The 57,671-nt window shown below is 52.3% G+C and carries 43 protein-coding genes (2 of these 43 running past the window's edge); 24 read left to right on the forward strand and 19 right to left on the reverse strand.

Annotated features, from left to right (window positions below; translation table 11 throughout):
- The 5 genes from hycE to hycA all read right to left on the reverse strand — a co-directional run.
- A protein-coding gene (gene hycE / locus FCH32_RS19535) for a formate hydrogenlyase subunit HycE (RefSeq protein WP_096755965.1) crosses the window boundary here: on the reverse strand, window positions 1-933 show its 5' portion. 777 nt of this gene lie to the left of the window's left edge; only the first 933 of its 1,710 coding nucleotides appear in the window; its start codon is at window positions 931-933; its stop codon lies off the left edge, out of view.
- A 17-nt stretch (window positions 934-950) separates the two neighbouring features.
- On the reverse strand, window positions 951-1,874 hold the full coding sequence (locus FCH32_RS19540; RefSeq protein WP_096755964.1) for a respiratory chain complex I subunit 1 family protein: 924 nt from the start codon (window positions 1,872-1,874) through the stop codon (window positions 951-953).
- 2 nt (window positions 1,875-1,876) lie between these two features.
- On the reverse strand, window positions 1,877-3,703 hold the full coding sequence (gene hycC / locus FCH32_RS19545; RefSeq protein WP_117343180.1) for a formate hydrogenlyase subunit 3: 1,827 nt from the start codon (window positions 3,701-3,703) through the stop codon (window positions 1,877-1,879).
- On the reverse strand, window positions 3,700-4,311 hold the full coding sequence (gene hycB / locus FCH32_RS19550; protein ID WP_096755962.1) for a formate hydrogenlyase subunit HycB: 612 nt from the start codon (window positions 4,309-4,311) through the stop codon (window positions 3,700-3,702). Before hycB ends, hycC begins: the two co-directional genes overlap by 4 nt.
- A gap of 144 nt (window positions 4,312-4,455) precedes the next feature.
- The gene (hycA, locus tag FCH32_RS19555; protein ID WP_174361379.1) at window positions 4,456-4,914 is read right to left on the reverse strand and encodes a formate hydrogenlyase regulator HycA; all 459 of its coding nucleotides are present in this window, start codon (window positions 4,912-4,914) and stop codon (window positions 4,456-4,458) included.
- 198 nt (window positions 4,915-5,112) lie between these two features.
- Between hycA and hypA the strand changes: the two genes are divergently transcribed.
- From hypA to flhA, 6 genes are all read left to right on the forward strand, one after another.
- On the forward strand, window positions 5,113-5,469 hold the full coding sequence (hypA, locus tag FCH32_RS19560) for a hydrogenase maturation nickel metallochaperone HypA (RefSeq protein WP_096755960.1): 357 nt from the start codon (window positions 5,113-5,115) through the stop codon (window positions 5,467-5,469).
- A gap of 85 nt (window positions 5,470-5,554) precedes the next feature.
- Entirely contained in the window at window positions 5,555-6,427 is an 873-nt protein-coding gene (gene hypB / locus FCH32_RS19565) for a hydrogenase nickel incorporation protein HypB (protein WP_096755959.1), read from the forward strand.
- The gene (gene hypC / locus FCH32_RS19570) at window positions 6,418-6,690 is read left to right on the forward strand and encodes a hydrogenase 3 maturation protein HypC (RefSeq protein ID WP_096755958.1); all 273 of its coding nucleotides are present in this window, start codon (window positions 6,418-6,420) and stop codon (window positions 6,688-6,690) included. The genes hypB and hypC overlap by 10 nt, the downstream gene beginning before the upstream one ends.
- Window positions 6,691-7,812, forward strand: a complete 1,122-nt coding sequence (gene hypD / locus FCH32_RS19575) for a hydrogenase formation protein HypD (protein WP_096755957.1) — start codon at window positions 6,691-6,693, stop codon at window positions 7,810-7,812.
- Window positions 7,809-8,819, forward strand: coding sequence for a hydrogenase expression/formation protein HypE (gene hypE / locus FCH32_RS19580; RefSeq protein WP_096755956.1), 1,011 nt, complete (start codon window positions 7,809-7,811; stop codon window positions 8,817-8,819). The genes hypD and hypE overlap by 4 nt, the downstream gene beginning before the upstream one ends.
- Before the next feature lie 131 nt (window positions 8,820-8,950).
- Window positions 8,951-11,029 (forward strand): formate hydrogenlyase transcriptional activator FlhA, encoded by a 2,079-nt coding sequence (gene flhA / locus FCH32_RS19585; RefSeq protein WP_115257620.1) that lies wholly within the window; start codon window positions 8,951-8,953, stop codon window positions 11,027-11,029.
- Between the two features lie 78 nt (window positions 11,030-11,107).
- Here the strand turns inward: flhA and FCH32_RS19590 are convergent, their stop codons facing one another.
- Entirely contained in the window at window positions 11,108-11,452 is a 345-nt protein-coding gene (locus tag FCH32_RS19590) for a nitrous oxide-stimulated promoter family protein (protein WP_115257619.1), read from the reverse strand.
- A gap of 186 nt (window positions 11,453-11,638) precedes the next feature.
- On the opposite strand from FCH32_RS19590, the gene sitA reads away from it, so the two are divergent.
- The 6 genes from sitA to FCH32_RS19620 all read left to right on the forward strand — a co-directional run bounded on the left by sitA (window position 11,639) and on the right by FCH32_RS19620 (window position 17,683).
- Window positions 11,639-12,556, forward strand: a complete 918-nt coding sequence (gene sitA / locus FCH32_RS19595) for an iron/manganese ABC transporter substrate-binding protein SitA (protein WP_115257618.1) — start codon at window positions 11,639-11,641, stop codon at window positions 12,554-12,556.
- Window positions 12,553-13,374, forward strand: coding sequence for an iron/manganese ABC transporter ATP-binding protein SitB (gene sitB, locus FCH32_RS19600; RefSeq protein WP_115257617.1), 822 nt, complete (start codon window positions 12,553-12,555; stop codon window positions 13,372-13,374). The genes sitA and sitB overlap by 4 nt, the downstream gene beginning before the upstream one ends.
- Window positions 13,371-14,234 (forward strand): iron/manganese ABC transporter permease subunit SitC, encoded by an 864-nt coding sequence (sitC, locus tag FCH32_RS19605; protein WP_048213040.1) that lies wholly within the window; start codon window positions 13,371-13,373, stop codon window positions 14,232-14,234. Before sitB ends, sitC begins: the two co-directional genes overlap by 4 nt.
- A complete protein-coding gene (gene sitD / locus FCH32_RS19610) occupies window positions 14,225-15,076 on the forward strand; it encodes an iron/manganese ABC transporter permease subunit SitD (RefSeq protein ID WP_117343176.1) in 852 nt (283 codons plus the stop codon). The genes sitC and sitD overlap by 10 nt, the downstream gene beginning before the upstream one ends.
- A 171-nt stretch (window positions 15,077-15,247) precedes the next feature.
- The gene (locus FCH32_RS19615) at window positions 15,248-15,970 is read left to right on the forward strand and encodes a cysteine hydrolase family protein (RefSeq protein WP_135911515.1); all 723 of its coding nucleotides are present in this window, start codon (window positions 15,248-15,250) and stop codon (window positions 15,968-15,970) included.
- Window positions 15,971-16,060: 90 nt separating this feature from the next.
- Window positions 16,061-17,683 carry a serine hydrolase gene (locus tag FCH32_RS19620; RefSeq protein ID WP_174361380.1) on the forward strand — a complete coding sequence of 541 codons (1,623 nt, stop codon included), beginning with the start codon at window positions 16,061-16,063 and terminating at the stop codon, window positions 17,681-17,683.
- Window positions 17,684-17,757: 74 nt separating this feature from the next.
- On the opposite strand, the gene FCH32_RS19625 is transcribed toward FCH32_RS19620, so the two are convergent.
- From FCH32_RS19625 to FCH32_RS19665, 9 genes are all read right to left on the reverse strand, one after another.
- On the reverse strand, window positions 17,758-18,117 hold the full coding sequence (locus FCH32_RS19625) for a hypothetical protein (RefSeq protein WP_096755950.1): 360 nt from the start codon (window positions 18,115-18,117) through the stop codon (window positions 17,758-17,760).
- Window positions 18,101-18,625: a chemotaxis protein CheW gene (locus FCH32_RS19630; RefSeq protein ID WP_096755949.1), complete on the reverse strand. Its 525-nt coding sequence runs from the start codon at window positions 18,623-18,625 to the stop codon at window positions 18,101-18,103. The genes FCH32_RS19625 and FCH32_RS19630 overlap by 17 nt, the downstream gene beginning before the upstream one ends.
- A complete protein-coding gene (locus FCH32_RS19635) occupies window positions 18,622-20,307 on the reverse strand; it encodes a diguanylate cyclase (RefSeq protein ID WP_115257615.1) in 1,686 nt (561 codons plus the stop codon). The genes FCH32_RS19630 and FCH32_RS19635 overlap by 4 nt, the downstream gene beginning before the upstream one ends.
- Before the next feature lie 15 nt (window positions 20,308-20,322).
- Window positions 20,323-20,679 carry a response regulator gene (locus FCH32_RS19640; RefSeq protein WP_135911512.1) on the reverse strand — a complete coding sequence of 119 codons (357 nt, stop codon included), beginning with the start codon at window positions 20,677-20,679 and terminating at the stop codon, window positions 20,323-20,325.
- A gap of 22 nt (window positions 20,680-20,701) precedes the next feature.
- The gene (locus FCH32_RS19645; RefSeq protein ID WP_117343172.1) at window positions 20,702-22,828 is read right to left on the reverse strand and encodes a hybrid sensor histidine kinase/response regulator; all 2,127 of its coding nucleotides are present in this window, start codon (window positions 22,826-22,828) and stop codon (window positions 20,702-20,704) included.
- An 11-nt stretch (window positions 22,829-22,839) separates the two neighbouring features.
- Complete coding sequence (locus FCH32_RS19650; protein ID WP_174361381.1) at window positions 22,840-24,252, reverse strand: CheR family methyltransferase; 1,413 nt, start codon at window positions 24,250-24,252, stop codon at window positions 22,840-22,842.
- A complete protein-coding gene (locus FCH32_RS19655) occupies window positions 24,249-25,316 on the reverse strand; it encodes a chemotaxis protein CheB (protein ID WP_117343170.1) in 1,068 nt (355 codons plus the stop codon). The genes FCH32_RS19650 and FCH32_RS19655 overlap by 4 nt, the downstream gene beginning before the upstream one ends.
- Window positions 25,313-27,403: a methyl-accepting chemotaxis protein gene (locus FCH32_RS19660; RefSeq protein WP_117343169.1), complete on the reverse strand. Its 2,091-nt coding sequence runs from the start codon at window positions 27,401-27,403 to the stop codon at window positions 25,313-25,315. The genes FCH32_RS19655 and FCH32_RS19660 overlap by 4 nt, the downstream gene beginning before the upstream one ends.
- A 65-nt stretch (window positions 27,404-27,468) precedes the next feature.
- The gene (locus tag FCH32_RS19665; RefSeq protein WP_096755942.1) at window positions 27,469-29,661 is read right to left on the reverse strand and encodes a sensor domain-containing phosphodiesterase; all 2,193 of its coding nucleotides are present in this window, start codon (window positions 29,659-29,661) and stop codon (window positions 27,469-27,471) included.
- A gap of 621 nt (window positions 29,662-30,282) precedes the next feature.
- Between FCH32_RS19665 and FCH32_RS19670 the strand changes: the two genes are divergently transcribed.
- From FCH32_RS19670 to lapD, 5 genes are read left to right on the forward strand one after another with little or no spacing between them, the layout of a single operon-like run.
- Window positions 30,283-32,475: an EAL domain-containing protein gene (locus tag FCH32_RS19670; protein ID WP_174361382.1), complete on the forward strand. Its 2,193-nt coding sequence runs from the start codon at window positions 30,283-30,285 to the stop codon at window positions 32,473-32,475.
- A complete protein-coding gene (locus FCH32_RS19675) occupies window positions 32,468-33,400 on the forward strand; it encodes a transporter substrate-binding domain-containing protein (RefSeq protein ID WP_174361383.1) in 933 nt (310 codons plus the stop codon). The genes FCH32_RS19670 and FCH32_RS19675 overlap by 8 nt, the downstream gene beginning before the upstream one ends.
- On the forward strand, window positions 33,384-34,277 hold the full coding sequence (locus FCH32_RS19680; protein WP_153880077.1) for a transporter substrate-binding domain-containing protein: 894 nt from the start codon (window positions 33,384-33,386) through the stop codon (window positions 34,275-34,277). Before FCH32_RS19675 ends, FCH32_RS19680 begins: the two co-directional genes overlap by 17 nt.
- Window positions 34,278-34,282: 5 nt before the next feature.
- On the forward strand, window positions 34,283-34,972 hold the full coding sequence (gene lapG / locus FCH32_RS19685) for a cysteine protease LapG (RefSeq protein ID WP_170974770.1): 690 nt from the start codon (window positions 34,283-34,285) through the stop codon (window positions 34,970-34,972).
- Window positions 34,973-34,981: 9 nt separating this feature from the next.
- Window positions 34,982-36,916, forward strand: coding sequence for a cyclic di-GMP receptor LapD (lapD, locus tag FCH32_RS19690; protein ID WP_137362598.1), 1,935 nt, complete (start codon window positions 34,982-34,984; stop codon window positions 36,914-36,916).
- 158 nt (window positions 36,917-37,074) lie between these two features.
- Here the strand turns inward: lapD and FCH32_RS19695 are convergent, their stop codons facing one another.
- Window positions 37,075-37,326: a hypothetical protein gene (locus tag FCH32_RS19695; protein WP_370316670.1), complete on the reverse strand. Its 252-nt coding sequence runs from the start codon at window positions 37,324-37,326 to the stop codon at window positions 37,075-37,077.
- A gap of 65 nt (window positions 37,327-37,391) precedes the next feature.
- Window positions 37,392-47,504 carry a retention module-containing protein gene (locus tag FCH32_RS23365; protein WP_174361385.1) on the reverse strand — a complete coding sequence of 3,371 codons (10,113 nt, stop codon included), beginning with the start codon at window positions 47,502-47,504 and terminating at the stop codon, window positions 37,392-37,394.
- Window positions 47,505-47,835: 331 nt separating this feature from the next.
- Between FCH32_RS23365 and FCH32_RS19705 the strand changes: the two genes are divergently transcribed.
- The 3 genes from FCH32_RS19705 to FCH32_RS19715 all read left to right on the forward strand — a co-directional run bounded on the left by FCH32_RS19705 (window position 47,836) and on the right by FCH32_RS19715 (window position 52,819).
- Window positions 47,836-49,179 carry a TolC family outer membrane protein gene (locus FCH32_RS19705; protein WP_135911502.1) on the forward strand — a complete coding sequence of 448 codons (1,344 nt, stop codon included), beginning with the start codon at window positions 47,836-47,838 and terminating at the stop codon, window positions 49,177-49,179.
- Window positions 49,180-49,254: 75 nt separating this feature from the next.
- On the forward strand, window positions 49,255-51,459 hold the full coding sequence (locus FCH32_RS19710) for a type I secretion system permease/ATPase (RefSeq protein WP_174361386.1): 2,205 nt from the start codon (window positions 49,255-49,257) through the stop codon (window positions 51,457-51,459).
- On the forward strand, window positions 51,446-52,819 hold the full coding sequence (locus FCH32_RS19715; protein WP_117343159.1) for an HlyD family type I secretion periplasmic adaptor subunit: 1,374 nt from the start codon (window positions 51,446-51,448) through the stop codon (window positions 52,817-52,819). Before FCH32_RS19710 ends, FCH32_RS19715 begins: the two co-directional genes overlap by 14 nt.
- 41 nt (window positions 52,820-52,860) lie before the next feature.
- On the opposite strand, the gene FCH32_RS19720 is transcribed toward FCH32_RS19715, so the two are convergent.
- The gene (locus tag FCH32_RS19720) at window positions 52,861-53,466 is read right to left on the reverse strand and encodes a helix-turn-helix domain-containing protein (RefSeq protein ID WP_096755932.1); all 606 of its coding nucleotides are present in this window, start codon (window positions 53,464-53,466) and stop codon (window positions 52,861-52,863) included.
- A 503-nt stretch (window positions 53,467-53,969) separates the two neighbouring features.
- Here FCH32_RS19720 and FCH32_RS19725 point away from each other — a divergent pair.
- Together FCH32_RS19725 and FCH32_RS19730 are read left to right on the forward strand one after the other, a co-directional pair.
- Entirely contained in the window at window positions 53,970-54,758 is a 789-nt protein-coding gene (locus tag FCH32_RS19725) for a winged helix-turn-helix domain-containing protein (RefSeq protein WP_174361387.1), read from the forward strand.
- On the forward strand, window positions 54,758-55,276 hold the full coding sequence (locus FCH32_RS19730) for a hypothetical protein (RefSeq protein WP_117343157.1): 519 nt from the start codon (window positions 54,758-54,760) through the stop codon (window positions 55,274-55,276). Before FCH32_RS19725 ends, FCH32_RS19730 begins: the two co-directional genes overlap by 1 nt.
- An 897-nt stretch (window positions 55,277-56,173) precedes the next feature.
- On the opposite strand, the gene FCH32_RS19735 is transcribed toward FCH32_RS19730, so the two are convergent.
- On the reverse strand, window positions 56,174-56,422 hold the full coding sequence (locus FCH32_RS19735; RefSeq protein ID WP_174361388.1) for a hypothetical protein: 249 nt from the start codon (window positions 56,420-56,422) through the stop codon (window positions 56,174-56,176).
- Window positions 56,423-56,743: 321 nt separating this feature from the next.
- Between FCH32_RS19735 and FCH32_RS19740 the strand changes: the two genes are divergently transcribed.
- Together FCH32_RS19740 and FCH32_RS19745 are read left to right on the forward strand one after the other, a co-directional pair.
- Window positions 56,744-56,995: a hypothetical protein gene (locus FCH32_RS19740; protein ID WP_174361389.1), complete on the forward strand. Its 252-nt coding sequence runs from the start codon at window positions 56,744-56,746 to the stop codon at window positions 56,993-56,995.
- Window positions 56,996-57,243: 248 nt separating this feature from the next.
- Window positions 57,244-57,671: the 5' portion of a hypothetical protein gene (locus FCH32_RS19745; RefSeq protein ID WP_174361390.1), read on the forward strand. The gene runs 43 nt beyond the window's last position; only the first 428 of its 471 coding nucleotides appear in the window; it begins with the start codon at window positions 57,244-57,246; the stop codon falls past the right edge of the window.

The following is a 57,671-nucleotide window of genomic DNA, read 5'->3' on the forward strand; positions in this document are numbered from 1 at the left end:
CGACGTTTCACGCACGCGGAAGAACTGCATAAAGCCGGAGTCAAAGCCGGTGAAGTGGCACGCCAGGCCAAGGTTCAGCAGGTGCGAGTGCAGACGTTCCACTTCCAGCAGAATGGCGCGGATCATCTGCGCACGTTCCGGCACCACAATCCCCATCGCATTTTCCACGGAGGTGGTGTACGCGGTGCTGTGGGCAAAACCGCAAATACCGCATACGCGATCCGACAGGAACGTCACTTCGTTATAACCCATACGGGTTTCCGCCAGTTTCTCCATGCCGCGGTGGACATAGAACAGACGGTAGTCGGCGTCGATGATGTTTTCGCCATCAACAAACAGGCGGAAGTGACCCGGTTCATCGGAGGTGACGTGCAGTGGGCCAATCGGCACCACGTTATTTTTCTTGTCACCCAGTTCGTTGATGAACTCGTAGGTTTCGGCATCGGTAGTCGGCGCCGGGCGCTGACGGTAATCCATGCTGTCTTTACGCAGCGGATAGAGTTCGTCCGGCCAGTCATCCGGCAGTACCAGACGGCGTTCGTCCGGTAACCCTACCGGGATCAAGCCGTACATGTCGCGCACTTCACGCTCGCCCCAAACAGCGGCCGGTACGCGCGGCGTCACGGACGGGAACTCCAGTTTATTGGCGTCGACTTCTACGCGAACGGTTATCCAGCACTTGGTGCCCTGCTCCATCGACATGACGTAGTAGACGGCGTAATGGCCGCACAGCTGACGTTCGTCGTTACCAAACAGCACCGACAACCAGCCGCCCTGTTTGTAGTAGAGAAATTCAACTACTTCCGGCAGATAGTTGACCTTCACGGTGATGGTCAGCTGATCTTTGGTCTGCCAGCCTTCATCCAGAACCACGCCCGGGAAGGCCTGGTGCAGAGCGGCGAGATAGTGTTGACCTACTTTTTCTTCAGACATGTTCAAACTCTCTTAAATCACGCCACCAGCAAGGAGACGAAGGCTAAAAACGCAAACCCAAAACCGGCCCAGGTCACGCGTGAAGTGGCGCAAAAACGCAGACGCGCCATGCTGTTTTCAAACAGGGCGATGACCAGCACGCCGAGGACCAGCTTAACGACAGCAATCACCAGCGCCAGCAGCAGCCCGCCCGCAGTGAAGGTTTCCATCTGCCCCCACGGCAGGAACACGCCGACAAACATTTGCAAAACGACCAGTTGCTTGAGGCTGATACCCCACTTGAGCACCGCAAAACCGCTGCCGCTGTATTCGGTCAACGGACCTTCCTGCAGCTCCTGCTCGGCTTCCGCGAGGTCGAACGGCAGCTTGCCCATTTCGATAAAGGTGGCGAAGGCACAGGCGCACAGCGCCAGAATCAACGGGATGCTACGCGCGGCAGGCCAGTGATAAATGGTATCGGCAATGTTGCTGATGTGGGTCGAACCAGCAACCTGCGCCGCCACCCACAAGCCCAGCAGCAGAATCGGCTCCACCAGTACGCCGAGCATCGCTTCACGGCTGGCGCCGATAGCGGTGAACGGGCTACCGGTATCCAGACCGGCGATAGAAAAGAAGAAGCGGGCAATGGCAAACAGGTAAATCAACGTGATCAAATCACCCAGTTGCGGTAGCGGCGAGCCCACGGTCACCACCGGCAGTGCGGTAGCGATAGTCAGCATAACGCCCACCATCACAAACGGCGTCAGGCGGAAGACCCAGCTGGAATCCGCTGGCGCAATGCTCTGACGGCCCAGCAGCTTGATAATGTCGCGATATTCCTGCAACACGCCCGGACCGCGGCGGTTATGCAAACGCGCACGCGCCACGCGGGTAATACCGGACAACAGCGGCGCCGCGGCAAACAGCACCAGCGCCTGAATTAACGGATATAAAACACTCATTCTCAGGCTCCTCGTGAAACCACAATCACCACCAGCACCGCCAGCTCAATCAGCGCCAGGCGACGGAACAACACCGGTGCCGCCGCGTTCTGCCAGCCCGGAACCCAGGATACCGGGTTCAGCCATTTACGCAGTTTGAGTACCGGAGCAAAGGCTTCTTTAACCGGCATGGCAAAGCCGTGCGCAGTGATCACCATTGACTGCTCGTGATCGTAACCACACACCCACGCGGAACCGCGTGAACGTGACGGCAGGCGGTTGCCTTTGAAAATAGCCATGATGATGAACGGCAGCAGCGGACACGCGATCAGCAGCAGCGTGATCATCGGCTGAGATACGGTAGTATTCGCCGTTTCCAGCGGTAGCGGAACAGCGGCAGAAATCAGCGGCAGCAACCACGGGGCAGCAACGCCGCCAATCACGCAGCAGATAGCCAACGCAACCACGCTCACACTCATCAGGATTGGTGCGCAGCAGGCGTTTTCCGCTTCCTTCGTGCGCGGTGCGCCGAGGAACGTCACACCGTAGACTTTCGCCATACACATCACCGCCAGCGCACCGGTAATTGCCAAACCGACAGCCAGCAACGGTCCTAACAGACGACCGATGAACGCGCCGCTGTTACCCAGCTTGAAGAAGGATTGATAGATAACCCACTCACCGGCAAAGCCGTTCAGCGGCGGCAGCGCGGCCATCGCCATCAGGCCAACCAGCATCGCCAGAGAAATCACCGGCATACGTTTACCGATACCGCCCAGTTTCTCGATATCACGGTGACCGGTGCGGAACCAGATGCTGCCTGCGCCCAAAAACAGGACGCTTTTGAACAGGCTATGGTTGACCAGGTGATACAGACCGCCGGTCAGGCCAAGTGCGATCAGTGCCGGTTGGTTAAGGGAAATACCGGTCACGCCAGCACCCAGACCCAGCAGGATAATGCCGATGTTTTCCAGCGTGTGGTACGCCAGCAGACGCTGGATGTTGTGCTCCATCAGAGCATACAGGCCGCCGATAAACGCGGTGATCATCCCCAGCACCAGTAGCGTAACGCCCCACCACAGCGGTGCATTACCGCCCAGCAGCGACAGGGACAGAATACCCAGCAGACCCACCTTCATTACCACGGTAGAGAACAGCGCCGCCGCCGGTGCACTGGCGTTGGCGTGTGCCTGTGGCACCCAACCGTGCAGTGGGATAATCCCGGCCAGCAGACCAAAGCCCGCCACACCCAACAGCCAGATGTCAGCACCGAGCGGCAGTTGCTGAGTGCGCAGGTCGAGCAAGCGCAGTTCCAGCGTACCGTAGCGCTGCCACACCAGATAGCAAGCGATCGCCAACAGCAGCGTACCGACACGACCCAGCGCAAACCACAGCTTGCCTTCTTTGCTGCACCCGGTCAGGAACACCGCACACAGCGCCATGATTTCCGCCATCACCACCAGCGTGCCGAGGTTGCTGGCAACCACGGCGCACACCGCCGCCGCCATCAGCAGATTAACCAGCAGTCCGTTGGCTTTTACCTGCGGGTGACGGTGCCAGTCGATGTTGTACAGGCTGACGAACAGGCCGCACAGACCCAGCGTAATCAGCCAGATAGCGTTCAGCGGCGACATTTGCAGGCTATGACCGATAAACGGCATCACGCCGCTAACCGCAACGGCGCGGGTCAGTACGAGGAACCCCGCAGCCGCCGTACAGAGGCTACCCACCGCACCGCCGACACCGGCGATCCAGCCGCTTAACGGCTTATGAAACGAAAACAGAAATGCCAGAACCGCCGCCGCCGTAAACCAGGCCACGCCGCTGTTAATCAGTGAAATTGCGCTCATTTTGCATCCCCACTCTGAGCCTGCTGAAACAAGGTGAGATCGCCGAAGTCGGTATTGAACGTCAGCTCACGCTTACGTTTGCTGGCGCGGGCGATGTCCATATTGCTCACCAGATGCAGGGCTTGCGTTGGGCACATGCGCACGCAGGCCGGACCTTGTTCATCAAAGCTACACAAGTCGCATTTCACCGCAATGGCGCGAATACCCGGCACCCAGTCCAGCAGCGTGCTGACGCGAGCTGGCGCTGGCGGAGCAGGAGGCGCTTTTGACGTGTTGGCGTTCGCCGGGATATGCAGCGGACGGCTGCCTGAAAACTCAATGGCCCCAAACGGACAGGCGATCCCGCACAGTTTGCAGCTCACGCACAGGCTTTCATTCAGCTGTACGGCGCCGTCGACACGGTTAATCGCATTGACCGGACAAACGGTGGCACAAGGCGCATCTTCACACTGGTGGCAAAGCTGCGGCGCAGATTCTTTTTCATTTAGCATCACTTTCAGGCGCGGCATTGACTGCAGGCCATGCTGGCGATGTGTCTCTGAGCAGGCGGCTTCACAGGTGTGGCAGCCGATACAAAGAGTGGAGTCAGCAATTACAAAACGATTCACCAGGCATTCCTCAGGTGATAGTCATTTTTGACGAAAACATGTCTATCAAATGTCATTTTCGACACTTATCGACATGCCCATTCCCTAAACTGTCGTGACGCAGCATACGCACCGCATCATGACTTACGTGGACACACCCGAGGCTTAAACCGGGTTATGACCCTCTACCAGTTGGCTTAAATTCACTGGCATATTGTTTTCAACCGCGGTGTACAGGCTGTCGTAGACGCTGGCGATTTTTTCGAGATAGTGCTCCAGCACCTGTTCCCGATCGCGGTTGCTGATACGGTCATCGACCTTGCCGTCGAGAGACAGTTGTGCCTGTGCAATCAACTGCTTATCTTCGCCATCTTTCGTTTCAACGTAGTACTCGATGGTATGGCTGTTAAAGCCGTCCGCCAGCGTGACGTAGATAACGAAGTGCTCAAACAAGACAAAGCACAGGTCCTTGTCCGGCGCGCAGCTCATCGCATGATGTAAACGCGCTTTCGACAGGGTGATCCCCTGTACCAGCGAGTTGCAATAAATACGCCACTGGTCCTGTAGGCGACGATGCCGTTCAGCGATGTAATCGGCTTTTTCGCTTATTTCCCAAATAGTCATGTCAGGTTACCCGTTTAGCAGAGACATTCAGCGTTAAGCACGTTTCATGCCAATATTTAATTACTTATATTTCATATGGATAGGTAATTTACTGGTCGTGACGACATGTCATTTCGTCATCGTCGTCATTGTCACGGGTGAAAAAATTCAGTTTGGCATGTTTTTTGCTTTTATCCCGATAACAACATGGGAGGCGATATGCACGAAATAACCCTCTGCCAACGGGCACTGGAATTGATTGAACAACAGGCTACGCAACACGGTGCAAAACGGGTTACTGCGGTCTGGCTCAAAATTGGCGCATTTTCTTGCGTAGAAACCAGCGCTCTCGCCTTTTGTTTTGATCTGGTATGCCGTGGCACCCTTGCAGAAGGTTGTAAACTCCACCTCGAAGAACAAGAAGCCGAATGTTGGTGTGAAACATGCCAGCAGTACGTCACCTTACTGACCCAGCGCGTGCGCCGTTGTCCGCAATGTCACAGCGACATGCTAAGAATCGTGGCCGATGACGGCCTGCAGATTCGACGAATTGAAATAGGCGATGCTGAAGATTAAAGCTGGTGACAAAGTAGGCCGGATAAGACGTTAGCGTCGCCATCCGGCAAAAAGCGAGTAACAAGCAATAGATCAGGAGTGAGCGATGTGTACGACATGTGGTTGCGCTGAAGGCAACCTTTATATAGAGGGTGATGAACATAACCCCCACTCGGCGTTTCGCAGCGCGCCATTTGCCCCGGCCGCTCGTCCGGCGCTGAATATTACCGGAGTGAAGACCGCCAGTTTCACCCCGAGCCAAACTGAAGAAGGCGATTTACACTACGGTCATGGTGAAGCCGGCACCCACGCGCCAGGCATGAGCCAGCGCCGTATGCTGGAAGTGGAAATTGACGTGCTGGACAAGAACAACCGTCTGGCCGAGCGTAACCGCGCCCGCTTCGCCGCCCGTCAGCATCTGGTGCTGAATCTGGTCTCCAGCCCCGGTTCCGGTAAAACAACGCTGTTAACTGAAACATTGATGAAGCTGAAAGACAGCGTGCCGTGTGCGGTGATCGAAGGCGACCAGCAGACGGTTAACGATGCCGCGCGTATTCGCGCCACCGGTACGCCCGCCATCCAGGTGAACACCGGTAAAGGCTGCCATCTTGATGCACAAATGATTGCCGATGCCGCGCCGCGACTGCCGCTGGCAGACAACGGTATTCTGTTCATTGAAAACGTCGGTAACCTGGTATGCCCGGCGAGCTTCGACCTCGGCGAACGTCATAAAGTGGCGGTGCTTTCCGTTACCGAAGGCGAAGACAAACCGCTGAAATACCCGCATATGTTTGCCGCCGCCTCGCTGATGCTACTCAACAAAGTCGACCTGCTGCCGTACCTCAATTTTGATGTTGAACAATGCATCGCCAGCGCCCGGGAAGTGAACCCGGAAATTGAGATCATCCTGATTTCCGCCACCAGCGGTGAAGGCATGGATCAATGGCTCTCCTGGCTGGAGACGCAGCGATGTGCATAGGTGTTCCGGGTCAAATCCGCACCATTGAGGGAAACCAGGCCAAGGTCGATGTTTGCGGTATTCAGCGCGACGTCGACCTGACGCTGGTCGGTAGTTGTGATGAGCACGGTCAACCACGTCTGGGGCAATGGGTCCTGGTGCACGTTGGTTTTGCCATGAGCATCATTAATGAGGCTGAAGCGCGCGACACGCTCGAGGCGCTGCAAAACATGTTTGACGTTGAGCCGGATGTCGGCGCGTTGCTGTACGGCGAGGAAAAATAAATGCGTTTCGTTGACGAATATCGCGCACCAGAACAGGTGATGCAGTTGATTGACCACCTGTGTGAACGTGCCGCTCACCTCCCCTACACCGCTGAACGTCCGCTGCGCATTATGGAAGTCTGCGGTGGTCATACCCACGCTATTTTCAAATTCGGTCTTGACCAACTGCTGCCTGAAAACGTGGAGTTTATTCACGGCCCCGGCTGCCCGGTTTGCGTGCTGCCGATGGGCAGAATTGACAGCTGCGTAGAAATTGCCAGCCACCCGGAAGTGATTTTCTGCACCTTTGGCGACGCGATGCGCGTCCCGGGAAAACAGGGTTCGCTGCTGCAGGCCAAAGCGCGTGGCGCAGATATCCGTATCGTCTATTCGCCGATGGATGCCCTGAAGATGGCGCAGGAAAACCCGACCCGCAAAGTCGTGTTCTTTGGTCTGGGTTTTGAAACCACCATGCCGACGACCGCCATCACGCTCCAGCAGGCAAGACAGCGTGACGTGCAAAACTTCTACTTTTTCTGTCAGCACATTACGCTGATCCCAACACTGCGTAGCCTGCTGGAACAGCCAGATAACGGTATTGACGCCTTTTTAGCACCGGGTCACGTCAGCATGGTCATTGGCACCGATGCTTATAATTTCATTGCTTCTGATTTCCATCGCCCGCTGGTGGTCGCCGGTTTCGAACCGCTCGATCTGCTGCAAGGCGTGGTAATGCTGATTGAGCAGAAAATTGCCGACCACAGCCAGGTTGAGAACCAGTACCGTCGCGTGGTGCCGGATGCCGGTAACGCCCTGGCGCAGCAGGCTATCGCCGAGGTGTTCTGCGTCGATGGCGACAGCGAATGGCGCGGTCTGGGCGTTATCGAATCTTCCGGCGTTCATCTGACGCCTGACTACCAACGTTTTGATGCCGAAGCACATTTCAAACCGGCGCCACAGCAGGTGTATGACGACCCGCGCGCGCGCTGCGGCGAGGTGCTGACCGGCAGATGTAAACCGCATCAGTGCCCGTTATTTGGTAAAACCTGTAATCCGGAGACCGCATTTGGCGCCCTGATGGTCTCCTCCGAAGGCGCGTGTGCCGCCTGGTATCAGTATCGTCAGCAGGAGTGTGAAGCATGAACAGCGTACAACTCGCCCACGGTAGCGGCGGTCAGGCTATGCAACAATTGATCAATAGCCTGTTTATGGAAGCATTTGCGAATCCGTGGCTGGCGGAACAAGAAGATCAGGCGCGTCTGGATCTGGCGCAACTGATGGCTGAAGGCGACCGTCTGGCATTTTCGACCGACAGCTACGTGATTGATCCGCTGTTCTTCCCTGGCGGCAATATCGGCAAGCTGGCTGTCTGCGGTACGGCTAACGACGTCGCCGTCAGTGGAGCGATCCCTCGCTACCTCTCCTGCGGGTTTATCCTCGAAGAAGGTCTGCCGATGGACACGCTGAAAACCGTGGTCAACAGCATGGCGGCCACCGCGCGCGAAGCGGGCATTGCCATCGTCACCGGCGACACCAAGGTGGTGCAGCGCGGCGCGGCGGACAAACTGTTTATCAACACCGCCGGAATGGGCGCGATCCCCGCTAATATCCACTGGGGTGCACAAACCCTGAGCCCAGGCGATGTACTGCTGGTCAGCGGAACGCTCGGCGACCACGGCGCAACCATCCTTAACCTGCGCGAGCAGTTGGGGCTGGACGGTGAACTGGTCAGCGACTGCGCGGTGTTAACGCCGCTGATTCAGACGCTGCGTGACATCCCCGGCGTGAAAGCGCTGCGCGACGCCACTCGCGGCGGCGTGAATGCAGTCACCCACGAGTTTGCGGCGGCCTGCGGCTTCGGCATTGAATTGTCCGAATCATCCCTGCCGGTGAAGCCAGCGGTACGTGGCGTCTGCGAACTGCTCGGTCTGGATGCACTCAACTTTGCCAACGAAGGCAAACTGGTTATCGCCGTGGAACGCCAGGCCGCAGAAAGCGTGCTTGCCGCGCTACGCGCGCATCCGTTGGGCCGCGATGCGGCGCTGATTGGTGAAGTGGTGGAACGTAAAGGCGTTCGTCTGGCCGGACTGTACGGCGTGAAGCGAACTCTTGATTTACCACACGCCGAACCACTCCCACGCATATGCTGATATATTGCCCGGTGGCGCTTCGCTTACCGGGCCTACGGATGGCGTACCCTGGCCATCCGACAATAATTTTCAACTTATACCTATAATTCATTTACCGTTTTTGCACCGTTGGTGCTTCCTGGAAAAGCAATATGTCGTATACACCGATGAGCGACCTCGGACAGCAAGGCTTGTTCGATATCACTCGTACATTATTACAGCAGCCCGATCTTCAGTCTCTCAGTGAGGCGCTTTCACAGTTGGTCAAGCGTTCGGCGCTGGCCGACAGTGCGGCTATTGTGTTATGGCAGGCGCAGACGCAGCGTGCGCGTTACTTTACGACGCGTGAAAATGGTAAACCCATCGATTATGAAGACGAAACGGTGCTGGCACACGGTCCGGTGCGCCGCATTCTGTCTCGTCCCGATGCCCTGCACTGCAGCTATCATGAGTTTAGTGAAACCTGGCCGCAGCTGGCATCCGGCGGGTTGTACTCCCAATTTGGTCACTACTGTCTGCTGCCGCTGGCGGCCGATGGGCGCATCTTCGGCGGCTGTGAATTTATCCGCCACGAAGACAGCCCGTGGAGTGAAAAAGAGTACAACCGCCTGCAAACCTTTACCCAGATCGTCGGCGTCGTGGCCGAACAGATCCAGAACCGGGTCAGCAACAACGTCGACTACGATCTGCTATGTCGTGAGCGTGACAACTTTCGTATCCTGGTCGCCATCACCAATGCGGTGCTCTCCCGCCTGGACATTGATGAGCTGGTCAGCGAAGTCGCCAAAGAGATCCACCACTACTTCGATATCGACGCCATCAGCATCGTGCTGCGCAGCGATCGCAAAAATAAGCTGAGCATCTATTCCACCCACTATCTGGATGAGCATCATCCGGCGCACGAGCAGAGCGAAGTTGACGAAGCGGGCACGCTCTCTGAGCGGGTTTTCAAAAGCAAAGAGATGCTGCTGATTAACCTGAGCGAACGTGATGCGCTGGCGCCTTACGAACGCATGCTGTTTGACACCTGGGGCAACCAGTTACAAACCCTGTGTCTGCTGCCGCTGATGTCCGGCAACACGATGCTTGGCGTCCTCAAGCTGGCCCAGTGCGAAGAAAAAGTCTTCACTACCGCCAATCTCAAGCTGCTGCGCCAGATTGCCGAGCGCGTGGCCATTGCTGTCGATAACGCCCTCGCCTACCAGGAGATCCACCGCCTGAAAGAACGGCTGGTCGATGAGAACCTGGCATTGACCGAGCAGCTCAATAACGTGGACAGTGAGTTTGGTGAAATCATTGGCCGCAGCGAAGCCATGTACAGCGTGCTCAAACAGGTTGAGATGGTGGCGCAAAGTGACAGCACCGTGCTGATTCTGGGCGAGACCGGAACGGGTAAAGAGCTGATTGCCAGGGCTATTCACAATCTGAGCGGACGTAATGCCCGTCGGATGGTGAAGATGAACTGTGCGGCGATGCCTGCCGGACTGCTGGAAAGCGACCTGTTTGGTCATGAGCGTGGCGCGTTTACCGGTGCCAGTACGCAGCGCATCGGGCGTTTCGAACTGGCCGATAAAAGCTCGCTGTTTCTCGACGAAGTTGGCGACATGCCGCTGGAGCTACAGCCTAAGCTGCTGCGCGTTCTGCAGGAGCAGGAATTTGAACGTCTGGGCAGCAACAAGCTGATCCAGACCGACGTGCGGTTGATCGCCGCCACCAACCGCGATCTGAAAAAAATGGTGGCCGATCGCGAATTCCGCAACGATCTGTACTATCGCCTGAACGTCTTCCCGATCCATCTGCCGCCGCTGCGCGAGCGCCCGGAAGATATCCCACTGCTGGTGAAGGCCTTCACCTTTAAAATTGCTCGCCGGATGGGGCGCAATATCGACAGCATTCCGGCTGAAGCGCTGCGCACGCTAAGCGGCATGGAGTGGCCGGGAAACGTGCGTGAACTGGAAAACGTGGTGGAACGCGCGGTCCTGCTGACCAGAGGCAACGTGCTGCAACTGTCCCTGCCGGATATCATCACGCCGGCGCCGTGCACACCGCCGGTGGCGACCGAAGTTGCGCAGGAAGGCGAAGATGAATTCCAGTTGATTATGCGCGTGCTGAAAGAGACCAACGGTGTGGTCGCCGGTCCAAAAGGCGCAGCACAGCGGCTGGGACTGAAACGCACAACGTTGCTCTCACGCATGAAGCGACTGGGTATTGATAAGGATGCGCTGGTTTAACGATTGTGGCTGATGGCGCAGATGCGTATGCCTTTGTAGGCCGGATAAGGCGCAGCCGCCATCCGGCACACCGCAACATTATTTCTTAGGCTTAAATTTCTCTGGCAATTCCGGCACCGGGCGTTTGTCATCCATCAGATGACGCACGGTCAGGATCGGATGACGCCAGAGCATCCTCGGCCCGGCCCAGCGCATAATCTGCTTCATCTCTTCGCGTTTTGCAGGTTGATAACAGTGCACCGGACACTGTTTGCAAGCTGGTTTCTCCTCACCAAATACGCACTTATCCAGTCGTTTTTGCGCATAGGCAAACAACGCATCGTAATGCCCCGGCTCGTCTGAAGCCTGCGGGCACTGGCTCTCATACAGCGAGATCATTTTCTGGATCGTCATTTTTTCACGTGCAATACGTTTGCCGGACATGATGCCTCCACATTTAAGTTGCATGCATAATACACCTTAGTAATCCGCGGCACTATTACCTGAAGGTGATACATCCTTAGCACCCTACGCAAATAAGAATTATTTTCATTTATCATGCCTTGTGCTATATAACATAGCAAAGGCTATATTCGATGATAAATTAACCACTTTCTTGTGAGGGATACTATGCCGCGCCTGCCCCATCTGAAATCGTTTCTCCTTGCCTGCGTCCTGACGGCGCTGACGCTGTCGCCCGCATCGGCGCAAGAAAAATTTAAGGTGGTCACCACCTTTACGGTGATTGCCGATATGGCGAGCAACGTGGCGGGTGACGCAGCCGAGGTCAGCTCCATTACCAAGCCGGGGGCTGAAATTCACGAATATCAGCCCACGCCGGGCGACATTAAACGCGCGCAGGGCGCACAGCTGATCCTCTCCAACGGTCTCAATCTGGAACTGTGGTTTGCCCGCTTCTACCAGCATTTATCCGGCGTGCCGGAGGTGATGGTCTCTGACGGCGTGAAGCCGATGGGCATCAGCGAAGGCCCCTATAACGGCAAGCCGAATCCCCATGCCTGGATGTCAGCTGAGAACGCGCTGATTTACGTCGATAACATCCGCGATGCGCTGATGAAGTACGATCCGGACAATGCCACCATCTACCAGAACAATGCAGAGCGCTATAAAACAAAAATTCGTCAGACGCTCGATCCCCTGCATGCGGCGCTGGCAAAAATCCCGGCCGATAAACGCTGGCTGGTCACCAGTGAAGGCGCATTCTCCTATCTGGCGCGCGATAACGATTTGAAAGAGCTGTATTTGTGGCCGATCAACGCCGATCAGCAAGGCACACCCAAACAGGTGCGCAAAGTGATCGATGCGATCAGAACTCATCAGATCCCGACGGTATTTAGCGAAAGCACGGTGTCCGACAAGCCTGCCCGTCAGGTGGCGCGTGAGTCTGGCGCACATTACGGCGGCGTGCTGTATGTCGATTCGCTGAGCGCTGCTGATGGCCCGGTACCGACCTATCTGGATTTACTGCGCGTGACAACGGAAACCATTGTCAGCGGGATTAACGCAGGTTTGGGGAGCCAGCCATGAGTCATTCAGCGATTTCCGTCAATCAGGTGACGGTGACGTATCGCAACGGACACACCGCGCTGCGCGATGCCACCTTTCAGGTACCGGGTGGCTCGATTGCCGCGCTGGTCGGGGTCAACGGCTCCGGGAAATCAACGCTATTTAAAGCGCTGATGGGGTTTGTCCGCCTGGCGCAGGGCGAAATTTCCATTCTGCAGCAGCCGGTCAGCAAGGCGCTAAAACAGAATCTGATTTCCTACGTTCCCCAGTCGGAAGAGGTGGACTGGTCATTTCCGGTGCTGGTGGAAGACGTGGTGATGATGGGACGCTTTGGCCATATGGGCTGGCTGCGACGACCAACCGCGCGCGACCATCAATGCGTGGATGCGGCGCTGGCGCGGGTCGATATGCTGGAATACCGCCATCGGCAGATCGGCGAACTCTCCGGCGGGCAGAAAAAACGTGTTTTTCTGGCGCGCGCCATCGCCCAGGACGGACAGGTCATTTTGCTGGATGAACCGTTCACCGGCGTAGACGTGAAAACCGAGGCCCGCATCATCGACCTGCTGCGCGAACTGCGCGATGAGGGGCGCACGATGCTGGTCTCTACTCACAATCTGGGTTCGGTGACCGAGTTTTGTGATTACACGGTCATGATCAAAGGGACGGTGCTGGCGAGCGGCCCGACCGACTCCACCTTTACCCCCGAGAATCTCGAGCTGGCGTTCAGCGGCGTCCTGCGCCATGTGAAGCTGAGCGGCGGTGAGCAGCACGTAATCACCGATGATGAACGGCCGTTTATTTCTCGACGTACGCCCAACGAGGGGGAATCGCCATGAACTGGCTGACAGAACCGTTTGGCTACCAGTATATGCTCAACGCCATGTGGGTCTCGGCGATGGTCGGCGGCCTGTGCGCGTTTCTCTCCTGCTATTTAATGCTCAAGGGCTGGTCGTTAATTGGCGATGCACTGTCACACTCGATTGTGCCGGGCGTTGCCGGGGCCTATATGTTAGGGCTCCCCTTTGCGCTTGGCGCGTTTCTTTCCGGCGGGCTGGCAGCGGGCAGTATGCTGTTTCTTAACCAGCGTTCGCGCCTGAAGGAAGATGCGATCATTGGGCTGATTTTTTCCTCTTTCTTCGGCATCGGGCTGTTTATGGTGTCGCTCAATCCGATGTCGGTGAACATTCAGACCATTATTCTCGGTAATGTGCTGGCGATTGCACCGGAAGATATTCTGCAACTGGCGATTATCGGCGTCATCTCACTCACCATTCTGCTGTTGAAGTGGAAAGATTTGATGGTGGTTTTTTTCGATGAGAACCACGCGCGTTCTATCGGTCTGAACCCAGGCCGCCTGAAGCTGTTATTTTTTACGCTGCTCTCAGTTTCCACCGTTGCGGCGCTGCAAACTGTCGGCGCATTTCTGGTGATTTGCCTGGTAGTGACGCCCGGTGCCACGGCCTGGCTGTTGACCGATCGCTTTCCCCGGCTGCTCACTATCGCCGTCGCTATCGGTAGCCTGACCAGCTTTTTCGGTGCCTGGCTGAGCTACTGGCTGGACGGCGCGACCGGCGGAATTATTGTCGTTCTGCAAACACTGCTGTTTCTGCTGGCGTTTGTCTTCGCGCCAAAACACGGTCTGTTGGCCAACCGTCGCCGCGCCCGCCAGGTGAATAAGGAGTCCTCATGTTCTTAACCGCCCTGTTGGAACCCTTTCAGTTCAGCTTTATGGTGAACGCGCTGACCATCTCCGTTATCGTCGCCATACCCTGCGCGCTGTTGTCGGTTTTTTTGGTGCTCAAAGGCTGGGCTTTGATGGGCGATGCCATGAGCCATGCGGTATTTCCGGGGATCGTACTGGCTTACATCGCGGGCATTCCGCTGGCCATTGGCGCGTTTATCGCTGGGCTGTTCTGCGCGGTGGCGACCGGCTATCTCGATGATAACAGCCGCATCAAACGCGACACGCTGATGGGTATAGTCTTCTCCGGCATGTTTGGCGCAGGACTGGTGCTGTACGTCTCAATCCAGTCTGAGATTCATCTGGACCATATTCTGTTCGGCGACATGCTCGGTGTCTCGCTGGGGGATATCGCACAAACGGCGGTTATTGCGCTGGGGATTGCCCTTGTTATCGGGTTAAAGTGGAAAGATCTGTTGCTGCACGCCTTCGATCCGCACCAGGCAAAAGCCTGTGGGCTGAACACCACCCTGCTGCATTATGGTCTGCTGTGTATGATCGCGCTCACCATCGTCGCCACGCTGAAGTCGGTGGGTATTATTCTGTCGATCTCGTTGTTAATTGCGCCGGGCGCGATTGCAATTTTACTCACGCGCCAGTTTTCCCACGCCCTGATACTCGCCGTCGTCATGTCGATGGCCACCTCATTTATGGGCGTGTACCTGTCATTTTTCATCGACAGCGCACCGGCCCCGACCATCGTCGTCTTATTCTCCCTGCTATTTGTTATCGCCTTTATTTATTCCACTCTACGCGATCGCCGTTTAGAACGGCGACGCCAGCAATACGACCTCTAACGTGTGGGCACTCAGATGCCCACTTTCGTTATTAGAATACGCAATGACAATTTTATCAGCGTATTGAGCAACTCACTCCCTCTGAAACCATGCCATATTTACCGACGTTATTTATCGCGACGATAGTAACTATCACATCAGATATAAATAAATACAAACAGGTAAATTTTTATGAGCAAGATGAGCATGTCCGAAATATATTCGGAACCAGAAGCCTACGGATTACCACGTAAAGGTATTACACTTAATAGCAAGACTGCTGCATTGGTGGTAGTTGATCCACAAGTTGATTTTCTAAGTCCGCAGGGAATTGGCTGGGAAGTATTTAAAGACAGCATCACCGAAAACAATACCGTAGAAAACCTGGAAGCGCTGTTTAAGTTGGCAAAAGAACAGCATCTTCCTGTATTTGTCTCTCCACATTATTATTTCCCACATGATCATAAATGGGTATCGACCGCACCAGGCGAAACATTTATGCACAGCACGGGAATGTTTGATCGTCAGGGACCGCTGAACGTGGATAATTTCGAAAATTCAGGTGCTGACTTTATGCCGCAGTTTAAACCCTATATTTATGACGGCGAAACGGTCATTACATCACCGCATAAAATTTTTGGACCAGAAACCAACGATCTGGTGCTGCAACTCAGAAAACGTGGCATCTCCCAGGTCATTCTGGCAGGTATGGCCGCCAATCTGTGCATTGAATCCCATTTGCGTGAATTGATTGAGCAAGGCTTTGAGGTTGTCGTAGTTAAAGACGCCACGGCAGGGCCACGAATTCCGGAAGGTGACGGTTATCTCGCCGCACTCACCAACTACCGTATTATTGCTAATGATTTATGGGACACTGAAAAGACGATTGAAACAGTAATAGCCGCAGCTAAGTAACGACTATCGGCACCTTTCATATCATTATCTAATTGCTGTGCAGTTATCGCCAACAACTGCACAGAAAAATCAATAAAACGGAACCCCTCCATGAAGCTTAAGTTAAAGGTGATTGCGGCATGTATTTTACTTTCCATGTCCGTTTCAACCTCCGTGGTGATTGCCGCCCCTAATTCTAACGAGACAACCTACTTAGTTAATCGTGGTAACCCACAGTTAAAAGTAAACGGTAAATATATCGATCAGATGATTGCCGAGGTGATGGCGAAAAATAATCTGCCCGGTTTATCCATGGCGATCGTTCAGGCTCCGTATATCCCGCGCTCAGCTGGATATGGACTGGCAACACTCACCAATGATGAATTGGCTTCGACCAAAACTATGTGGGGTATCGGGCCAATCACTCAGGCTTTTACCGCCGTAGCGGTCATGCAGCTGGTAGAGCAAGGAAAATTAAATCTTAATAACCCAGTAAGCAAGTATATACCCGGCTTACCGGAAAGCTGGCATAACATTACGATACTGGAGTTAATGCAACACTCTTCCGGGATCCCCGACTTCAGATCCTTCGGCTATAAACAAGCGCAGAAATATACACCTGCGCAGCTGGTTGATCTTGTCAAAAATAAACCACTCGAATTTAAAAACGGTACTGATATCAACGCCAGTGCGACCGACTTTATTTTGTTAGGGATGGCTATCGAAAACGTCAGCGGGATGCGTTATGAAGACTTCGTTATCAAATACCAAATTGAACCATTAGGCCTGCAAAGCACACAGTTCGCGAAGGATATGCCAACTAAAGCCTATCTGGATCGCCCAACACCCGACAAGCAACACAACCAGCACGCTAAATTTAAAGCAGAAATCGCCTACATCAACCCGGTTGAACCCGCAACCGGTTATGTCGCCGCGGGTGAAAAACTGGAGCCGGTCAGCGCTATCGCCACCGATAACCTGTACGCGTACGGCGGCTTGTGGTCATCAGCTGAAGACATCAGTAAATGGGACATCGGTCTTGCAGGCAGCACGCTAGTTAAAGATAAACAGCTGCGCGATATTATCTACAGCCCCGCAAAACTGAAAAACGGCAAAGTCGTGCCCGCTATGGCTGGCTGGGAATTTACCCGTCATCCTGGTTTCCTTGAAATCAAAGGAACGACCGCTGGTTTCAGCGCCTATCTGAGCCGCTTTACCGCCGGTGATGAACTGGTTTGCGTGACGATACTGACCAACAAAGAAGGTGTCGACATGACCCAGGTGGCACGTGATATTGCCGAAGCCTACAAAACCGGACTGAATTCTGGTTTAAATTCAGAGAAAATCAAAAATCAAGAGAGTAAATACTCTGTCGATGAGACTATTTCCCGACTGAAGGCCATTCTGAATAGTGAAGGTGTTCCGTTATTCACCGAGATTGATCATGAGAAAAATGCCGAGGGCGCTGGCATGAACCTCAGACCAACGAAAGTCCTGGTATTTGGTAATCCTAAAGTCGGTACAAAACTGATGCAGGATAAACAGGGCATATCGCTTGATCTGCCGTTACGTGTTTCCGTCTGGCAGGATAAGATTGGTCGGGTTTGGGTTAGTTATGAAAACCTTGATGACGTGGCAAAAAATTATGGTATCCAGGACCAAAAGACCGTTGATAGTCTTGATAATTTCATGACTAATCTGGTCAGTCGGTCTGTAGATGTTTATATCCAGTAACTGGATATAGTATTCTCAACGCCCCCACGCTGCGAGGTCAGAACCTGCCCCGCAGCATATAAAGCGCTAATTTATCAGCCCCAGCTCAACAGCGGGCTGAGCGCTTCGCGCCCCACCAGCGCCCGTAACGCGGGCAGGCGACAGCTGTGAGCCAGCAGCGGAGGCAGCGCAAAAATGATGTCGCTGGAGAGCATGACATTCTCCAGTTGCCCCCATAAGTACCAGCCAGTATCAACACCACTTGGCGGAACAAAAAAATGCAAATGCCCGCCCTCTGGCGGTTCATCGGCAATGCCCAGCCACTGGCTAAAGCGCGGGATAGCCGGTGAAACGTGCGTCACCCGCGAGCAGTTGCGGACCTGGCTTGCAGGAATGTAAAACTCCTGCGTTCCCATGCGGATGCGCACGGCCGCCAGGTTAACGGGTTGCGTCATCACCACAGGTCTCCTGATAACGGTCAAATACCAGATTCAGATCCAGTAGGGTGAACCAGGTGTCGCCCACCTTGACCACCCCGACCGCAATCGGCTGTAGCGCCGGAGGCAGCGAATCACCGGGTAAATGAATCTGGCTTTCCACCACCTCAAGAACATCAATCAATCTGTCAATCAGGATGCCACTTTGCATCCTCTCACCGCAGCCAATCAGGATAGTCCGTTTTCCCAGGGCGTTAGCCACGGGGTTGTCAATCAGGCCGTCCAGCCTCATGACCGACTCCACGCGCCCGCGATAGTTGATCACGCCTTCAAGCATCGGCGGACAACAGGGTACCCACGAGATAGGACGTTCCGCGAGGATCTCTCTTATCTGCGCGCCGTAGAAAGCAAAGTTTTTATCCGCCAGCTGAAATAACACCAGCGTGCACTGCGGCTCATCGACGCTTTCACACTCGGGTTTCTCACCATGATTCAGCGCCAGGATCTGCTCCAGTTGTGGGCTCATGCCCTCTCCTTTTCTTCAGCGATACAGAAGGTGTTGCGGCCTTTTTGCTTGGCGGCATACAGCGCCTGATCGGAACGCTCACGCAGCGTTTCAATACGATCGCCAAACTGCCACTGCGCGATACCAGCGCTGAAGGTACTGTGAAAATAGGTATCATTAACGGAGAACGCGACCTGCTCGTAATCCTTGCGTAAACGTTCCACTACCAGGGCTGCCGTTTCGCTGGTGGTATTCGGCATGATGATGGCGAATTCTTCCCCGCCGTAGCGGCCCACGATGTCGGTGCTGCGTAAACGATGGGAAAACAGCTGCGAGATGCCGACAATCACCTGGTCTCCGACGACGTGGCCGTAGGTATCGTTAATATTTTTAAAATGATCCAGGTCCACCATCACCATGCAGAACGGTTTACCGCTGTAGTTAGATTCGGCGATCGCGCTTTTAAGAAAGTGGGTGGTCGTCGAGTGGTTGTATAACCCACTCAAACTGTCCTGCGACATCCGGGCGCGCAGGGTGCGCATTCTTTCCGCTCGGATCGACACGGCATGGATCAATCCCTGAGGATCGGCCTGTTTGAGGATAAAGTCCTCCGCACCAATACTCATGGCGCCAAACTGCGCCGTCTTATTAGTTTCACTGGAAAGATAGGCAATCGGCAGGCCAATGTGCTGCGGGATCTGGCGGATCAGTTTGGTCAGATCCACGCCGCTAAACTCAGGCATGTGGTAGTCCATTAGTACCAGATCAATCGGCTGGGCGTTCAGCACATGCAGCAAATACTGAGGTTTCTCCAGCACATGCACGTCCATTCCCGCCATCCGCAGCATTTCCGCGTTGTATTCCGCGACCGCTGGCTCATCGTCAATCAACAGGATCTGATAGGGTTTCTTTAGCGACGGCTGGGTTAAGCGGTGAAGCTCCTGCACTAAATCGGTGATAGACGCCGGTTTAACAAAGTAGCCGTCGCAGCCCGATTTTATGGCATTAATGCGCGCCGTAAAGTCGCTGTGACAGGAGAGAAACAGCACCGGGAAAGCGGTGCCAACTTTCTTTTTCAGATCCGACATGGTCAGCGGGCCGCCGTAGGCGTTGTCCGGAAAGCTGACATCCATGATCACCACGGAAGGCGGTTGCGCCAGTACGGCCTGGGTAAAGTCCTCGGTATTCGCAAAGACATGGCAGGTAAAACCAAAGCAGCGCAGTTGGGTGGCGAGCAGCTCAACCTGATCGAGGTCATCATCGCACAGGTAGATCGGTTTACTGGTACGGCGGACAAACGCCTCCTCTGGACGCTCCTCAGGGTTCGGTAATTTGAAGCCTGTGTCGCTGATACGATGCTCAAGACTGAGCTGTTCTTGCGTCAGGGTATACAGCCAACGGAGGATCCTCCGTAGCTCATCGCAATGTAATGTGCATTGCTCCGGCTCGGTGAGTAATCGCTCACCTTCCGCGGAGGCAGTAGCGAGCGGAGCAAAGCCAAAAGACCCGGCAGACCCGTGAATACTGTGCAGCAAAATATGCAGCTGTTTACGACAAACCTCGCTGGGTTCGGCGACCAGTTGCACCAATAGCCTGTCCGCTTGTGCCAGCATATCGGGAATGCGGCGTAAAAACCCCTGTCTCAGCCGTGAGATTTTTTCCTGAGCGGCAGCCATAGCAAGGTGCTTATTTTCTTGTTTCATCGTGAGGTTTTTGACTTATTCAGTAGCAGGCTGCAGCAGCGCATTGACCGCGGCGCCGAGGTTTTCCGCCAGATTTTCATCTTTTTTCACCCAGCGATCATACGGCACATCGCTGGCCGTCACTTCATTGGCGCTCAGCAAAATAAACGGTTTAGACCAGCCCTGGGCACGCAGCAGCGCCAGCAGATCCAGCCCGCTGATCTCTGGCATATGCAGGTCGCTAATCACCAGATCGAGTGTTTTATCCGAATCCAGGCACGCTAAGGCAGAGATGGCGCTTTCCACAATCACCACCTCGTAGCCGTCCATTTCCAGGAAGACGGATGCCAGTTCAGCGGCAAAAAGATCATCATCAACTAATAAAATTCGCATCGTCTCTCTCGGTGTTGTGCCCTCAGCACAACAGCATTTTTAAGGTTTTTATCAGGCTGTCCTGCTCGAAATCGCCCTTGGCAATATAGGCATCCGCGCCTACCTGAATACCGCGCCGCCGGTCTTCTTCCTTGGCGCGGGAGGTCACGATAATAATCGGCGTGTGCTGGTAGTTTTTCTCGCCACGCAGCGATTTTGTGAAGGTAAAACCATCCATAAACGGCATTTCGACATCCGTCAGGACCGCATCAAACTGGGTCAGTTTCGCTTTCTGCAAGCCTGACAGCCCATCTTCCGCCAGCGTCACCTGATAGCCGTGCGCTTCCAGTACATTTTTTTCTATCTCGCGGGTATTCAGCGAGTCATCAACCACCAGCACATGCCAGGCGTTTTGCGCCACGCTCACCGGTTTTACGGGCGTACTGGTCTGTCTCGATTGCTGCGCCATCGCCATCAACGCAGGAACTTGTAAAATACTGACCAGCTGGTTCTCCGGCGTCTGGACCATTCCGGATACCAGCGATTGCTGTTGCATATGCTTCGGTAGCGGTTTGATCATCATCTTGCGCTCATCAAGCAACTTATCGACCCGCAGCGCCATCTTGCTGTACTGATTCTGCACAATGATTAAGCGCTGCCCCGCCGGAGAGCGGCTTCCCTGACGTGCGTGTATACCGAGTAGCAGGCCTGCGCAAACCACCGGAATAAACTCGTTATGCAAAATAATGGCCGGGCGTCCGGCAATATCGCTGATCCCTTCCGGGGTGTACTCCACCACCTCAACCACGTACTGAGCGGGCAACCCAAACAGGTGTCCCTGCTCTTCAAATTGCAGGATACGCATCATTGTCAGTGATACCGGCAGACGCAGCGTGAAACTCGTTCCGACACCTTGCCGACTGTACACCTGCAAATCCCCCTGCAAATCGGTTACCACCGTTTTGCGCACCACATCAAGACCGACGCCGCGACCGGACAGTTCAGAAACGATTTTGCTGGTTGAAAAACCGGGATGAAAAATAAGTTCATTGCACTCCTGCTCGGAGAGCTGCCCGGCCATCGACGCGGGAACCAGTCCTCTACTGACCGCCTTCGCGCTGATGGCCGGATAGTTCAGCCCACGGCCATCATCTTCCACCCGCAGTAATATTCCGCTGCCATCCTGCTGGGTAGTGATGGTGATCGTACCGCGCGTGGATTTACCGAGCGCCAACCGCTCATCAATGTCACCAATGCCGTGATCGACCGCGTTGCGCAGTAGATGCGTCAGCGACTCCGATAGCCGGTCAATAAGCTGGCGGTCAATCTCCACTTCCCCGCCCACAAAGCGGCAGACCACCTGCTTATTCAGCGTGGAGGCCAGCTCACTCACCTGCAATGAAATCGGCTCAAAGAGCGTGGAAAGCGGGAGCATGCGGATCCGCGCCGCCACGTCATACAGTTCAAACATCTGCAAATGCTGAACCTGTACGCTCTCTTTTAACTGGGCGCTGAAATCGCGGATCTGCTGACGAAGTTGCTCTGCGCTTAGCCCTAACAACCGCGGCACAATGTGACTCAGGTTCTGTATCTGCTGTTCCAGGCGGTCATGACCGGCGACCACTTCCCCCAGAATGTCGATCAGATCATCCAGCTTGTTGAGCTTAACGCGCACGAAGTCAGCCTGCTTAATGCCACCGTCCACGGTAATCGACGCCGCCGACGGCGCGGGTTTGTCCGCGTGAATAACCGCCTCCACCGCCAACGTAGCGGCTTCCCCACGGCTCGCACAGGCAAGACGTTCACACAGCCCCGCATCCGCAGGCGGCAGCTGGTTATCCCCTGCGCTAACAAAAAGCTGGGTCAATTGGTTTGAGAGATACTCCACCGCTTCATGAATCAGGTTGCCCAGCGCCCGGTCCGGCGTCAGTTTTTTTTCCCGCAGTTCGCTCAGGACGTCCTCCAGGTGATGCGTGACATCGGCGATACTTTGCAGTTTCAGCATCCGTGCTCCCCCTTTCAGGGTATGCGCGGCGCGAAACATCTCACCGATCCCGGCATCAGTATGTTCCCCAGCAGAGAGCAGAAAGGCCCCCTCGCTGAGCGTCTGCAAATGACCTCTCCCTTCATCAATAAAACGCAGAACGAATTTTTTCAGATCGATAGCCATAATCGTTCTTATTACCCGCTTTGATGGGCGAATTGCGCCAGTTGATGTTCACACAGAAAGCGAAACGTCGTGCCGGGAAAGACCATCGGCAAACGTAGACGACACACCGTTGAAGGATTGTTGATTTCATCGTTAAGTAATTGCATCACCACGCGATAAGTCCGCTGCGCGGGCTGGTGAAGTTCACTTTGGCGATACATTTCGGCCAGATAATAATGCGCGGGCCAGTAACCCGGTTCCTGATAAACCACCTGTTTGAACCAGGCAATCGCCTGCTGCGTCTGGTGCTGCCACATCATCGCCAGACCGAGCAACATTTTTGCCTCTGCCGACCATTCATCCTGGGCGAGGATCTTTTGCGCATTGCCGGTGGTCTGCGAGAACTCTCGCTGCTCAAGCGCAATCACGCCCTGAATCAGCAGCGCATCCTGATGGCCTGGATCGCTGCGTAATACGCAGGCGATACACTTTTCAGCATCGGAAAAACGTTTTTCATCGAGGCAGGCACGCGCCTTTTTCAGCCAGTCGTCAGACTTAAGCGTCGCGGGTGCGGCAGGCTCGACGGCAACAACGGGGGCGGTGACGGTCGCGCGCGGCGTAGCCCGTGGTGTTGGCACCACCCGAGGAGATTCAGCGTGGTGGCAAAAATAGAAAATGCTCTCTTCCTGCTCAAGCTTCAGGATATCGAAATTGTTCGCCAGCGTTTCTGCGTTGCCGAAGAACAGAGCGCCGTGCGGCTGCAGCATCTTTTGCAAATTTGCGTGCAGCTCGCGGCGGGTCGGCGTGTCGAAATAGATAGACACGTTGCGCAGCAAAATAATGTCCACTTCCGGCAGCAGTTGCTCTTTGATGATGTTGGTGCGGTGGAATGACACTTTTTCACGGATGGCGTCATGTAGCCGAAACTGGTTTCCCGTACGGGTAAAATAGCGCTGCTGAATTAACGGATCGACGCCACGAAACGAGTAGCTGGAATAGCTGGCATTTCTGGCTTTCGCGAGAATTGCCGGGTCAATATCACAGCCGTAGAGTTCAACCCGTTCCGCCATCCCATCCTGGTACTTTTCATGCAGTTTGATGGCCAGCGAGTAGGCTTCTTCCCCTGATGAACACCCTGCGCTAAGAATACGCACCGGACCGCTACGCTGTTGCATGATCCGCGGCACCCATTTTTCGCAGATTAAATCCAGCGTGTCGCTTTCACGGAAAAAATACGTTTCGTTAATCGTAATCAGGGTAATAAAGCGATCAAACTCGTCCTGCGACAGCCGCAGTTTTTCATAGTATTCATAATAATCAGTGATATTACGCTCAGCCATGCGCTGACTCAGCGCCGATTTCAGCAGCGCTTCCATCGCATTATCAAAGTGCAAACCCACCCGTTCTTTGATCAAGCGGGCATATTCTGGAAGGTTGGGTATCATGGCAATGTACTCTCGAAATGCCCGTGACCTGCCATCGAAAGCAGCACCTTCGCGAGGCCATTCAGCGGGATCGTGCGGTGTATGAGCTGCTTATCAATCGCGTTCTTGTTCATACCAAAGACCACCGAACTTTCTTCATCTTGCGCCAGCGTTCGTCCACCTCGCTGGACGATAAGCTCGATGCCGCGACATCCATCGCTGCCCATTCCGGTCATGATCAGCCCAACCGCTTTTTCGCGGAACACCTCAGCGACCGACTCCAGTAACAGATTGCAGCTGGGGTGATACACGTCGCTTTCTTGTCGTGGAACCGTCGCCAGCCGTTGGTTACTTTTGACGATCAGATGCTGTTCCGGTGGCAGGATATAGACATTTCCGGCCTCCACCGGGTCATTATCCTGCGCCAGCCGTACCTTCAGATCGGTTACGCTGTCCAGCCAGTGCACCATGTTCTTGGCGAAACCATCGGCAATGTGCTGGGCAATCAGTACCGGACACGGGAACGTACCGGGTAAATCCTGCAACAGTTTGCTCAGTGCCTGCGGCCCACCGGTCGAACAGGCAATCGCCAGCACATAGGGCCAGTCGGCCGTGGTCTCAACCGTTTCCATTGCCAATCGCGTGCCCGACACACTCGGTTCTGCAGGGTAGCGTAACCCCTTGATATGACGGATGACCTTCACGCCCACCAGCAGTTCCACCTGTCGATGCAGTGTACGGATGGCGAGTGGGGAGTCGTAGTTATAGTGCAACACCGCCAGCGCCCCGCGAGAGATGTAATCCTCATCGCCTGCATTTTCACCACCAAAATGCATGACCAGGATAGGGATTGCGCTGGTCGCCATGATGGTTTCGACGATCTCGACGTTATCGGCGGTCGACGTTTCCAGCGTCAGGATCAGCAGATCAGGCCCTAACTGTTGCAACAACCGCATTGCCTGGCGGCGATGGGCCGCCTGCCCAACCACCGAAATATGTGGATGATCTTCCAGTTGCTTGACCAGTTGGTTGCGCGACACGCTGCCCAAATCCAGGATCAGTACCCGAATACCGCGGCTACTCATGCATCCATATCCATCAGGGTGAATGATGCAGAGGCCTCTTTCAGCGCCTTCGACAGCTGTGTCATATCCTGACTCACAATCAGAATGTCTTTGATCGACTGCGACGTGTAGTTACTGGCGACAACAATTTCACGCAGCGCCATAACCACCTGATTGCTGGCGGTTTTCTGCTGCTGGGTAGACAGCGAGATCTGCAGCGCCGCCGTAGAGGTTTGCTCTGCGGTAACGACGATATCATTCAGGTGCTCAGCGCTCAGCTGACACGCCCTCGTCCCCGATTTTATGCTCTCGCCACCTTTTTCCGCGTTCAGCACCAGGCGATTAATCGCGTTCTGGATTTCACTAATTTTATTCTCGATTTCAACCGTCGATTCGGTGACTGAATCCGCCAGACGACGGATTTCAGCCGCCACCACGGAGAAACGTTTCCCGGCTTCTCCGGCGCTGGCCGCTTCCAGCGCGGCGTTAAAGGCGATCAGTTTGGTTTGATCCGCCACACTGTTAATGATCACCATCACGCGGCTGATTTCCGTCGACTTGTTGCCGAGCATCATGATTTCACGCATGTTTTGTTGGTTATCGTTGTCGATATCCGTCATGCGCATCAGCAGCTGCGACATCGAATCCGAGCCTTTATTGCAATCCTCAAGCGTCTGGTTGGCAATATCGACCACCGCCCGCGAATGCTCGGCTATCTGGGTGGAAGAGGCCGACAGCTCTTCCATGGTGGAGGTAATTTCAGCCACTGAAGATGAGGTTTCCACGCTGGTTGAGGCCTGGCCGTCTACCGCCTCGGTGATGTGCAATGATGCCTGGTGCACTGAGTTCGCATGAGACACCATATCCCCCACCAGCGAGTGCAGGCGCTGGCGCATCATTTCTACCGCGCCGAGCAGTTCGCCAATTTCATCAGGATGATCCACCTGCACATCCACCGTTAAGTCACCTTCCGCGATGGTCTGCGCAATCCTCAGCACGCGGTTTAGACGGCGTGAAATCAGGAAGCGGCTGGCAATCGCAATCAGCAATAAAATGATGGGTAACAGCAACGCGGTGAACAGCAACAGGCCATTGCGCACAAGATTGCTGCTCTTGGCGACATCATCCACATAGCTGGTGGTGGCGATGATCCAGTTGATCCCTTCAATGTACTCATAGACGGCAACTTTGGTCTTAGGTGCGACACCATAACCACTCACCCAGTTGTAGTAGGTGATGCCATTTTTATGTTCGAGGATATCGGCAAACAGCTTATAACCGTTGGCGTCAGTAATATTCACCGCCTGCTGGTTAGCCAGCGAAGGGTGCGCCAACATACGCCCGGGGTCGAACCCGGCATCCAGCACGTAGGCGTAGCCATTTTTACCAATATGCACATCCAATAACTGCCTGATGATCGGTTGCAGGGTCTGTTTGACATCAAACCCGACCGCCACGGCACCAATCACCTGACCATATTTATCGGCAATCGGCTCATAGTGGCTAATAAACTGCTTACCAAACAGCGTGACCACACCTGAAAACGGTTTATTTTTCAGTAGTAATGGCAATGCCGGATTATCGCGCCCCAATACCGTTGCCGTCGCCGTGTTACCGGAACTGGCCAGCAACGTGCTGCTGACGCGAACAAACTGCTCGCCCTGCAGAATAAAGGTACTGGCAAAGACGCTGGTTAATTCGGTGAAATGGTCGTTTGTATTGGGGTTACTCAAAACGGCTTTTAGTTCAGACGCGTCCATAGAGCGCAGTGGCTTATTGGCTACATTCTGATAGTTATTAATGTAAACATTGCTGTAATGTTCCGCATCCCGGGTAACCCGTTGAAACTCATTAGAGATATTGTTGTGGAAAATACGGGTGTTGGTTTTGATCATTTCCAGCGCATTAACCTGCAGCTCGCTGGACAGATAATTCGATAACATAAAAGAGGCGCCAATCAGCAGCGTGGCAATGCACACCACCAGAATCATGCCGAGTTTCATCGCGACACCCAGGTGAATACTGTGCAGCCAGGCGAGCACTCGTGCAGTGGGTCCGTCTGAAGATATGGCCGCCGGGCGTTCTTTTACTTTAATCATGTCACTCATATTTTTTATTCTCTATCTGAGAAGGCGCTGTTCTTTTTTTGAGTCAGAATTGTGCTGGCGCCACGCTATTTCAGCGTGAGCAGCGGTGTCGGCTTACCAATGTGATATCCCTGCAACCACCCCACGTTCATTTGCTCCAGGCATGCCTGAATACTGGCGTTTTCCACAAATTCGGCGACGACTTGCATGTTTTTCATTTCGGCAACGCGGCAGAATGATTCAACGATGTAGTAGCTGATTTCACTTTCCGTGATCCGCCGAATAAACGAGCCATCAATTTTCAAAATGTCCGCCTCGATATTCATCAAACGCGCATGGCTGGCGAACCCGGTACCAAAATCATCAATCGCCACCCGGCAGCCTAATTGGCGAATTAAACGCAGCGTTTCTACGGTTTGTTGTTTATCGGATAGCGTATCCGCTTCGGTAATCTCAAAAATAATTCGCTGCGGCGCGACGGCGTATTCCTGTAAGAGCTGGGTGATCTTCGAGACAATATTTGAACGACATACCGTCACCGGTGCCAGGTTAATAGAAAAGCAACGCTGTGGATGGTGACACATGGCTTTGAGCGTATTTTCGATGACCCATAAATCGATTTCCGGTGCCAGCCCCGCATCATGCGCCACCGGCAGAAAACTGTTTGGCGAAATAAATTCACCCTTATCGTTTAACATGCGAATCAATATTTCATGATAGTGTTCTTCGCCCTGGGTGCTGACAATAGGCTGGGCCATCAGCACAAACGCATTGTTATCCAACGCATTTTGCAACGCCGTGCGAATATCGGTTTTATCCACAATATGGTTGCCGAGCATGCGGCTATGTTGCGTTTCCAGGTTTTCGGGTCTGCCGTTGGTCAGAGACAACCCCGCGACCATGCCCAGTTTCCCCACCAACTGATAGATGTCATCGCTCACATCGTGAATCAGGCAATAGCCCAAACCACTGCGAAACCCCAGCCGCTGATTATTATGAAAAAGGCGAAAACCGTTAGCGGCCTGGTATAAATCACACAACCGCTCCCAGGTACAATTTTCCAGCCTGATCAGCAGATCATAACCGGCGTGATAATAGACCTTCTCACTTTCGACCAAATGCTTCTGCAAATGCTCAGCCAAAATTTTCTGATAACGGGTACGAAAATGAAAACCGTAGCGGCGGGAAAAAAGCTCCAGTTCGGGGAGTTGAATCAGGCACACCGTCGCATGTTCGGTCGTAAACAGCTCCGTCTTCAGCGCACGCAAGTTTGCCATGCCCGTCATCGGGTCGGTCAGACCTAATACCAGCGCCTGGCTAAATCGTTGACGGGTAAATTTTGCCAGCGCGCCCATAATCACAATGGTGAGTGAAAAGATAAAAATAAGCGTTGAAACCATAGCCTGGTGCAGCATGAAACTCTCATCGCTGGCGATATAATTATCGTTATGCTTGCCCAGAATAATTAATACCACCGTCCACACCAGCATCGTAAATGAGTGGCCAATCTTAATAGCTCCCCACAGCATCAACGGGAAAAGCAGGATCAGGCTGTAGAATGAGAAGAAAATATTCGAGTTATAGGGCGACGTTAAACATAGCATCAGACCAATAAGCACGGTGCACCACGCCATGACGCCGTATACCGTGACATTGCCTTTGCATTGTTCGCCGATCGACTTAATAAAGGTAAACAACCAGGACGGTCGGCGCAGGATGCGAAATGCTTTGTAGAAAAAGGGGATCCCCGTCAGGCAACCGTTAGCAAGTCCCTGGACACGCACCAGCATTTCCAGACTCATAATATGCAGGTTCGCCACATCCGATCGCTGACTGTGGGGAACCACAAAGGCGAAAATTTTGCTGAAAAGCAGATACAGCAAAATGTTGTAGCCGCAGAGCCAAATCATACGATTCAGGCTGATGGTGATCCGGCTAAAGCTGGCGCTACTGCGTCTGCCCGTCACTTTACGATAAATGGCATAGCTCAGCGTCGATGCCGCCGTCAGGCACAACGCATCCACGTGTTCGCCTGCAGGACCAACCCAAAACATCACCGCCAGAAACAGCATTATCCCCGGCAGAACCCGATAACCAAAGAGAACCAATGCGGCGGAAAATACGGCTAATTTGAGATCGTAAACGGTTAATAGAGTATTATTAAGAATGCAGTAACCGTTAAGATAGTGTGCCAGTGGATAAAAAAGGCCAGGAATAGCAAGCGGCAGACACCATTCACGAGTGATTTTTGCAGTGTTTGTATTTATTATTGCGTCCAAATCAATTTATCCGCTATACACTATACCAATAGGACTTTAATCCAGATTCTAATGTCGCAAACAAATCCATTTGGGCTAGTCATTAACCATTGTAAAATTGATGACATTAACCGCACACTGAGAAAATAAAAAAGGTTCTACATTGAAGCGTGCATCTTATTCATATCGCATCAGAAAATAAACCATCATTTATAGATAAAAATGGACATATCATGATATTTTTATTTTTATCTCACCAGTTAATAAGCCACCTAATCAATTGATTAATAGTGTAAAAATACAGCGCCGCCAGCGTATCCATCGCACATCTTTAACGTGTGTACAAAAAACATTCCTTACAGGCATTAATGTCAACATTAATACGACACATCACCACTGAATGAAAGTGTGTTTTAATGTACATTTTTACCTGTTGACGAAACGTACAGCGATCCTTATATTTATACACCGTTATTTTATCGTTAGCCATTCAGCTCCAGTGTTAATTAAATGTTGTACCTGAGAGTTTCACACCTTTCATCTACTTACTTGTAACAAAAATACCCATACTGTTATTTCATTAAGTCATAAAAGAAATTTAATTCAGCATATATGTGTATTTTCAGGAATTAAAAAGAATCCGTGGCCACGTCTCTGTTTTCCCTAAAGGCAATAAAAGGATGGCAACATTCGATCACCGGCAAAATAACACAGTTTTTGCTGGCGGGGATCATTATTGCGTTTGGTGCTGGTGCCTTTACCAGTTGGAGCCTGATCGACAACTTTTCTTATCAGCAGTGGGTACAGAGAGCAGAAGCCAACGCCCAGATCATGACCTACATCATCCGCAGCGTGTATACCACCGTTTCGGTTGAAACCCGCGACACGGGGCAAATATCCCGTATTGTCTCGGACAGACAGCTTGGCGATACCGACTCCATTATTCAGACCGGCTATAACCCGGTAGACGTTCTGGCACTGGCCTCAGCGCAAACGCACAATCCCACCTGGATGTTCCTGTATACGCCAGATAAAGGTTTCGTGGGCATCAACAATAAGTCTGAAGAGGGCGACGGGGTAATCTCCTTCGCCGGGCGTTTGCCACGCGATGTGCTGGTCAACGACTATATCGGATTTGCCCAGATCAACGGCGAAGCGTGCTTCATCAGCGCCGTCCCTGTTCTGACGCCCTCAGGCGAAATCCTCGGCAGCCTGATAAGCAGCATTGGTAAGAAGAGTGATCTGTACGCTGCCTATGATGCGATGTTGAAAAAGAGCAGTATCATTTTCGTCCTCATTTTACTGGCAACGCTGACGCTGGTGACGCTGTTCATGCGCCGTCTGTTCCGCCCGGTTCCGTTGCTGATTAACTCCATTACCCGCATTGCCCGCGAAGAAACCGACTCTGTCACCCCCTATCTTGACCAGGATGATGAGATTGGACATCTCGCCAGCGCCATTGAAAAATTGCGCGTTGCGATGAAAGAACGCGGCTATCTACAGCGTATGCATGAGATGTCACAAAAGATGGAGCATATGGCCCATCATGATTCGCTAACAGGCTTACCCAATCGCGTCTCTTTCGGACTGGCGCTGGATAAACGCGTCAGTGAAGTCCAGCAGGCAGAGAAACCGTTCAACTTGCTGTTGATTGACCTCGACAACTTCAAGCCGGTAAACGACACCTTCGGCCATAAAGCCGGCGATGAAGTGTTAATCAACGTGGCGCAGCGCCTGCAATTATTGCTGGGGCCAAACGATATGGCGGCACGTCTGGGCGGGGATGAGTTTGCGATTCTGCAACAGGTCAGCGACAACGCCGTTAAAGAGGCGAACCGGCTGGCGAAACGTATTCTCCGCGCGCTGAGCACACCGTTTAGCTGGAGCACCCACACCTTCTCTATCAGTTGCAGCATTGGCATTACCAGCGCACCTTATCAGGGCAATAATACCTCAACATTGATGATCAATGCCGATCTGGCCATGTATGCCTCCAAGCACCATGGCCGCGGTTGCTTCCATTTCTTCGAAGACGGCATGGTGATGAAACAGAGCCACAGCCTGTTCATTAATCAGGAAATTATTGATGGTATTGATAACGAGCAGTTCGAACTTTACTACCAGCCCATCGTTAATCTGCAGGATGAAACGGTTCACGGCTACGAATCGCTGATCCGCTGGAATCACCCGACGAAAGGGCTGATTTACCCGGATTACTTTATCAATATTGCTGAAAGCTCGGGCCTGATTGTGCGTTTAGGTGAATGGGTAATTCGCCAGTCTTGCGCCGTCGCCGCAAAATGGCCGGAACACATCCGCATTGCCGTCAATGTGTCAGCCAACCAGCTACACAGCCCAGGGCTGGTCGACATCATCAAAGAAGCGTTACGCACCAGCCAACTGTCAGCCAATCGACTCGAAATTGAAATCACCGAATCCGAGAAACTGGATCAGTCTATTGCCCTCCCGGTACTGAAAGAGATCCGCGCGATGGGGATCGATATCGCAATGGACGATCTGGGAACAGGCTACGCCGCGCTGGACTATTTGCTGGTCTATCCCTTCACGCGCATCAAGATTGCCCGCACGCTTATCGATAAATTAGAGCAGGATAATGCCAGCCAGTACTTGATTGTGATGCTTATCCAGTTCGCGCAAAAGTACAATATCTCCGTCACCGCGGAAGGGGTGGAAACACCGCTCCAGCGCAACATTTTGCGCAAAATTAAGTGCCAACATGTGCAGGGATATTTCTTCAGCTATCCGCTGCGCGAGCGTGACGTGTTGTCTGCTTTTGCCGATGAAGCCCTTGCAGAAGAGGTTATGCATGACTAATCGCCTGCGTTTGGCAACGCGTATTGTGCTTGCCGCTGCGCTGTTAATCCCCTTCTCTGCACGCTGCGCGACGGATGTTTTGCCCGAACAGCGCACGCTGGAGAAGATTGCCAGTATGAAAACTATCACCCTCGGTTACCAGGATGATGCCTTTCCTTTCTCGTACCAGGAAGGTACGTCACCTGCTGGCTATTCCATTGATATCTGTAAAAATATCGTCGCTGCGCTGAAAACCAAACTACAGCTTAAAACATTGAAAACGCAATGGGTGCGCGCAAACTCGGCATCTCAGTTTGTGCTCATTAAAAAACACATGGCCGATATCATGTGCATTCCGGCTTTTTATTCGAAGGGTCGCCACAGCATTAGCGAATTCTCATTGCCATTTTACTTTTCCAGCACTCGCTATGTGATGCGTAGGAATGATTATAATGGCAATCTACAAGCACTTTCCGGGCACAGCGTGCTGGTAAAAAGCGGCACAGTTTACGTTGAGCAACTACAGAAAATTAATACCGCCAACGCGCTTAACATTAATATTGAGCTGGATACTAACAACAACGTCGCCTTCAATGGCGTTCAGAGCGGCGCCTATCCGGCGCTGATTTCCAGCACTGTATTATTAAAAGGGATGATTGCGCAGGCCGCCAACCCGGATGAATATATGCTATCCCGTATTGCGCTCAGTGCGCCACTTCCGGCGGGACTGCTGCTCCCTTTACACGATAAAGAATTTAAAGCTTTTGTGGATGACACGTTATCTTCTCTGATGACCAGCGGTGAGTTTACGACCTTGTACAATAAATGGTTTCAGTCTCCAATACCGCCGAAAGCCATCAATTTAAATATTCCCATGTCAGATAATCTGAAAGAATTAACGTCAGCAAAAAAGAAGATCGGTTTTGATTATGAAAAATATAATTAAGCATGAGATGGCCCGGATAAAACGTGTGGCGCAGGGGCTGATTTTACTGGCTGGCCTCACCGTGTCCCCTGTGTTGATGGCGCAGCAGAATGCCGCCACGCTGGAACACATACAAATCAGCAGCGTACTGAACGTGGGTTATCGACAGCTGCCGCCGTTTTCCTTTACCGACCAAAACGGCAAGGTAACGGGGTATACCATTGCGGTGTGTAACCTGATTGCGGACAAACTGCGGCAGTATCTCAAGCTCAATAACTTAACCATTCATTATATTCCGGTGAATTTTGCGGAACGCTTTTCTGCATTAAAAACACGTAAAATAGACATGGACTGTGGCGTAAATACTAACGCGCCAGAGCGGACCTCCAGCGTTTCATTTTCCGTTAACTACTACATCGCGAAAATGCGCATCATCTCTTTACGTAAAAACAATATTCATTCCCTGGCTGACTTAAAAGGACGAACGGTTAGCCTGACAGGCAGTTCAAAAGATTTGCTGGAATTCAACAAGGCGAACCGGGAACAGCATCTTAATATTTCAACAATAACCACTACCACGATAAACGGGGCGTTTAATAAAATGGCGCAGAATGAATCTGCAGCGCTGTTTATCGATGATATCCTGGCCTGGCCGCTGATTAATCAGAGTGAACTGCCTGACACATTCAGCGTGTCAGCCGAAACCATCGGCGCGGATATGCACTATGCCATTATGATGCGCAAAAACGATCCGCAGTTTGTGGCGTTCATCGACAGTTCACTGAAAACCATTTTCGCTTCCCCTATTAATGTACAGCTGCGCAAAAAATGGCTGGCGCCTTATGCCTGTAAACATACGGGAAATCAGCCTGCTACACCATGTCAGCATCACCCTTGAAAAAAATAAGCGTCTGTTCACTCACTCGCTTACTTCGCCTCTGGCAGATCCCAGGGGCGCTGTTGTTGCTATTGATGGTCAATTCGCTGCGCGCGGCGTGGGATTTTGCCACCATCATGCAGAAGTCCGATGTCCTCTATGGCCCCGCCAGCGCTGCGGCACAACAGCGCATCAACGCCTGGCAAAAGCTCTTAATTCAACTGCGCCATGCCGATGAGCAAACACAGCTGCGCGCGGTAAATCTGTTTTTTAATACCCAGCTCCGTTACGCCGAGGATAGCGACGTCTGGCACAACGTCGATTACTGGGCGACGCCGGTGGAATCCCTGCGCCAGGGTAAAGCGGACTGCGAAGACTACGCCATCGCAAAATATTTCACGCTGCGGCAGTTGGGTGTTTCCGAAGAGAAGCTGCGTATCACTTACGTTAAAGCCCTACGTTTAAACCGCGCACATATGGTACTGACCTGGTATGCCACGCCTGACGCCATCCCTCTGGTTCTCGATAGTCTGACAAACACCCTTTCACCGGCCAGCCAGCGTCAGGATTTATTACCGGTGTACTCATTTAACGATAGCGGCCTGTGGCTGCCGGGCAACCAGAACACAAAACGTATTGGGGACAGCAAGAGACTTTCTCGCTGGCAGCAAGTATTCACCAAAATGCGGGAAGAAGGCTTCCCGATAGATAAATAGGGAACGTCAGTGTCACTTTTTAAACAGTTACTTTTTTCTATTTCTCTTTTCATGATGATTGTCTTCAGCGGCAGTTTTATTGTGACGCTGGAAAGCTCCCGCCATCAATACAACAACCAGCTGCTGGCGCATGCCCAGGATGCGGCAACGGCTCTGGGGGTTTCACTCACACCGAACGTCAACGATCCGGCGATGATCGAGCTGATGGTGAGCTCTATTTTTGATAGTGGTTACTATCAAAAAATCCGCATCGTCGATCTGACCAACGGTACAACGATGCTGGAACGTCACGCTGCGGCGTCAATCCCGGATGTACCCGGCTGGTTTGTGGATCTGGTGGATGTGGTCCCGCAAACGGGCAATGCCACCATTATGCGCGGTTGGCAACAGGCCGCCCGCGTGGAGGTCACCAGTGACCCCATCTTTGCGGTGCAACGTTTATGGAGCAGCACTGTAGGCAATTTGGTGTGGATGCTGTCCTGTAGTCTGGCCTGCCTGCTGGCGGGGGTTATGCTGTTGCGTAAACTGCTGCGCCCGCTTAACTATCTGGCGAAACAATCAGAAGCGATTACCCGTCGCGAATTCCTGACGCTGCCTGAACTGCCAAAAACGCCGGAACTGCGCCGGGTCGTCGCAGCCATGAACCTGATGGCGACCAAGCTGAAATCACTCTTTGAAGAGCAGGCTATCTACAGTGAGCGCCTGCACAATGAGGCCTATCTCGACAGCCAGACCGGTATTGCCAACCGCCGCGCATTTGATATGCAGTTGCAGGCACGACTGAGCGATGCGGATACCGCACCGGGCTATTTGATGTTGGTTCGCGTTCAGGATTTGGGGGGGCTGAACCAGCGTTTTGGCGGCCCGCATACCGATAAGCTGTTGCTGAATATCGCCAACCTGTTGAATGCACACAAAGCCAAATACGCGCCGCTCGACAGCACGCTCGCCCGCATTCGGGGCGGCGAGTTCGCCCTGCTCTGTCCCGGCGTCACGCACGGTGAGATGCTGGAACTGCGTACTTCGCTGACGCAAAAACTGACGGCATTTTATGCCACCGGAATGTCAGATCAACAGCCGGTCGCCTACTGCAGCATGGTGCCCTTCAGCGCCGGAGACAGTCCGCAGTCGTTGTTGATTCAGGCCGATCGTCTGCTGGTCGAAGCGGAAACGCATACCGACCACCAGGTCGTGCCGACGACAGAGGTCGCCACAGCGAGCGAAGATCAGCATTTATGGTTTGTGCGTCTGGAGCACGCGCTGGAGAATCAGCAATTTCAGCTGGTGTATCAGCCCGTGGTCGATTGTCATCAGCCGGATAAAATCCTGCATTACAAAGTGCTGTCGCGCATTGTTGATGAGCAGGGCAATACCATTAACGCCGGTCGTTTCCTGCCGTGGATCCACCGTTTTGGCTGGAGCCATCGTCTGGACAAGGTCATGTTAAAACTGACCTTAAATCAGCTGAAAATCGCCCCCGGTAAGTTAGCGCTGAGTATCTCAGGCAGTTCAGTAACCAGTGCTCGCGCCATTTCCGACCTGTTAAATCCGCTGAAATACGCACCAAAGCTGGCCGGTCGGTTAATTCTCGAGCTGGATGAAAACCAGCTACCCGGGCCGAACCAAATGGCGATGTTTGTTAAAGCCGTAAGTCAATATCGCTGCTCGCTGGGCCTGCAACACTTCGGCAGTCGCTTCGATATGATTGGTCATCTGTCACAGTGGGGCCTGGCGTATCTGAAAATCGACAGCAGCTATATCCGCCATATCGACAAAGAAAAAGATAAGCGCTTGTTTATTGAAGTGCTCTGTAACGCCACCCGCAGTATTGATTTACCGCTGATTGCCGAGCGCGTTGAAACCGCTGGTGAGCTTAAGGTGTTGCAGGAACTGGGCGTGGATGGCGCAATGGGACAGCTGTTAGGCGAGCCCGCACCGCTGTGATGAAAACAGTCCGTCTGGGCGCCGTTGTTTTGCTTGCTTTTGCCGGATGGCGCTTCGCTTATCCGGCCTACAAAATCAAATGGTTATGATTTTTTGTAGGCCCGGTAAGCCTGCACCACCGGGCATTTTCTACGTTGTCTGCAGGCTGTCTGTTGCCGTTAAAAAATTCGGTCATCGTTACCGAGCAGTTGTTCTAACCCTCCGAGTTCCTGACGCGCGTTCGCGCGATTCATTAATTTAACCTGCGCCATCGGCGGTAGATCGGTAATCGCTATAACGCCTTTACGGATCAACAGGTAAATCAAGTCATCCAGTACGCGCACCATCTCCAGGTCGCTCTTTTGCAGCATGGCCAGGAACTGTTGGTTGTCTATTTCAGTGCCGTGTTCATCAGGTGGAACAGCATTCATCTTGTTGCCTTAGATTAATATGTCGTGACGCGACTGCCCCGTGTACACAGGGCAGTCAGCTTCCGTTAGTGAGAGTGATTTTGTTCCGGTTTGGCGATCAGGTGATCCAGCGAGTACGTTGACGCATGCACATCGCTACTCAACGGTGTGGAGACTGCCGTGTCAATGCCATGCGCAACCTTCGCCGGGCTGGCAATCAGATGATGATCGCCGCCGCTTTGAATGTACTTCGCAATATCAACGCCTTCATGCAGCTCACGGGCCAAATCGCTCAGGTCGACTTTATCGAGCACGGCCTTCGCTTTATCGTCAGGACCCAGTACGGCTGCCGCCTGTCCGTGCGCGGATGCCGCTGGCGCGTATGACAAAGACAATGCGCTGTCATCAAACAGATTGTGCAGCGCATGCTGTGCTGCGGCGTGCTGTCCCTTGTCTGCCGCATGCGCTTTCACTGGCGCATGATCTTCCATGGTGACATCAGCCATTTGCGCATGTGTCGTGGTATTGCCGTGGTTATCGTTCGCCTCAACCATCACGCTGACGCGATTATGGCCGGTACGCAAGGTCGACGTATCCACCGCAAAGTCATAACGCAGTTCGTTATTATTCAGATGAATAACCGTATCGTACTGATGACCATTGACCCGCGCTGTAATGTGTTCACCATCATGCACGTCGCCGGTTACGCTGCCGGTAAGGTGGGTGATCGCGTTCTGCGACTCTGCCTGCGAAATGTGGTTATCGCCGGTGATTTTATCCACCACGATAGTGGCATCAGCGTGAGTATCCAGCACCACGGTTTTATGATTGGTCACATCCAGCGTGTTGCCCGCCGCATCCTTAACCGTGGTTTTCACCTGAACGTCGTTATCGCCTTCATTCAGCGCGCTGGTCGGTACCGCAACTGCGTAAACCAATTTATTGCTGTGCGGATCCTGTGTCACCTTCACCGTTGTGGAGAAACTGTTCACCGTCAGGGTGACGCTATCCCCCATTTTCGCATCACCGGTAACGACGCCAGAAATAACCGTGTCGTGTTGAGATTCCGTTTGGTTTACCGCGTTATCCCCTGCAATACCGTTATTGATGACAATCGTACCTTCGGCATGATCATCAACCACGTAAGAATGGGATATGTGGATGCTGTACGGGTTGCCGGGCGCATCATGACCAGTGACTTTGGCATCAATACTGGTGTTGGCTTTTAATACATCGGTATCCACATCAATCTGATAGCCCAGCTTGCCGCTTGGCAGCACGTCCACCGAACCATTAAATGTACTGTTACCAATCGTTAAAACCACCGGATCGCCTTTCTGCGCATCCCCTCCCACAGTACCGGTAATCGTCGTTTTCAGCGCCTGCAGCTCCTGCTGGTTCAGGACGTTGTCAGCAGTGACGTTATCGATATCCACCGTCCCCTTCGCCTCCCGATCAATGGTGAGGGTTTTCGCAGTATCGATTTCCTGACGGTTGCCCGCGTCGTCATGGGCGGTCACATGTGCCGTAATATTCTGGTCATGGACCAAATCCACGGTGCTGGCATCGACGCTAAACACTTTTTTACCGCCGCTGCTGGCGACTTTCGCCACCAGGTCTTTGCCGCCGACCCTGATGGTGACCAGATCGCCAACGTCAACATCACCGGTGACATAGCCGCTGATTTTGGTGTGCTGAAGTTTCGTTTGTGCGTTATTCAACACATCATCATCCGACACCTTATCCAGATGAATTTCTGCCACCACATTGGTGTCAATGGTCACCGGTTTCTGACTGTTCGCAGTCTGGGTATTTTTCGCCGCATCTTCACCCGTCACGCTAACGTAAATAGTGGGATCGGTTTGCAGACCAGCGGTGCTCACTAACGCGGAGTAGCCCAGTTGTCCGTTCATATGCGGCAGTTCGACCACATCGGCATCCACCGTGATGTTATTGACGGTGATATGCACTTTATCGCCTTTATGCACATCGCCACCCACGGTGCCGCTGACTTCAATCTGGCCTGCCTTCACTTCATCCGCATTAATGACATCGTCACCGCCGACGGTGTTAATGGTCACCGTCGCTGCCGCCGTGGTATCACGCGTAAAGTTCTTCGTGTAGCTGGCGTCCTGATCGTTACCGTGAACGTCATGACCAGTGACTTTCGCCACAATTGAGTGGTCGGCGTTCAGGTGTTGGGTGTCGATATCCACCGAATAATGCAGCTGGTTATCAACCGTCGCGGTGTAGGTATGATTGTCCACTTCCAGTGTTACGATATCGCCGGACTTCACATCGCCGGTCACGGAGCCCGTCACCGTCGTCATCGGATGCACAGTGACGTCAGACTCCTGCGCGTTGAGCACGTTATCAGCGGTGATGTTATCAATCGTCACTCCCGCAACGGCGTTCAGATCGACGATGAGATGTCGGTCCGTCGACCCGGTGACCGTGTTCCCGGCCGCATCGGTGCCGGTTACGGTCGCAACGATAGTCGGGTTGGTGCGCAGGTCATTAATGCTGACCTCTTTTGACCACTCCAGCGTGCCGTTATTGTTATGCACCACGGTGGTTAAGGTATTGCCATTGACCTGCAAGGACACCACGCTGCCATCGTGTAACCCTTCGCCTTTAACCGTACCCGTTATCATCGTTTTGCCTGTAAGCGCTTCTTTGCCATTGATGACATCATCGCTGGCCACAGGGTTCATGTTGATGGTGATAGGGTTATCGGTGTCGATGCTAATAACCTTGTGCTGCGTATCCGATCCCGTCAGATTGCCCTCGGTCACGGTAACAGAGACATCAAACGTCGGGTGTGCCTGAAGCACATTTGAGGGAACATCAACCTGGTAGCCAAATTCGCCTGACAGCCCCGGAATCGCAAATACCTTGCCGTGGTAGTCCACGCCGTTCACCGTGACGGTGACAACGTCGTTGGCATGCACATCCCCCGTCACCCTGCCACGCACAGGTGTGGTAGCGTTATTTACTTCATCGTGGTTCAGCACATCATCACCCGTCACCTTATCAACAGTCAGATGAACCTGCGGCTGATGCGGGACCGTCGTCCCGGTACCGGTTGGCGGCGTGGTGATCGCTGGCGGGTTATGCATGATATACGGCGTATTCCCACTGACAGCCTGATTGTGAGTCCATGGCAGATCAATCAGTTTGTGGTCCGTTGCCGTCGCGGTATTACCATGATCATCATGCGTGGTAATCGAAACGGTGATATTACCGTTATCACCGAGATCACCCGTGCTCACTGAGGCCTGAAAACCCAGAATGTGATTTGGTAATTCAATGACATGGGTTGTATATCGGATCCCATTCCCAACAATAAGAATCACCTCATCATTCAACTTAGCATCTGGGTCAACATGTCCGGTGACAATCACATAGTCAGGTTTTCTGCCCGGAGCAAGATCCTGAGGGGTCGTCATGTTGGGCAATAAACCGGTGGTCATTGAATCAATCGTAATCCTGGCATCGGCATGGGTATCAATCACTACCGGACGGTCATCATGCCCATATGCCACGTTACCTGCCGCGTCTGTGGCCGACACTTTCGCATGGATGTGCGGATCCAACAGCAAGTCCAGCGTGGAGACATCCGCGCTAAAGGTATGCTGCCCGTTACTGTCCTGTACCTGGGCGTAATAGACCTGATTGTTGACGGTCAGCTCAACCCAATCGCCCACCAGCACATCACCGCCCACCGTCCCGGTGACGGCTGTCAGCGGGTTATGCGCCTCGTTATAGTTGATGACGGAATCGTGATCCGCCGTAACGATAGGGTTGATGTGCACCGTAGCCACAGCATGGTCGTCAATCGTCAGGACATCCTGCGCCTGCGCCGTGGCGCTATTGCCATGCGGATCGGTGGCGGTAATGGTGGCGGTAATATGCGGATCGTGCTGCAACCACTGGGTAGTTACATCGACGCTGTAGCCTAATGTTCCGCCCAAATTCGGCAGCGGAATCACTTGAGTGTCCACCAGATGTCCGCCGATATTGAGATGAACAATATCGCCCGCCTTCGCGTCACCGCCCACCGTCCCGCTCACTACGGTGGTTGTTTTCTGCAACTCAGCACCGTTCAGAACCTTATCACCGGTGACCGGATCGATAGTGATTGCGGCGTAGGCTTTATCATCCAGCCCCACGTTATGGTGTGCCGTAATATGCGCATGGTTTTGCGCCGTATCGGTGACATCCATCGACACATCAATATGTGGGCTGGCGATAATATCGGACGTCGCCACCGAAATATGGAAGCCCATTTTATTACCGCCGAGGTCTTCCACCACCCCGGTATAAATCTGCCCGTTGATTGTCATCACCAGCGGATCGCCCGGATGCACTTCGCCGGTAACCGTGCCGCTGACCAGCGTATGGCCCTGCATTTGCTCATCGCGGTTAAGCGTGTTATCCGGCGTTACCGTATCAATCTTGATTGCTGCGTCGACACGCGTATCAATAATCACCGTCGTTTCGGCATCCGCTTTCGCCACGTTGCCCGCCGCATCGGTGGTGCTGACGGTGGCGGTTAAGTGCGGGTCGGCCAGCAAATCAGCGGTGCTGACCTTGATGCTATACCCAAGAACTCCACCGCCCAGATCGACAACTTTCCCTGTCAGGACGTGGCCTTTCACCGTCAGATACACCACATCATTGACGTGCACATCACCAGCGACTTTTCCGGTTACCCAGGTAAACGGCTGGTGAGATTCGTCACCGTTCACCCGGTTATCGCCGGTAACGGGATCGATGCTCAGCATTGCTTTCGCGTGCAGATCCACCGTCAGATCGTGAGGCGTCTGCACATGCTGAATATTGTGTGGATCATCCACGCCATTGACCTGGGCAATAATATGAGGGTCTTTAAGCAGATCGCGGGTCAGAACATCCAGTTTATAACCCAGTGCGCCATTATGTTCAGGTAAGTGCTGTACGGTTGTATTGTAGGTATGCCCGTTGACGATGATCTGCACCTTATCGCCGAATTTCACATCGCCAGAAACGGTACCCATCACCTCGGTGGTATGTCGAGCAGCCTCTGCACCATTGAGCACATCGTCACCCGCTACGGTATCAACAGTGATCCCTGCCCTTGCATGGTTGTCGATATGAACAGTGTGGGAAGTGCCGATGGTGACTTCATTACCCACCGCATCGTGGGAAGTCACCGTTGCCGTAAAGGTGACATTTATATCCTGATTACCCTGGTTATTGCTGAATGCAGCCGAATCAACTGGAATTTGATAGCCCAGCTTACCCCCACCCAGGTCGATAACCTTGCCGGTAAACGTGTAACCATTAATCTCAATGTTCACCGCATCACCGACCTGTGCATCGCCGCCCACCGTACCGCTCACCAACTGTTTAGGCTTATCCAGTTCAAAGTGGTTCAGCACATTATCGTCGGTCACCTTATCGATGGTGATTTTCGCATCCGCATGCAGGTCGATATGCACCGTATGATCGTGGGACACGGTTAACTGATTACCGTGTTCATCGACGGTGGAGATTGAAACATGCACGTTCTGATCGACACCATCAGGCAGGTTTTTGGTGCTCACCGGAATGCTGTAGCCTAACGAGCCGTCCGCCAGCAGCACCACGCTACCGTGCCAGGTCTGGTTGTTGAACGTTAAGGTCACAACATCGCCAGGTTTCGCATCGCCACCGACCGGTCCTGTTATCGTCGTCGTGTTCAGCAGAGATTCGGCATGACTGATAATGTCATCACCTGCCACGGTATCAATACCGATACTGGCGCTGGCATCGAGATCGAGCCCAACGGTACGTTCTGTCGTGGCGGTGCTTTCGTTACCGTGATTATCGGTGGTGTTGATACGGGCATGAATCACCGGATCGTTAACCAGCGACTGGGTATCCACCAGGATGTGATACCCCAGATTCCCGCCAGGCAATGCTTCGACAAAACCAGAGTACCGATGACCATCAATCATCAGCTCAACGGTGTCATGCAGTTTTGCATCTCCGCTCACCGTGCCGCTGATCTTCGTCTGACCGTTATTGTCCGTCGACTCCTTGATGTTGATGACGTTATCAGCGGTCACGCCATCAATGGTGATATGCGACTGTGTGTACATATCCGAGTCGATAGCTTTTGACTCGCTATGGGTGACGCTGTTACCTGCCGCATCGGTTGAGGTCACGGTAACGTAAATCTCCGGATGCGTTATCAGCATATGGGTGTTTACCGGGAAGCTATAACCTAACCCACCACCCGCCAGCGCAATCACCGTCGTTGTAAGGGTATATCCGCCTTTCAGCTCCAGCGTCACCACATCGCCTGCTTTCGCGTCAATACCGGTCACTGTTCCGGTGATATGCGTAACGCCGCCGTTTTCTGAAAACTCTTTAATATTGATAATGTCATCGACGGCTACTTGATCAATATGCACCTGGTTTTCAGCGTAATTGTCGAGATGTACGGTGTGGGTGCTGACCGCCACCGCCACGTTACCCGCCGCATCCTGTGAGACTACGCTGGCGTGCACATCAACATCTTTCAGCACCATGCCGCTGTTGTCCGCAAAGGCGGCGGAGTCCACCGCGATGCTGTAGCCCAGGCTGCCGTTGCCCAGGTCGATCACCCGCCCGTGATAATCGTGCCCGTTGATAACCAGATCCACCCGGTCGCCCGCCCGGGCATCTTCCCCGCTGACGGTACCGGTAATGGTCCGCGTTTTCGCCGATAGCTCATTAAAATCCAGCGTATTATCGACCGTCACATCATCAATACTGATGCCGTTGTGTGCCTCGGTGTCCAGTACCACGGTACGGTGATCCAGTGCGGTCACTTCATTCCCCGCCTTGTCGTGGCTGACCACCGTCACCACCACCCCGTTACGGCCTGGCAGCAGCGTGCCCGTCGGGACCGCCACCTCGTAGCGCAGATGGCCGTTGTCATTCACCACTGTGCCGGTAAACGTCTGTCCCTGCACGCTGACGGTCACCACATCGCCCGCCCTGGCGTCCGGTCCGTCCACCTTGCCACTGATCATTGTTGGCATACGATTTTCTGTGCTGTTGACCACGTCATCCGTGGCCACCGGGCGGATATCCACCCCGTTTTCAGCGTAGTTGTCGATATGCACGGTGTGGGTGCTGACCGCCACCGCCACGTTACCCGCCGCATCCTGTGAGACTACGCTGGCGTGCACATCAACATCTTTCAGCACCTTGCCGCTGTTGTCCGCAAAGGCGGCGGAGTCCACCGCAATGCGGTAGCCCAGGCTGCCGTTGCCCAGATCGATCACCCGCCCGTGGTAGTCGTGCCCGTTGATGACCAGATCCACCCGGTCGCCCGCCCGGGCATCTTCCCCGCTGACGGTACCAGTCACCACCTGATGACGCATATACAGTTCGCTGCGGTTCAGGATGTTATCCGCCGTCACATCATCAATGGTCAGGGCGTTGTGCGCCTCGGTGTCCAGCACCACGGTACGGTGATCCAGTGCGGTCACTTCATTCCCCGCCTTGTCGTGGCTGACCACCGTCACCACCACCCCGTTACGGCCTTCCTTCAGCGTGCCCGTCGGGACCGCCACCTCGTAGCGCAGATGGCCGTTGTCATTCACCACTGTGCCGGTAAACGTCTGTCCCTGCACGCTGACGGTCACCACATCGCCCGCCCTGGCGTCCGGTCCGTCCACCTTGCCACTGATCATTGTTGGCATACGATTTTCTGTGCTGTTGACCACGTCATCCGTGGCCACCGGGCGGATATCCACTCCGTTTTCAGCGTAGTTGTCGATATGCACGGTGTGGGTGCTGACCGCCACCGCCACGTTAGCCGCCGCATCCTGTGAGACTACGCTGGCGTGCACATCAACATCTTTCAGCACCTTGCCGCTGTTGTCCGCAAAGGCGGCGGAGTCCACCGCAATGCGGTAGCCCAGGCTGCCGTTGCCCAGGTCGATCACCCGCCCGTGATAATCGTGACCGTTGATGACCAGATCCACCCGGTCACCCGCCCGGGCATCCTCCCCGCTGACGGTGCCGGTCACCACCTGATGACGCATATACAGTTCGCTGCGGTTCAGGATGTTATCCGCCGTCACATCATCAATGGTCAGGGCGTTATGTGCCAGGGTATCCAGCGTCACCGTGGTGTTCTGCACCGCCACCGCGGTGTTGCCTGCCGTATCCACGCCGGTGACGGTGACCTGCACGTCATTGCGGCCTTCGTGGAGGGCGGAGGTCGGCACCGCCACGTTATAGCGCAGCTCCCCGTGTTCATCAGTCACCACCACGCCGTTAAAGGTCTGGCCGTTCACCTGCACCGCCACCGGGTCACCCGGCTGCGCATCCCCGGTTACCGCGCCAGAAATCAGCGTCGGCATCCGGGACTCACTGCGGTTGACGGTGTTGTCATCCGCCACGGTGTCGATGCTGATGGCATCCGCCGCCTGGGTATCCAGCGTCACCGTGGTGTTCTGCACCGCCACCGCGGTGTTGCCTGCCGTATCCACGCCGGTGACGGTGACCTGCACGTCGTTGCGGCCTTCGTGGAGGGCGGAGGTCGGCACCGCCACGTTATAGCGCAGCGCCCCGTGTTCGTCGGTCACCACCACGCCGTTGAAGGTCTGGCCGTTCACCTGCACCGCCACCGGGTCACCCGGCTGCGCATCCCCGGTTACCGCGCCAGAAATCAGCGTCGGCATACGGGACTCACTGCGGTTGACGATATTGTCATCCGCCACGGTGTCGATGCTGATGGCGTTTGCCGCCACGGTGTCCAGCACCACGTTTTTGTGTGTGACGGCAGTCGCTTCGTTACCCACATCATCATGGCTAACCACCTTCACCTGCACATCATTGACGCCTTCTTTAAGCGTTCCCCTTGGCACCTCAATTTCGTACCGGAGTTGACCATGATCGTCGAAAACCGTGCCGTGGAATTCTTTTCCCTGAACAGTCAACGTCACCGGATCGCCCGCTTTGGCATCGCCACTGGCGACGCCGGTAATCAGCGTTGGCATGCGGTTTTCACTGGCGTTAACAACATCATCATTCGCCACTGTCTCGATGGTCACAGCATTCTGTGCCAGCAGATCGCTCTCGACATGATGCTCCGTAGAAACAGTCGTGGTATTCCCGGCATCATCGGTTGACGTTAACGTGGCGTGGAAAGTTGGGTCATTCAGCAACCCGTGAGTTAATACCGGGATGTTATACGTCAGCGGGCCATTGCCAGGATCGGTCACAATGCCGGTATATTCTTTGCCATCGACCAGTAAGGTCACGATATCGCCAGGTTTGGCGTCGCCGCCTACATGCCCATGGATGATGGTTTGCGTATGGAGAGATTCTTCGTAGTTAATCAGGTTGTCTGGCGTGACGTTATCTACCGTAATATCGATGCGCGGGCCGGTGATATCAATCAGCGCATTGTCGAAAGTTTGTGCCGTTCGACCCGACACATCGGTGGCCGTTGCCACCACGGTGACGTTCCCTGGCTGTAATCCACCCAGATCGGTATCGATAAACCAGTGACCGTTCCTCACAGGGACATCGACGGTGAATGTGTTTTTTTGGCTATCGGTGAAGGTCAGCGTGACGTGGTTCTGGTTACTGGTGCCGCTTAAATGCGTCCGGTGGAATTCATTCTTGTTAATGTAGCCGTCGTTGCCTGCAAACTCCGCAATAGTCACTTCTGGTGGGAAAAGACTGGCAGACCCGGACAGGATCCCCGCCACCGGCAGGTTGATATCGCCGTTTGGGCTACCCAGTCCCTTGGTGCCAAAACCCGCAGTAGGATCAACCACCTGCCCGGTCAGTTCAAGCTGAACCCGCGTGTGACCGCCACCGCCACCTTCCATCGGCACCGGTTCGTCGTTGCCCGCTGCGGTCGCGTCAAGTATCTGCGTCGGATCCGCACCATCGGCGATGGCTTTTTGTACGGCGGCAATATCCTGGGCATCATGATTCGGATTATGGCTTACCTGTATCCCGTGCTCTCCCCAGTGGCTATTACGCCCAATATCTACCGTCTGCCCGTTAGGTAGAGAGATACTGACCGCGCCGCCGGCACCGGTCACAATTTCTTCACCGAGAGAGATCCTGTCGCCTTCATGAACAAGTCGTTGTGTGCCATTGGCTTCAACAACATAGACCTGTCCAATAATTGCTTTGATCACACCGAGTAATTTGCTCACCGTAACCTCACTTAAATACCATCATTATTTTTATAAACTCGTTAATATATTAACGAACAAAAAACACATTCTTTTAATGTAAACATTAATATTCAATGTGGAAAAAAACACATTTTTTAGAATGCATATACATGAGACTTGACTGGCAAATGAATATAATAAAAAATAACCAAAAATAAAACACGATGTGACAAAACATATCTCTGAATAGCTGATTGCAAGCGTCAATTAAGATAATTCATATTTGTTAATTAATATAACGTGTTTGTGAAAATGGATGATGGCGACGACAACTGGATGTCATAACCGTGTGATATAAGGCATTCCTGTCATGAAGAAGTTTTTCGTTTTTCTGCTTTCATGGTTTTCAATAAATTCCGTGTATGCAGAAGACTTACACAATACCGTTAAAGACGCATTAGCCAATCACCCTGAAGTTAATGCGGCTATAAATAGTCGCTATTCAGCAGAAAAAGAACTCCGTGCGGCACAAGGTGGATATTTACCCGCATTGAATTTAAATGCCGAAACCGGGCGTAAAAATATTGATGATGCGACCACCCGTGCCGCAGGCAGCACAAACGGGCTGACTCAATCCCCCAATGGCGCGACGCTCAGCCTGGAGCAAAATGTATTTAATGGTTTTGCCACCCATAGCGACGTTGCACGACAAAAAGCGACCGTTGATTCACGGGCATTTGGCGTGATGAACACCAGCGAAAGCACCGCTTACACGGTAATTCAGGCCTATTTTGATGTGCTGCAGCGCGAGGAGTTTGTTCGCCTGGCAGAAGATGATCTCGCTAACCACGAGCGCATTTACGACCAGATAAAACTGCGTACCGATCAGGGCGTGGGCCGCTCCGGCGACTTTATGCAAGCGGAAGCTCGTCTGGCGCAGGCACGGAACAATTTGCTCACCGAGCAAACCAACCTGGAAGACGCGAAGACCACGTTTGTCAGTGTAAGCGGTCAAGATCCTGAAGGGTTAAGCCTGCCGGAAAGCATTGACGCGCAGCTCCCGACCTCACTTGCCGACGCCAAAAACCGGATGGAAAACAACAACCCGTTACTGAAGTCTGCCAACGCCGACATCGAAGCCGCACATCAGCAGTATGAAGCGTCAAAATCGACCTTCTACCCGCGTGTCGACGTTGAGCTGTCTCGGGGTATCAGCAATAACACCGATACCACCCGCGCGCACACTGAAGAGTGGGAAGCGATGGTAAAGCTGCATTACAACCTGTACCAGGGCGGCAGCGACAAAGCCAACATGGAATCTCGCGCCTACCTGCATAAACAGGCTCAGGATGTGCGCAATAACACCCTGCGCCAGTTGAATCAGGAGCTGCGCCTGGCGTGGACTGCATTACAAAATGCGCGCGCCCAGCTGCCGTCGGCGGAAGAATATGCCGACCGAAGCGTGAAAGTTCGCACCGCCTATCAGGACCAATTTAGTCTGGGTGAACGTACGCTGCTGGATTTACTCGACAGTGAAAATGAAGTGTTCTCCTCTAAACGTCGTCTGGTTGAATTACGTTACCTGGCCATGACCAGCGGGTATCGAATTAGCGAACGCACCGGTGAATTAATGAGTATTCTAAAAATCGCACCGCCGCCATCGGGGCAACCTGTAGATACCGCAGCAGGAAATAACCTGCCGGAACTTCATTAATCATTATTTATACAAATAAACATCTGAGCTGCACACTTATTATTAGCATGCTATTTTTAAGTCGTGCAGTCAGAAATGGTTGCTAAAATGAGTGCACAAGCTGAATTATTAAATGAAGTCCCGGAGAATTCTGATAGCACAAATTCTCAATATCATGATCCCCGTAGCTATAATGACGACCCTTTATTAGATAGCTTACTCATTCTGTGTTCTTTGCACGGTAAACCCGCCAGTCGAGCAACATTAAGCAGCGGCCTGCCATTAGAAAACGATCGGCTCACACTGAATATATTCCCCCGTGCCGCTGCACGCGCCGGTTTAAAAGCCCGGGTGGTGACGCGCGCGCTCGATAAAATCCCCGCCATGTCCCTGCCCGCCGTTCTGTTACTGCGCTCCGGGGGAACCGGGGTGTTACTGGGCTGGAATGATGACGGTAGCGCCCGCTTTATGCCCAGCGAAAGCGAAGGAGGCGAAATCACCGTCGATGCCACCACGCTTGCGCAGAACTATGCCGGCAAGGTAATTTTTGCTCACCCGCGCCACGAATTCGATTTGCAGGCAGAAGCATTTTTACCGCGTACTAAATCCTGGTTTAAAGATACGCTCAAGCTGTCGCGCTTTCTGTATATGGATGCCGTGCTGGCCAGTCTGCTGATCAACCTGATTGCGCTCGGCACGCCGCTATTTACGATGAACGTCTACGACCGCGTGGTGCCGAATCAGGCGACGGTAACCCTGTGGGTGCTGGCGGTCGGTATCTGCCTGGCTTTTGTCTTTGATCTGATCTTAAAAATGCTGCGCAGCATCTGCCTGGATATTGCTGGCAAAAAAAGCGATCTCATTATCTCCTCGACCCTGTTTGAACGCATTATCGGTATGGAGATGAAGGAGCGCCCTGCGCGCGTGGGCAGCTTCGCGCAAAACATCCACGAGTTTCAGTCGCTGCGCGATTTTCTCTCCTCGCTCACCCTGACCACCATTATTGACCTGCCCTTTACCCTGCTGCTGCTGGTTGTCATCGGCATTATCGGCGGGGCGCTGGCGTGGATCCCGGTCCTCACGCTGCCGGTTGCGCTGCTGTGCAGCTGGGCATTGCAAAAACCGGTTAACGCCGCGGTGGAAAAAACCATGAGCCTGGCCAGCGAACGCCAGGCGCTGCTGATTGAAACATTAAGCAGCCTGGATGCCATCAAAGTGAATAATGCTCAGAGCGAGCGCCAGTATCTGTGGGAGCAAACGCTGGGTAGCCTGAGTCGTCTGGAACTTCGCGTGAAAACCTTGTCCAGCCTGGCAAGCAACCTGACCGGCTGGTTCCAGCAGATCTCTGGCGTGGTAATGATCATCGTCGGCGTATACATGATAATCGGCGGCAAGCTGAGTATGGGCGGCCTGATCGCCTGCTACATGCTCAACGGTCGCGCCTTAATGCCGCTGGGCCAGTTAACTGGCCTGATTGCCCGCTATCAACAGGCGAAGCTGACCATCAAAAGTACTGAGAAAATGATGTCGCTGGCGCAGGAACGCCGGGCGGATGAAACGCCGCTCAAACGTGAACAACTGCAGGGCAGCATAGAATTTCGCGATGTGGACTTCAGCTACCCGGAACAAAAAAGCCTGTCGCTCAACAAGATCAACCTGACCATTTCGCCCGGTGAGCGTGTAGGCATTATCGGTCGTAGCGGCTCCGGTAAAAGCTCACTGAGTAAATTGATCGTTAATTTGTACCCGCCCAGCGCCGGTAACATCCTGATCGACGGTGTCGATGCGCGCCAGCTGGACGTCAACGATCTGCGCCACAGCATCGGCTACGTCCCGCAGGACATCCAGTTATTCAGCGGAACGCTGCGCGACAACTTGCTTTGCGGCGCGCGCTATGTCGATGACGAAACTATGCTGCGCGCGGCAGAACTTGCGGGAGTGAACGACTTCGCCCGCCTGCACCCTGACGGCTATAACCTGCAGGTCGGCGAGCGTGGCTCGCGGCTTTCTGGCGGGCAACGCCAGGCCGTCGCGCTCGCACGTGCGTTATTACTCGATCCCCCTTTGCTGCTGCTGGATGAACCCACCAGTTCGATGGACAACACCAGCGAAGAGCAGATCAAACACGCGCTGGCCCCCTGCATTGCAGGTAAAACGCTATTACTGGTTACTCATCGCGCCTCAATGTTGTCGCTGGTTGACCGCCTGATTATTGTTGATAAAGGACGCATCATTGCCGACGGCCCGAAAGCGGTCGTGATGGATGCGTTAAAAAAGGGGCAGATAAATGCGTCTCGCTGATTTCCTGGCTCGCGCCCGCCGCTCTGTACAGCCCTACTTTCGTGCCCGCGATGAAAATCAAACTGACAGTATCAATGACGTCAGCCACGCCATTATTGATGACGCCCCGAGGGTGATTCGCCTGACGCTGTGGGTGATTCTGGCGTTGGTGCTGCTGGCCTTTGTGTGGGCGGGCTTTGCCAGCATCGACGAAGTGACACGCGGCGAAGGTAAAGCGATCCCCTCGTCAAAACTGCAAAAGATACAGAACCTGGAAGGCGGGATTGTTACCGAGCTGTACGTGCATGAAGGACAAATCGTTAACGCCGGTACGCCACTGTTGCATCTCGACGATACCCGTTTTGCCTCTAACGTCGGTGAAACAGAAGCCGATAAACTCGGCCTGCGGGCGAAGGTGGAACGCCTGACGGCAGAGGTTGAAAACCGGGACTTTGTTATCTCAGAAGAGATAGCCAGCAAAGCACCGGACGTCGCCCGCGGAGAAACAGAACTGTACAACAGCCGTCGCGCGCAATTTCACAACGAAATCTCCGGACTTGAAGAGCAGTTGGTACAGAAGAAACAGGAACTGCGCGATGTTGAATCAAAAGAAGATCAGTTTAAGCGCAGTCTCGGGTTAATTCGCCAGGAAATCAAAATGTCCGAGCCACTGCTTGCCTCCGGGGCGATCTCGAAAGTCGAGCTGCTGCGTCTGCGCCGTACTGAAGTAGAAACCGCCGGGCAGTTAAATTCTATCAGCCTGACGTTGCCTAAAGTCGCTTCAGAAATAAAAGAGATTGAGAACAAAATTGGCGAAAGTCACGGTCGCTTTCAAAGCGATGCGCTGGCCCAGTTAAACGAAGCCCGTACCAATCTGAGTAAGGCGCAGGCCAGCGTCAAAGCACTGGAAGACCGCGTGAATCGTACTATGGTCACCTCGCCGGTCCGCGGTATCGTCCAGCAGGTCATGGTGAATACCATCGGTGGGGTGATTCAACCCGGTAGCGATCTGGTGGAGATCGTCCCGCTTGATGACAAGCTGTTGGTTGAAGCCAAAATACAACCGCGCGATATTGCCTTCCTTCATCCGGGCCAGCACGCGATGGTGAAATTTACCGCCTACGACTACACCATCTATGGTGGCCTGCAAGGTGAAGTGGTACAGATAAGCCCGGATACGGTTACGGATAAACAGGGGCGGAGTTTCTATATTGTCCGTTTGCAAACGGATAAAAACTATCTGGGGACGAAAGAGCACCCGATGTTGATTATTCCCGGTATGGTGGCCAGCGTCGATATTCTCACCGGTAAGAAGACGATTCTTAGCTATCTACTCAAACCGATTATCCGCGCACGTGCGGAAGCACTGAGAGAACGTTAATGGCTCTGCGCCCCCAGTCATAACCCTGGGGGCGTACGCGGTTATGATGGGATATAAGAAGTGAGCTTTCCGCGATTCAGGCTAATTTTTCCATCGCTAACCAGTTCCTGTAATACCTTGTGGATGGCACTGCGCGAGATATGGTTACGCGCCAGAATAAAGGTATACACCGACGTTTTTTCGCGCACCTCAGGTGCCATCGCCCAAATATACTTCACATGTTCAATAATCAGCTCGCGAATAGTACGGTGCGATTGCAGGGTCTCGCGCTGAAAATAGCGTTGCAGATGGTGCGTTAAGATATCAAACGCCTGCTTCCATAAATTTTTAGCGGTGAACAGGAGATCAGCATTCTGCACGCTCATTGCCCACATTTCACAATCGGTGTCACAGCGTAAATAATGTCCTGCCACTTCGGTGCGCATTTGCGGTAGCCCGAGAATAGCGGGAGCTGAAATACTGACCGTGACTAGGTCATTTTCTACACGATAAACAGAGACCGTCCCTTTCTCCAGAAATAAGATATGTCCATCGACCTTCAGGTCAATACGCTGGCGTTTTTTCCGTAAGGAGAGCCAGGCGTTATCTGATTTCTTAATTTCATCACCAATAAGTACTACCGACTTCTCTATTTCATTCTGGAACATGGATATCTCTGCTACAAATTTATGCCTGACAAAAAAACAGAAACAAAAATAAATGCCAGCTTAATAACATGCTGACATTTATTTCCGTTTATATTTTTATGTTAATCCGGATGCTACGCACTACAGGTACGACAAACATCGCAACCATCATGGTTTCACCACCCGCATTCCCAGGTGCTTTGGCGCGTTTTCGGTGTGAACCGTGTTCTCGCGTGGTGATGCCGAACAGTATATTGCGCAGTCCAAAGAGAATTAATGCTTATCGCCTTTGTCATCATTATTTCTTCTTTCTGTTCTTTTCGCAATAGCCAGAAAGATACAATTATTTGATTCCTATATGTTTTATTTTCATTAACAAACCATTACTGTTGTTGTGCTATGATACTAAATTGCAACATTTCGCGGTTCTGGCTGCAGAATCTGACAGACATTGGTAGTCCTGATGGCCGGGATGTTTTTAATGCCGCCCCACCAATGAAAGCATCATCAAGAGTAGAGACATCATGTCTGAGACTGGTAACATCAGTTATCTGATTGAAAGAAAAATCATCTTTACACCAGCGACTCAATGCCTGGCGAGAGTGGATCAACCCGAGCTACAGATAAAGCTCAAGCACTCAGCATCATTATGTCTTTTATTACTCATCCAAAATCACGGAAAAGTGGTTTCGCAAAACGAACTACTGGAATTTGGCTGGGGTGAAAACCATCGTCAGGCAAGCTTCAATGCCTTTTATCAGAGTATTCTCTCGCTGCGTAAAAGTTTACTTCAGTTAGAACTGGAAGCATCCTTTATCACAACCATTACCCGTAAAGGGCTGATCATCCAGGACACATTTAGCATTGAGGAAATTGACACGCCGGAGAATTGCCCTGCGGCAATAGAAGAAGATTGGCCGCCCAATACCGACCTCACTGAGTTTTCAGATAATACCGCACATAAAACACGGATAACCAGGACAGAATCTGTACTGGTCTTACTGACTATTATCATCTGCGGTCTGATACTGTATCCGTGGAACACCCGTGATAATTATTTTTCCGGTTATATTGCCACCCAAAATACCCACTCAAACTGTAAGTATTATTTTAATAACGATGCCAGCGATTTCTCCCGACACACTGCTTTTATCGATAAGAACCCAGGGTTGTGCCAGGACAATAAATTTATCTATATAACGACGTATCCTGAGTCCAAAAAACTGTCAGTGATCCAGTGTCGCTCCCCTATAAACGGAGAGCAGAAGAAGAATACCTGTCAGTCGGTCTATTACCCACGGTACGATAGCTAATGAACTTACCTTCCCGCGCGCCCAAAATCAGAACACAAACAGGTATTATCCTGCTGCTTTGTCTTGTGGTTATCAGTATTGTGAGTTTTTGGCAGCAGGGTAAAAATCATAGCCATCTACATAATCTAGCCTGTCGTGCTACGATCGAGATCGTACGCGATACGGCCTCGTTTCGCGGGATCATCGATATCAAAAGTGGGGACAGTAAAGGTATTGTGAATATTGATGGCATCATCAAAGATGCAAACAACAGCGAGCAAACCGTGCAACGCATGGTGTTGTTTACCCACTCCAGCTATGGCTCAAGCCCGGTATGGGTATCGCAGAACATCCATATATCAAATCGTGAAACCGCCCCTGTCAGTATCATCCAGCAACTCCTGCCCGATTTCTTCCTGACCAATACCAGCGTCTCTAATGTCGATCTTTTCTCGCTGAATAAAGAAACCTACCTGATCACTAAAGAAGGCATCCCCTACCTGTACTGCCAGAATTATGACTTGCCCGAGAGTGAATAGTGACACCGTATTTTTGCGCCAAAGTGACGGGTGAATGTCTGGGGTAGTCGGTGATAAGATACTCTATTGTGGCTGAACTGAGGCTTGCCGTTGCAGCCCTTCAGGCTGCTTTCGATAGTGAAATTTATGGGTTTGTGTGAGTCTACAGGGGGTTCACATGAGACTGCCCGAGCACCTAAAAATATTAAAAAACGAGCATAATCAATATGAAAGAGTCACTTGATACGGACTTCACCAACCACACCCCCATGATGCAGCAGTACCTTTTTTTAATGATTAACCAATTGAAGTAAAAGCATAAAATAATTAACATTTCGGTTCTAGTTTACTGATGGGATACATTTTGGTGAATGTGAGTGAGGTTTGAAAAAACAGATCACTAACTCTCTTAGGAGAAAAGAACCCACACATTGGTTGTTTACTCAGATTTACTTAATAGATACACTATTTACTTGGATTAAATGGCATAGAAAGTAGCGATTAGCATGACTAACAAGACTTCAACAAGATGTGCAAAGACGATTTTATTTTTCTATGGTATATCGTTCTTACTTTCATTTTTAGTGGGTGTTTCAAATTTAATACCCGCACATGTTTATATAATTGTTTTCATTCCATGTTTTGTTGTCTTATGTGGATTCACTTTATTTTTGGGAAGAAGCAAGGTGATGAAGTCCTTGAACGATTCCATTTTATTCTCCTTTGCTCCAATAGCAATGTTTAACCCAATTTATGGCTTATTGAACAAAGCTAAAAATATTACTGAAACGATTTCAAATACAGATAAATCACTCATGTTTTTCTATTTACTAATTGCTATATGTTCTATTCTTAAAGCCTTAATTTCATTCTATGAATTATACAAAAACCTGACAAACCCCGAACAAAGCAGTTAGTTTATTTTTTTAACCTTAGTCGTATAACAATGACTAATGCAACAATCACAGGCCAACAAAGCAGGATAAAACACCCGCTACCAAATAGTATGTTATAGATGGTTGGATATTTATCTTGATCCAGAAAAGCTACCCCCAAAGCACATATGATTGAATATATAACAAGAACAATCAACAACAATAATTCAGAGCATTCTTTTCCTTTTATTTTAATAGAGATATCAGAAGTTAACATGTTCTCATTTTTCATTATTTTTATTCCTTTATTACCAAGTTGTAACCACTAACCAAATACCATAGATAATAGGAACAAGTGCAATCAGTATAACTTGCTCCGATAAATCTCTTTTGTTCCACCAGTAATTATATTTATTTACAGCTTTATTTATTAACGAAACCATTATATCACCCCTCAGTTATTATTTAATAATCTTACATTTTTAATAACAAATATACGCATAAAGTCAACTCTATATAGAATAAACATATTGATCATCCAATTGTAAAACCGTAAAATATTTATGCTATTTTTAACCTGAAAGGGTATTGTTATTAAACAAAAGGAATATATATGAAAGCTTATACTTTAAAAGAGCATAAAGATTCAGGAGAACTTCACCTCTTTGAAGGGGATATGAACCCGGAAGGTTCAGAATATAAGTGTAATTCAGGTTCAAAATCCATATGCAAAAAAATGAACAAATCTGACAATAAGGGAAACCGATTTGCATGTGCCACCGATCAAGAAGCAAGGGAGAAAATAGCTAAAATAGGAAGAAAAGTTTGTGGGACTTGTGTCAGTCATTTATACGAATCCTACTAATATTAAACTGCAATCTACCAATATTTAAATGATGGTCATATACAATCGGAACAAGTGCAATATTTTGCACTTGCCCCGATGAATTTTCAATCCGCAAAAGAACCAATATACAATTTAATTACCACTCCTTCTTATTGAAAATGCTATATATCACATAGTCATTGATGAATATATCCAACACATTATATGTAGATAACTCAATTAAAGGGGGGTAAAATTATCATAACTCAATCCCCCAGAGGACATGCATGAAACGAATAATCGGTTATCTCTTCACCCTGCTTCTGCTCGTTGCCCTTGTGTATGCTGGGTTAGTTAAAGGGGATGTGTTCCCTGAATGGATCATGAGCAAGAAGCTGATGATCCGTTGTGGCCTGATAGGAGTGCTTGGTGGGACCCTTTACTGCCTCCGTGGTGTGTATATAAACAAGTGTGTCAGAAACTGCTGGGATGACCGTTGGCATGTTTGGTATGTGTTGAGACCTGTTGTTAGTGGTATCTGTGGTGTAGTGGCCTACCTGTTTCTAAAAGCAGGTTTGATAGTGTTAGATGCATCACAAAATGGTAGCGGTGGCGATTATGGATATATGGCATTTGCCTTCTTTGCTGGCTTGAATGTAGATAAATTCGTTGGCAAAATTGAGGATGTTGGTATGGCTATTTTTGGGATTGAAAA

This window comes from Citrobacter gillenii (genome assembly GCF_013337685.1).
GTDB classification, from domain to species: Bacteria; Pseudomonadota; Gammaproteobacteria; order Enterobacterales; family Enterobacteriaceae; genus Citrobacter; species Citrobacter gillenii.

Coding starts and splice junctions, on each gene's coding strand:
- FCH32_RS19540 (WP_096755964.1), bottom strand. CDS start 1,874: ATGAGTGTTTTATATCCGTTAATTCAGGCGCTGGTGCTGTTTGCCGCG.
- hycC (WP_117343180.1), bottom strand. CDS start 3,703: ATGAGCGCAATTTCACTGATTAACAGCGGCGTGGCCTGGTTTACGGCG.
- hycA (WP_174361379.1), bottom strand. CDS start 4,914: ATGACTATTTGGGAAATAAGCGAAAAAGCCGATTACATCGCTGAACGG.
- hypA (WP_096755960.1), top strand. CDS start 5,113: ATGCACGAAATAACCCTCTGCCAACGGGCACTGGAATTGATTGAACAA.
- hypB (WP_096755959.1), top strand. CDS start 5,555: ATGTGTACGACATGTGGTTGCGCTGAAGGCAACCTTTATATAGAGGGT.
- hypC (WP_096755958.1), top strand. CDS start 6,418: ATGTGCATAGGTGTTCCGGGTCAAATCCGCACCATTGAGGGAAACCAG.
- hypD (WP_096755957.1), top strand. CDS start 6,691: ATGCGTTTCGTTGACGAATATCGCGCACCAGAACAGGTGATGCAGTTG.
- hypE (WP_096755956.1), top strand. CDS start 7,809: ATGAACAGCGTACAACTCGCCCACGGTAGCGGCGGTCAGGCTATGCAA.
- flhA (WP_115257620.1), top strand. CDS start 8,951: ATGTCGTATACACCGATGAGCGACCTCGGACAGCAAGGCTTGTTCGAT.
- FCH32_RS19590 (WP_115257619.1), bottom strand. CDS start 11,452: ATGTCCGGCAAACGTATTGCACGTGAAAAAATGACGATCCAGAAAATG.
- sitA (WP_115257618.1), top strand. CDS start 11,639: ATGCCGCGCCTGCCCCATCTGAAATCGTTTCTCCTTGCCTGCGTCCTG.
- sitB (WP_115257617.1), top strand. CDS start 12,553: ATGAGTCATTCAGCGATTTCCGTCAATCAGGTGACGGTGACGTATCGC.
- sitC (WP_048213040.1), top strand. CDS start 13,371: ATGAACTGGCTGACAGAACCGTTTGGCTACCAGTATATGCTCAACGCC.
- sitD (WP_117343176.1), top strand. CDS start 14,225: ATGTTCTTAACCGCCCTGTTGGAACCCTTTCAGTTCAGCTTTATGGTG.
- FCH32_RS19615 (WP_135911515.1), top strand. CDS start 15,248: ATGAGCAAGATGAGCATGTCCGAAATATATTCGGAACCAGAAGCCTAC.
- FCH32_RS19620 (WP_174361380.1), top strand. CDS start 16,061: ATGAAGCTTAAGTTAAAGGTGATTGCGGCATGTATTTTACTTTCCATG.
- FCH32_RS19625 (WP_096755950.1), bottom strand. CDS start 18,117: ATGACGCAACCCGTTAACCTGGCGGCCGTGCGCATCCGCATGGGAACG.
- FCH32_RS19630 (WP_096755949.1), bottom strand. CDS start 18,625: ATGAGCCCACAACTGGAGCAGATCCTGGCGCTGAATCATGGTGAGAAA.
- FCH32_RS19635 (WP_115257615.1), bottom strand. CDS start 20,307: ATGAAACAAGAAAATAAGCACCTTGCTATGGCTGCCGCTCAGGAAAAA.
- FCH32_RS19640 (WP_135911512.1), bottom strand. CDS start 20,679: ATGCGAATTTTATTAGTTGATGATGATCTTTTTGCCGCTGAACTGGCA.
- FCH32_RS19645 (WP_117343172.1), bottom strand. CDS start 22,828: ATGGCTATCGATCTGAAAAAATTCGTTCTGCGTTTTATTGATGAAGGG.
- FCH32_RS19650 (WP_174361381.1), bottom strand. CDS start 24,252: ATGATACCCAACCTTCCAGAATATGCCCGCTTGATCAAAGAACGGGTG.
- FCH32_RS19655 (WP_117343170.1), bottom strand. CDS start 25,316: ATGAGTAGCCGCGGTATTCGGGTACTGATCCTGGATTTGGGCAGCGTG.
- FCH32_RS19660 (WP_117343169.1), bottom strand. CDS start 27,403: ATGAGTGACATGATTAAAGTAAAAGAACGCCCGGCGGCCATATCTTCA.
- FCH32_RS19675 (WP_174361383.1), top strand. CDS start 32,468: ATGACTAATCGCCTGCGTTTGGCAACGCGTATTGTGCTTGCCGCTGCG.
- FCH32_RS19680 (WP_153880077.1), top strand. CDS start 33,384: ATGAAAAATATAATTAAGCATGAGATGGCCCGGATAAAACGTGTGGCG.
- FCH32_RS19695 (WP_370316670.1), bottom strand. CDS start 37,326: ATGAATGCTGTTCCACCTGATGAACACGGCACTGAAATAGACAACCAA.
- FCH32_RS19705 (WP_135911502.1), top strand. CDS start 47,836: ATGAAGAAGTTTTTCGTTTTTCTGCTTTCATGGTTTTCAATAAATTCC.
- FCH32_RS19710 (WP_174361386.1), top strand. CDS start 49,255: ATGGTTGCTAAAATGAGTGCACAAGCTGAATTATTAAATGAAGTCCCG.
- FCH32_RS19715 (WP_117343159.1), top strand. CDS start 51,446: ATGCGTCTCGCTGATTTCCTGGCTCGCGCCCGCCGCTCTGTACAGCCC.
- FCH32_RS19720 (WP_096755932.1), bottom strand. CDS start 53,466: ATGTTCCAGAATGAAATAGAGAAGTCGGTAGTACTTATTGGTGATGAA.
- FCH32_RS19725 (WP_174361387.1), top strand. CDS start 53,970: ATGTCTGAGACTGGTAACATCAGTTATCTGATTGAAAGAAAAATCATC.
- FCH32_RS19730 (WP_117343157.1), top strand. CDS start 54,758: ATGAACTTACCTTCCCGCGCGCCCAAAATCAGAACACAAACAGGTATT.
- FCH32_RS19735 (WP_174361388.1), bottom strand. CDS start 56,422: ATGAAAAATGAGAACATGTTAACTTCTGATATCTCTATTAAAATAAAA.
- FCH32_RS19740 (WP_174361389.1), top strand. CDS start 56,744: ATGAAAGCTTATACTTTAAAAGAGCATAAAGATTCAGGAGAACTTCAC.